At 67.7% G+C, this 56,402-nt stretch carries 52 protein-coding genes (1 of these 52 running past the window's edge); 29 read left to right on the plus strand and 23 right to left on the minus strand.

What is annotated here, in order from left to right:
* Nucleotides 1–75 precede the first annotated feature (75 nt).
* Nucleotides 76–1,008, plus strand: a complete 933-nt coding sequence (locus tag ACFFGN_RS31200; RefSeq protein WP_380055131.1) for a phosphotransferase family protein — start codon at nucleotides 76–78, stop codon at nucleotides 1,006–1,008.
* On the opposite strand, the gene ACFFGN_RS31205 is transcribed toward ACFFGN_RS31200, so the two are convergent.
* Both ACFFGN_RS31205 and ACFFGN_RS31210 read right to left on the minus strand, forming a co-directional pair.
* Nucleotides 1,005–1,451, minus strand: coding sequence for a hypothetical protein (locus ACFFGN_RS31205; RefSeq protein ID WP_380055134.1), 447 nt, complete (start codon nucleotides 1,449–1,451; stop codon nucleotides 1,005–1,007). The genes ACFFGN_RS31200 and ACFFGN_RS31205 overlap by 4 nt on opposite strands.
* 119 nt (nucleotides 1,452–1,570) lie before the next feature.
* Nucleotides 1,571–2,443 (minus strand): 1,4-dihydroxy-2-naphthoate polyprenyltransferase, encoded by an 873-nt coding sequence (locus tag ACFFGN_RS31210; protein ID WP_380055136.1) that lies wholly within the window; start codon nucleotides 2,441–2,443, stop codon nucleotides 1,571–1,573.
* Nucleotides 2,444–2,476: 33 nt separating this feature from the next.
* On the opposite strand from ACFFGN_RS31210, the gene menE reads away from it, so the two are divergent.
* Genes menE through menD form a run of 3 tightly spaced genes read left to right on the plus strand, consistent with a single transcriptional unit; the run spans nucleotide 2,477 to nucleotide 6,131 of the window.
* Nucleotides 2,477–3,571, plus strand: coding sequence for an o-succinylbenzoate--CoA ligase (menE, locus tag ACFFGN_RS31215; RefSeq protein WP_380055139.1), 1,095 nt, complete (start codon nucleotides 2,477–2,479; stop codon nucleotides 3,569–3,571).
* Nucleotides 3,568–4,497: an o-succinylbenzoate synthase gene (locus ACFFGN_RS31220; RefSeq protein ID WP_380055142.1), complete on the plus strand. Its 930-nt coding sequence runs from the start codon at nucleotides 3,568–3,570 to the stop codon at nucleotides 4,495–4,497. Before menE ends, ACFFGN_RS31220 begins: the two co-directional genes overlap by 4 nt.
* The gene (gene menD, locus ACFFGN_RS31225) at nucleotides 4,494–6,131 is read left to right on the plus strand and encodes a 2-succinyl-5-enolpyruvyl-6-hydroxy-3-cyclohexene-1-carboxylic-acid synthase (protein ID WP_380055145.1); all 1,638 of its coding nucleotides are present in this window, start codon (nucleotides 4,494–4,496) and stop codon (nucleotides 6,129–6,131) included. Before ACFFGN_RS31220 ends, menD begins: the two co-directional genes overlap by 4 nt.
* Here the strand turns inward: menD and mptB are convergent.
* From mptB to ACFFGN_RS31255, 6 genes are all read right to left on the minus strand, one after another.
* Nucleotides 6,128–7,546, minus strand: a complete 1,419-nt coding sequence (gene mptB / locus ACFFGN_RS31230; protein ID WP_380055148.1) for a polyprenol phosphomannose-dependent alpha 1,6 mannosyltransferase MptB — start codon at nucleotides 7,544–7,546, stop codon at nucleotides 6,128–6,130. The two genes, menD and mptB, sit on opposite strands and share 4 nt — an antisense overlap.
* A gap of 162 nt (nucleotides 7,547–7,708) precedes the next feature.
* The gene (locus ACFFGN_RS31235) at nucleotides 7,709–8,473 is read right to left on the minus strand and encodes an ABC transporter permease (RefSeq protein WP_380055150.1); all 765 of its coding nucleotides are present in this window, start codon (nucleotides 8,471–8,473) and stop codon (nucleotides 7,709–7,711) included.
* The gene (locus tag ACFFGN_RS31240; RefSeq protein WP_380055152.1) at nucleotides 8,470–9,489 is read right to left on the minus strand and encodes an ABC transporter ATP-binding protein; all 1,020 of its coding nucleotides are present in this window, start codon (nucleotides 9,487–9,489) and stop codon (nucleotides 8,470–8,472) included. Before ACFFGN_RS31240 ends, ACFFGN_RS31235 begins: the two co-directional genes overlap by 4 nt.
* Nucleotides 9,490–9,532: 43 nt before the next feature.
* Nucleotides 9,533–10,177 (minus strand): PadR family transcriptional regulator, encoded by a 645-nt coding sequence (locus ACFFGN_RS31245; RefSeq protein ID WP_380055154.1) that lies wholly within the window; start codon nucleotides 10,175–10,177, stop codon nucleotides 9,533–9,535.
* A 184-nt stretch (nucleotides 10,178–10,361) separates the two neighbouring features.
* Nucleotides 10,362–11,138 (minus strand): hypothetical protein, encoded by a 777-nt coding sequence (locus ACFFGN_RS31250; protein ID WP_380055156.1) that lies wholly within the window; start codon nucleotides 11,136–11,138, stop codon nucleotides 10,362–10,364.
* Nucleotides 11,135–11,653 carry a SigE family RNA polymerase sigma factor gene (locus tag ACFFGN_RS31255; RefSeq protein WP_380055158.1) on the minus strand — a complete coding sequence of 173 codons (519 nt, stop codon included), beginning with the start codon at nucleotides 11,651–11,653 and terminating at the stop codon, nucleotides 11,135–11,137. Before ACFFGN_RS31255 ends, ACFFGN_RS31250 begins: the two co-directional genes overlap by 4 nt.
* Nucleotides 11,654–11,772: 119 nt before the next feature.
* On the opposite strand from ACFFGN_RS31255, the gene ACFFGN_RS31260 reads away from it, so the two are divergent.
* Genes ACFFGN_RS31260 through ACFFGN_RS31270 form a run of 3 tightly spaced genes read left to right on the plus strand, consistent with a single transcriptional unit; the run spans nucleotide 11,773 to nucleotide 14,070 of the window.
* On the plus strand, nucleotides 11,773–12,615 hold the full coding sequence (locus tag ACFFGN_RS31260) for a GNAT family N-acetyltransferase (RefSeq protein WP_380055160.1): 843 nt from the start codon (nucleotides 11,773–11,775) through the stop codon (nucleotides 12,613–12,615).
* Nucleotides 12,616–12,667: 52 nt separating this feature from the next.
* Nucleotides 12,668–13,516 carry a GNAT family N-acetyltransferase gene (locus ACFFGN_RS31265; protein WP_380055163.1) on the plus strand — a complete coding sequence of 283 codons (849 nt, stop codon included), beginning with the start codon at nucleotides 12,668–12,670 and terminating at the stop codon, nucleotides 13,514–13,516.
* Between the two features lie 41 nt (nucleotides 13,517–13,557).
* Nucleotides 13,558–14,070: a nucleotidyltransferase domain-containing protein gene (locus tag ACFFGN_RS31270; protein ID WP_380055166.1), complete on the plus strand. Its 513-nt coding sequence runs from the start codon at nucleotides 13,558–13,560 to the stop codon at nucleotides 14,068–14,070.
* Between the two features lie 341 nt (nucleotides 14,071–14,411).
* Here ACFFGN_RS31270 and ACFFGN_RS31275 read toward each other — a convergent pair whose 3' ends face one another.
* A complete protein-coding gene (locus tag ACFFGN_RS31275) occupies nucleotides 14,412–15,032 on the minus strand; it encodes an MBL fold metallo-hydrolase (protein WP_380055169.1) in 621 nt (206 codons plus the stop codon).
* Nucleotides 15,033–15,035: 3 nt separating this feature from the next.
* Nucleotides 15,036–16,304: an isochorismate synthase gene (locus tag ACFFGN_RS31280; protein ID WP_380055173.1), complete on the minus strand. Its 1,269-nt coding sequence runs from the start codon at nucleotides 16,302–16,304 to the stop codon at nucleotides 15,036–15,038.
* A gap of 245 nt (nucleotides 16,305–16,549) precedes the next feature.
* Between ACFFGN_RS31280 and ACFFGN_RS31285 the strand changes: the two genes are divergently transcribed.
* The 17 genes from ACFFGN_RS31285 (at nucleotide 16,550) to ACFFGN_RS31365 (ending at nucleotide 35,582) form a co-directional block, all read left to right on the plus strand.
* On the plus strand, nucleotides 16,550–17,248 hold the full coding sequence (locus tag ACFFGN_RS31285) for a demethylmenaquinone methyltransferase (RefSeq protein ID WP_380055176.1): 699 nt from the start codon (nucleotides 16,550–16,552) through the stop codon (nucleotides 17,246–17,248).
* A gap of 240 nt (nucleotides 17,249–17,488) precedes the next feature.
* Nucleotides 17,489–18,808 (plus strand): geranylgeranyl reductase family protein, encoded by a 1,320-nt coding sequence (locus ACFFGN_RS31290; RefSeq protein ID WP_380055179.1) that lies wholly within the window; start codon nucleotides 17,489–17,491, stop codon nucleotides 18,806–18,808.
* A gap of 136 nt (nucleotides 18,809–18,944) precedes the next feature.
* Nucleotides 18,945–19,304: an NADH-quinone oxidoreductase subunit A gene (locus tag ACFFGN_RS31295; protein WP_380055182.1), complete on the plus strand. Its 360-nt coding sequence runs from the start codon at nucleotides 18,945–18,947 to the stop codon at nucleotides 19,302–19,304.
* A 3-nt stretch (nucleotides 19,305–19,307) separates the two neighbouring features.
* Entirely contained in the window at nucleotides 19,308–19,862 is a 555-nt protein-coding gene (locus tag ACFFGN_RS31300; protein WP_380055184.1) for a NuoB/complex I 20 kDa subunit family protein, read from the plus strand.
* A gap of 76 nt (nucleotides 19,863–19,938) precedes the next feature.
* The gene (locus tag ACFFGN_RS31305; protein WP_380055186.1) at nucleotides 19,939–20,649 is read left to right on the plus strand and encodes an NADH-quinone oxidoreductase subunit C; all 711 of its coding nucleotides are present in this window, start codon (nucleotides 19,939–19,941) and stop codon (nucleotides 20,647–20,649) included.
* Nucleotides 20,649–21,998 (plus strand): NADH-quinone oxidoreductase subunit D, encoded by a 1,350-nt coding sequence (locus ACFFGN_RS31310; RefSeq protein WP_380055189.1) that lies wholly within the window; start codon nucleotides 20,649–20,651, stop codon nucleotides 21,996–21,998. The genes ACFFGN_RS31305 and ACFFGN_RS31310 overlap by 1 nt, the downstream gene beginning before the upstream one ends.
* On the plus strand, nucleotides 21,998–22,798 hold the full coding sequence (gene nuoE, locus ACFFGN_RS31315) for an NADH-quinone oxidoreductase subunit NuoE (RefSeq protein WP_380055191.1): 801 nt from the start codon (nucleotides 21,998–22,000) through the stop codon (nucleotides 22,796–22,798). Before ACFFGN_RS31310 ends, nuoE begins: the two co-directional genes overlap by 1 nt.
* Complete coding sequence (gene nuoF / locus ACFFGN_RS31320) at nucleotides 22,798–24,123, plus strand: NADH-quinone oxidoreductase subunit NuoF (protein WP_380055194.1); 1,326 nt, start codon at nucleotides 22,798–22,800, stop codon at nucleotides 24,121–24,123. The genes nuoE and nuoF overlap by 1 nt, the downstream gene beginning before the upstream one ends.
* The gene (locus ACFFGN_RS31325; RefSeq protein ID WP_380055197.1) at nucleotides 24,120–26,549 is read left to right on the plus strand and encodes an NADH-quinone oxidoreductase subunit G; all 2,430 of its coding nucleotides are present in this window, start codon (nucleotides 24,120–24,122) and stop codon (nucleotides 26,547–26,549) included. The genes nuoF and ACFFGN_RS31325 overlap by 4 nt, the downstream gene beginning before the upstream one ends.
* On the plus strand, nucleotides 26,546–27,874 hold the full coding sequence (nuoH, locus tag ACFFGN_RS31330) for an NADH-quinone oxidoreductase subunit NuoH (protein WP_380055199.1): 1,329 nt from the start codon (nucleotides 26,546–26,548) through the stop codon (nucleotides 27,872–27,874). Before ACFFGN_RS31325 ends, nuoH begins: the two co-directional genes overlap by 4 nt.
* Nucleotides 27,867–28,415 (plus strand): NADH-quinone oxidoreductase subunit NuoI, encoded by a 549-nt coding sequence (nuoI, locus tag ACFFGN_RS31335; protein ID WP_380055201.1) that lies wholly within the window; start codon nucleotides 27,867–27,869, stop codon nucleotides 28,413–28,415. Before nuoH ends, nuoI begins: the two co-directional genes overlap by 8 nt.
* The gene (locus ACFFGN_RS31340) at nucleotides 28,412–29,254 is read left to right on the plus strand and encodes an NADH-quinone oxidoreductase subunit J (protein WP_380055203.1); all 843 of its coding nucleotides are present in this window, start codon (nucleotides 28,412–28,414) and stop codon (nucleotides 29,252–29,254) included. Before nuoI ends, ACFFGN_RS31340 begins: the two co-directional genes overlap by 4 nt.
* Nucleotides 29,251–29,550, plus strand: coding sequence for an NADH-quinone oxidoreductase subunit NuoK (nuoK, locus tag ACFFGN_RS31345; RefSeq protein WP_380055206.1), 300 nt, complete (start codon nucleotides 29,251–29,253; stop codon nucleotides 29,548–29,550). The genes ACFFGN_RS31340 and nuoK overlap by 4 nt, the downstream gene beginning before the upstream one ends.
* Nucleotides 29,551–29,561: 11 nt before the next feature.
* Nucleotides 29,562–31,445: an NADH-quinone oxidoreductase subunit L gene (nuoL, locus tag ACFFGN_RS31350; RefSeq protein ID WP_380055209.1), complete on the plus strand. Its 1,884-nt coding sequence runs from the start codon at nucleotides 29,562–29,564 to the stop codon at nucleotides 31,443–31,445.
* Nucleotides 31,442–32,965, plus strand: coding sequence for an NADH-quinone oxidoreductase subunit M (locus ACFFGN_RS31355; RefSeq protein ID WP_380055212.1), 1,524 nt, complete (start codon nucleotides 31,442–31,444; stop codon nucleotides 32,963–32,965). The genes nuoL and ACFFGN_RS31355 overlap by 4 nt, the downstream gene beginning before the upstream one ends.
* Nucleotides 32,966–32,991: 26 nt before the next feature.
* Complete coding sequence (gene nuoN, locus ACFFGN_RS31360; protein WP_380056115.1) at nucleotides 32,992–34,563, plus strand: NADH-quinone oxidoreductase subunit NuoN; 1,572 nt, start codon at nucleotides 32,992–32,994, stop codon at nucleotides 34,561–34,563.
* Nucleotides 34,560–35,582, plus strand: a complete 1,023-nt coding sequence (locus ACFFGN_RS31365) for a polyprenyl synthetase family protein (RefSeq protein WP_380055215.1) — start codon at nucleotides 34,560–34,562, stop codon at nucleotides 35,580–35,582. Before nuoN ends, ACFFGN_RS31365 begins: the two co-directional genes overlap by 4 nt.
* Before the next feature lie 185 nt (nucleotides 35,583–35,767).
* On the opposite strand, the gene ACFFGN_RS31370 is transcribed toward ACFFGN_RS31365, so the two are convergent.
* From ACFFGN_RS31370 to rarD, 4 genes are all read right to left on the minus strand, one after another.
* Complete coding sequence (locus ACFFGN_RS31370) at nucleotides 35,768–36,241, minus strand: cupin domain-containing protein (protein WP_380055217.1); 474 nt, start codon at nucleotides 36,239–36,241, stop codon at nucleotides 35,768–35,770.
* A gap of 78 nt (nucleotides 36,242–36,319) precedes the next feature.
* On the minus strand, nucleotides 36,320–36,802 hold the full coding sequence (locus ACFFGN_RS31375) for an RrF2 family transcriptional regulator (RefSeq protein ID WP_380055220.1): 483 nt from the start codon (nucleotides 36,800–36,802) through the stop codon (nucleotides 36,320–36,322).
* Nucleotides 36,803–37,115: 313 nt separating this feature from the next.
* Nucleotides 37,116–39,185, minus strand: coding sequence for a PhoX family protein (locus ACFFGN_RS31380; RefSeq protein WP_380055223.1), 2,070 nt, complete (start codon nucleotides 39,183–39,185; stop codon nucleotides 37,116–37,118).
* 149 nt (nucleotides 39,186–39,334) lie between these two features.
* Nucleotides 39,335–40,237 (minus strand): EamA family transporter RarD, encoded by a 903-nt coding sequence (rarD, locus tag ACFFGN_RS31385; protein WP_380055226.1) that lies wholly within the window; start codon nucleotides 40,235–40,237, stop codon nucleotides 39,335–39,337.
* Between the two features lie 115 nt (nucleotides 40,238–40,352).
* Here rarD and ACFFGN_RS31390 point away from each other — a divergent pair, with 115 nt between their 5' ends.
* Both ACFFGN_RS31390 and ACFFGN_RS31395 read left to right on the plus strand, forming a co-directional pair.
* Complete coding sequence (locus ACFFGN_RS31390) at nucleotides 40,353–41,099, plus strand: sugar phosphate isomerase/epimerase family protein (protein WP_380055229.1); 747 nt, start codon at nucleotides 40,353–40,355, stop codon at nucleotides 41,097–41,099.
* A gap of 6 nt (nucleotides 41,100–41,105) precedes the next feature.
* Nucleotides 41,106–41,939 carry a PhzF family protein gene (locus ACFFGN_RS31395; protein ID WP_380055232.1) on the plus strand — a complete coding sequence of 278 codons (834 nt, stop codon included), beginning with the start codon at nucleotides 41,106–41,108 and terminating at the stop codon, nucleotides 41,937–41,939.
* Here ACFFGN_RS31395 and ACFFGN_RS31400 read toward each other — a convergent pair.
* The 4 genes from ACFFGN_RS31400 to ACFFGN_RS31415 all read right to left on the minus strand — a co-directional run bounded on the left by ACFFGN_RS31400 (nucleotide 41,921) and on the right by ACFFGN_RS31415 (nucleotide 45,742).
* A complete protein-coding gene (locus tag ACFFGN_RS31400; RefSeq protein WP_380055235.1) occupies nucleotides 41,921–42,973 on the minus strand; it encodes a hypothetical protein in 1,053 nt (350 codons plus the stop codon). The two genes, ACFFGN_RS31395 and ACFFGN_RS31400, sit on opposite strands and share 19 nt — an antisense overlap.
* Nucleotides 42,970–43,473 (minus strand): SigE family RNA polymerase sigma factor, encoded by a 504-nt coding sequence (locus ACFFGN_RS31405; protein WP_380055239.1) that lies wholly within the window; start codon nucleotides 43,471–43,473, stop codon nucleotides 42,970–42,972. Before ACFFGN_RS31405 ends, ACFFGN_RS31400 begins: the two co-directional genes overlap by 4 nt.
* A 161-nt stretch (nucleotides 43,474–43,634) precedes the next feature.
* A complete protein-coding gene (locus ACFFGN_RS31410; protein WP_380055243.1) occupies nucleotides 43,635–45,110 on the minus strand; it encodes a hypothetical protein in 1,476 nt (491 codons plus the stop codon).
* Nucleotides 45,107–45,742, minus strand: coding sequence for a SigE family RNA polymerase sigma factor (locus ACFFGN_RS31415; protein ID WP_380055247.1), 636 nt, complete (start codon nucleotides 45,740–45,742; stop codon nucleotides 45,107–45,109). Before ACFFGN_RS31415 ends, ACFFGN_RS31410 begins: the two co-directional genes overlap by 4 nt.
* Nucleotides 45,743–45,971: 229 nt before the next feature.
* On the opposite strand from ACFFGN_RS31415, the gene ACFFGN_RS31420 reads away from it, so the two are divergent.
* Nucleotides 45,972–46,721, plus strand: a complete 750-nt coding sequence (locus tag ACFFGN_RS31420; protein WP_380055251.1) for a D-Ala-D-Ala carboxypeptidase family metallohydrolase — start codon at nucleotides 45,972–45,974, stop codon at nucleotides 46,719–46,721.
* A gap of 36 nt (nucleotides 46,722–46,757) precedes the next feature.
* Here ACFFGN_RS31420 and ACFFGN_RS31425 read toward each other — a convergent pair whose 3' ends face one another.
* Nucleotides 46,758–47,411, minus strand: a complete 654-nt coding sequence (locus tag ACFFGN_RS31425) for an HAD family hydrolase (protein WP_380055254.1) — start codon at nucleotides 47,409–47,411, stop codon at nucleotides 46,758–46,760.
* Nucleotides 47,408–48,565, minus strand: a complete 1,158-nt coding sequence (locus ACFFGN_RS31430) for a lactate 2-monooxygenase (RefSeq protein WP_380055257.1) — start codon at nucleotides 48,563–48,565, stop codon at nucleotides 47,408–47,410. The genes ACFFGN_RS31425 and ACFFGN_RS31430 overlap by 4 nt, the downstream gene beginning before the upstream one ends.
* Nucleotides 48,566–48,704: 139 nt before the next feature.
* Here ACFFGN_RS31430 and ACFFGN_RS31435 point away from each other — a divergent pair, with 139 nt between their 5' ends.
* Nucleotides 48,705–49,904, plus strand: a complete 1,200-nt coding sequence (locus ACFFGN_RS31435; RefSeq protein ID WP_380055259.1) for an MFS transporter — start codon at nucleotides 48,705–48,707, stop codon at nucleotides 49,902–49,904.
* A gap of 144 nt (nucleotides 49,905–50,048) precedes the next feature.
* On the opposite strand, the gene ACFFGN_RS31440 is transcribed toward ACFFGN_RS31435, so the two are convergent.
* From ACFFGN_RS31440 to ACFFGN_RS31450, 3 genes are read right to left on the minus strand one after another with little or no spacing between them, the layout of a single operon-like run.
* A complete protein-coding gene (locus ACFFGN_RS31440) occupies nucleotides 50,049–52,880 on the minus strand; it encodes an AfsR/SARP family transcriptional regulator (protein ID WP_380055262.1) in 2,832 nt (943 codons plus the stop codon).
* Between the two features lie 22 nt (nucleotides 52,881–52,902).
* Entirely contained in the window at nucleotides 52,903–53,967 is a 1,065-nt protein-coding gene (locus ACFFGN_RS31445; RefSeq protein WP_380055265.1) for a 2-oxoacid:ferredoxin oxidoreductase subunit beta, read from the minus strand.
* Complete coding sequence (locus tag ACFFGN_RS31450; RefSeq protein ID WP_380055267.1) at nucleotides 53,964–55,910, minus strand: 2-oxoacid:acceptor oxidoreductase subunit alpha; 1,947 nt, start codon at nucleotides 55,908–55,910, stop codon at nucleotides 53,964–53,966. Before ACFFGN_RS31450 ends, ACFFGN_RS31445 begins: the two co-directional genes overlap by 4 nt.
* 262 nt (nucleotides 55,911–56,172) lie before the next feature.
* Between ACFFGN_RS31450 and ACFFGN_RS31455 the strand changes: the two genes are divergently transcribed.
* Nucleotides 56,173–56,402 carry the beginning of a hypothetical protein gene (locus ACFFGN_RS31455; RefSeq protein WP_380055271.1) on the plus strand. It continues 829 nt past the right edge of the window, so 230 of the gene's 1,059 nt are visible here — the first part of the coding sequence; it begins with the start codon at nucleotides 56,173–56,175; its stop codon lies off the right edge, out of view.

Raw genomic sequence — 56,402 nt, forward strand, 5'->3', positions numbered from 1 at the left:
CCCGTCTCGCCGAGGCCGGTTAACACCTAACGAAGCCTCCGGACTCGCCGGGGCGGCTCAATGATGAGGTGGGACGTGGGTAGTCGTGGCGAGGTGGTGGTTCGGCCGTTGACGCTGGCCTGGGTGGCTCGTCAGTTGGAGGTTGGCGAAACGGTTGTGCGGGTTGAGGTGCTGCATGGGGGCATTACGGCTGAGATGCGGCGGTTGACCGTTGGCGCGCGGGGCGAGGGCGTTCGGGAGTTGGTGCTGCGGAGCTTCGTTGACGAGCAGTGCGCCAGTGACTGGTTGGGCAGGGAGGCCGGGGCCCTGACCGAGTTGGCTGAGGCGACCGCGGTGCCGGCTCCGGCTTTGGTCGCGGTTGATCCGACGCCCGAGCATTGTGAGTATCCGTCGTTGCTGATGACCCATCTGCCGGGGCGGCCGATTCTTGGCGATGAAGGGCTGGAGGCGCGCGTGCCTGCGCTGGCTCGTCAGCTCGTGGCGATTCACGCGGTGCGACCCGTTCAGCGGCCTCGGGATTACGTGGCGTTGACGACCGCTGAGACTGTCGTGATTCCAAAGGCCGCCGACTCGGGGGTATGGACTGCCGCCATCGATGTGATCCGCAAGCCTGCGCCTTCCTATGAAGGGCGCTTCCTGCACCGGGACTTCCAGCCCGGCAACGTGTTGTTCGGCGACGTGCAGTCCCGGATCACGGGCGTCGTGGACTGGGCCGCCGCTTCGTGGGGTCCGGCTGACCTCGATGTGGCGCACTGCGCGACCAATCTCGCGTTGTTGCACGGGCCGGCGTGGGGTCTGCGGTTCGCCGAGGCGTACGAGCAGGCCGGCGGGGTCCTGGCGGCGGTCGCGAGTGAGCGGTTGTACTGGCTGGTGCGCGACGCTTTGGCGGCTTCAGAGGAAGTGCAACTGGTCGCGCAGCCGTGGCGGGAGGCAGGCCGGACCGACCTGACCATGCAAGTGGTGGAGAAGCGGTTGAATGCCTATGTCACGGCACTGATGACGGCTTAGCGCTGGTACCAGATTCGCACGGTGTTGCGGCCGTAGGTGAGGTTGCGCAGGCCGTCGGCTACGACGACGGCGTCTACGCCGAGGGCGCGGACCGGGACGGCGATGGTGCCGGCGCCTTGGCCCTTGCAGGGGTTCGCGACCCAGAGGATGTTGTTGTAGCGCCACTCGGCGGTCTGCACGTCCCAGCCGCGGATGCGGATCGCGGCCTGCTGCTGGTCGCAGATCTGGTCGTACCCGGTCAGGCCGATGTAGAGATAGCCCTGCTTCGCGTCGTACCGGCTGGTGGTCTTGAAGTACGAGCCTGGCACGTTGCCCGCGTAGCTGGTGTCGGCGAACGTGTACCCGTTACGGATGTACATGTACGCACCGGCCGGCGCGGCACCGGCGAAGGTCAGCAAGGTGGTGAGCGCGGCCGCGGGCACGGTGGCGATGAGCTTGCGCATTCGAGGTCTCTCCAGGGCAGTGATCCAGGCGAGTCGGGCCGACGGCGCAAGCGCTGAACGGACGCCTGAAGTTCGTGTGTGCCCCGTACCGACCAAAGCAGGTTAGTACATCTCTACCCTCAGTGGCCGATGATCAACCCGGCCGCGAGTCCTGCCGCGTACACAAGCTCGGTCAAGCCGGTGTCCTTCAGAACCGGGATGAGCGCCGGACCGACAGCCTCGCTCAGCACCACCTTCAGCGACCGGTAGGCCAGCGGAGCCGCTACAAGCGCTAGAAGTGCCCAAGGCGTCGCAAGCGCGCACAAGATGGCCAGGATGAACGCCAGCAGAATGAGACCCGCGTAGAGCTGCCGAGAGCGCGGAGCGCCCAGTACGACGGCCAGGGTTCGCTTACCTGTCACGGAATCCGTCGGAATGTCCCGAAGGTTGTTCGCGACAAGCAATGCGCAGGCGATCGCGCCGACTGCGATGGCTCCGGCCACGGCAGTCCAGTGCAAGGTCTCGGCCTGGGCGTACGTCGTACCAAGCACTGCGACCAGTCCGAAGAACAGGAAGACGCTGATCTCGCCGAGAGCCCGGTAGCCGTACGGCTTCTTGCCGCCGGTGTAGAACCAGGCGGCGAGCAAGGAGGCTGCACCGACCACTAGGAGCCACAAGCTGCTGGTGAAGCACAGGATCAGTCCGAGGATCGCACCGATGCCCAAGGCCACAAACGCGGCCGTCTTGACCTGCCGAGGGGTTGCCACCTTGGAGCCGACCAAGCGCAGCGGGCCGACCCGTACCTCGTCGGTACCGCGGATGCCGTCCGAGTAGTCGTTGGCGTAGTTCACGCCGATCTGCAGGGTCAGCGCGACCCCGAGTGCCAGCAACGCCTTCCACCAGACAAACGCGTCCAGGTACGCCGCGGCGCCCGTTCCGACGAGCACGGGGGCGACGGCGGCGGGCAGCGTCCGCGGCCGGGCGCCTTCGATCCACTGGGCAGGGGTGGCCATGGCCGAATTCTGTCAGTCGTACGCTCTTGAGCGATGACCACCCTTCGGTTGATCCCCGGCTCACCGCCCGCCGTGCTGTCCGCGCTGCGCGGCGTGCTCGACGGTTCCGGCGAGCCCTTCGCCCCGCTGCCGGCCGATCCGGCCCTGGCCGAGCGGGTACGACGCGTGGCCCGGGCCGACGTGCCGCTGGAGTCCGGCGCGGTGATGCTGCCGACCTCGGGCTCGTCCGGTGAGCCGAAGGGCGTGCTGTTGTCCCGCGAGGCCTTGATCGCCTCCGCGACGGCGACCCACGCGCGGCTGGGGGGTCCCGGCCAATGGCTGCTGATGATGCCGGCGTACTTCGTGGGTGGTCTGCAGGTGCTGACCCGCTCGTTGCTGGCAGGCGTCGATCCGGTGATTGCCGACGGCGCCGACTTCGCGGAGCAGGCCGGGGCGATGACCGGCGAGCAGCGGTACACCTCGATGGTGCCGACGCAGCTGGCCCGCCTGCTGGAGACCGACGTTCCGGCGCTGAGGTCGTTCGACGCGATCCTGATCGGCGCGGCCGCCACCTCGAACGAACTGCGGGCCAAGGCCGAGGCGGCCGGGGTCAAGGTCGTCACCACCTACGGCATGACCGAGACCGGCGGCGGTTGCGTGTACGACGGCCGGCCGCTCGACGGCGTGACCGTTGACCTCGACAACGATCGGGTGGTGCTCGGCGGGCCGACCTTGTTCGACGGGTACCGCCTCGAACCAGGGCTGACCGCACAAGCTCTGGACGGTAAGAAGTTCCGTACCCAGGATCGAGGCCGCTGCACCGAAGACGGCCGCTTGGAGATCCTCGGCCGGATCGACGACGTGGTGATCTCCGGTGGCGTGAACGTGGTGCTGCCCTCGGTGCAACAACGCCTGCTGACGCATGCCGGTATCACCGACGCGGTGGTGCTCGGTGTACCGGACGAGGAATGGGGGAGCCGGGTGGTCGCTTTCGTGATCGGCACGGCCGGTCTGGACGAACTGCGGGACCACGTCGCGGCGCAGCTACCTCGCACCTGGGCGCCGCGCGAGCTGATCCGGCTGGAGGAACTGCCAATGCTTGCCTCGGGCAAGGTCGACCGGCAACGCCTGCTGGAGTTGGCGCAATGATCTATTCGATTGCCCTGCGCAATAAATTCCGCGGTATCACCGCACGCGAGGGAATGTTGTTCGAAGGGCCTGCGGGCTGGGCCGAGTGGAGCCCCTTCCTCGACTACGACGACGCCACCTGCGTGGCCTGGTTGCGCGCCGCGCGCGAGGCGGCGTACGACGGATGGCCCGCGCCGGTGCGGGACGCCGTACCGGTGAACTGCACGGTGCCTGCCATCGGACCCGAGAAGGCCGCCGCGATCGTCCGGGCTTCGGGCTGCGCGACCGCCAAGGTCAAGGTGGCCGAACTCGGGCAGACGCTGGCGGACGACCTCGCCCGGGTCGAGGCCGTACGGGACGCGATCGGCACCGGGCGGGTCCGGATCGACGCCAACGGCGCCTGGTCGGTGGACGAGGCCGTTCGCGCGCTGAAGGAGCTCGGCCGGTTCGAGCTGGAGTACGTCGAACAGCCCTGCGCCTCGGTTGAGGACCTGGCCCTGGTCCGGCGTCGCACGAACGTGCTCGTGGCTGCCGACGAGTCGATCCGGCGGGCCGAGGACCCCTTGCGGGTAAGGGATTTGGAGGCGGCCGACATCGCCGTACTCAAGGTCCAGCCGATCGGCGGCGTGCGGGCCTGCCTCGACATCGCAGAGCAGATCGGCCTGCCGGTGGTGGTCTCGTCCGCGCTGGAGACCTCCATCGGTATCGCGGCCGGGGTAGCCCTCGCGGCGGCCCTGCCGGAATTGCCGTACGCCTGCGGGCTGGCGACCGTCTCGATGTTCACCGCCGAGGTGGTGGCCGAACCGCTGCTGCCGGTCGATGGCATGCTGCCGGTGGTCCGTCCGGTGCCGCGAGATGATCCGGAAGTGCAGGCGGACCAGGCGACCACCGAGCGATGGCAACAGCGGTATGACCGGGTCGAGGCCCTACTGAGGAGTGACCGATGAATCCGTCGACGGCGTTCGCGACCGTGATGGTGGACGAGCTGATCCGCAATGGCGTCCGGGAGGTCGTGCTGGCGCCGGGTTCGCGCAGTGCGCCGCTGGCGTTAGCGCTCGCTCAGGCCGATCGCGCCGGGCTGATCCGGTTGCACGTGCGGATCGACGAACGCACGGCCGGCTTCCTGGCGATCGGCCTGATGCGTGGTTCGGGTCTGCCGGTGCCGGTGGTGACCACCTCGGGTACCGCCGTCGCGAACCTCCACCCCGCCGTACTGGAGGCCTCCCACAGCGGACTGCCCCTGCTGGTGCTGAGCGCGGACCGGCCGCCGGAACTGCGGGGGAGCGGCGCCAACCAGACGACGGACCAGCTCAAGATCTTCGGTGACGCGGTTCGCCTGTTCCACGAGATCGGTACGCCGTCCAAGCAGCCCGGGCAGGTCGCGTACTGGCGTTCGGTGATCTCCCGCGCGGTGTCCATCGCGGTCGGCGCGCGGACCGCCGATCCGGGCCCGGTCCAGCTGAACTGCGCCTTCGCCGAACCGCTGGTGCCGGATCACCTGGCTGACTGGCCCGAACCCCTCGACGGTCGTACGGCGGCCTGGACAACGGTTCATCCGGGCGCGGTGTCGCCTTCGGCCGTATCGCCCGGGCCGAAGACCGTGGTGGTTGCCGGGGATGGCGCGTCCCAGTCGGCCCGGCTGGTCGCCGAAGCCGGAGGCTGGCCGTTGTTCGCCGAGCCGTCGAGCCGGTCCCGGATCGGCCCGTCGGTAATCTCGACGTACCGCCTGCTGCTCGCGGCCTCTGGATTGGCGGCCGAGATCGAGCGGGTGCTCGTGTTCGGGCACCCGACCCTGTCCCGCCCGGTATCGCAGCTGCTCGCGAATCCCGCCGTCGAGGTGATCGTGGTCGCCCCGACCGGACGCTGGCCCGACGCGGCCCGGCGTGCCACGCTCGTCGCGCCCGCGCTCGAGGTGACCGGCCCGGACGACCCGGCCTGGCTCGAACGCTGGCAGGCGGCCGACGCACTGGCCCGGCCGGTACTCGGCAAGCTGGACGGCCTCAGCGGACCGGTGGTCGCGGCGACGATGGGCGAGGCGATCGGCGCCGACGGCATGCTCGTGGCCGGTTCCTCCAACGCCATCCGCGACCTCGATCTGGCCCCGGTCGTACCGATCCGCACGGTCGCCAACCGCGGCCTGGCCGGGATCGACGGCACGCTGTCCACGGCCGTCGGCGCGGCCCTCGCGAACGCGGGTCCCACCTACGCCCTGCTCGGCGATCTGGCCTTCCTGCACGACGCGAACGGCCTCGTCATCGGCCCGGACGAGCCCCGCCCCGATCTGCGCATCGTCGTACTGAACGACAATGGCGGCGGCATCTTCTCCACCCTGGAACAAGGCGCGGGCGAATACGCCGAACACTTCGAGCGCGTCTTCGGCACCCCGCACGCGGTCGATCTCCAGGCCCTCTGCGCGGCCACCCGGACGCCGTACCAGCTGGTCTCGACCCGCGACGACCTCCGCGCCGCCGTCGAACGAACCGTAGCGGGGATCGACGTGATCGAGGTCCGCTTCGATCGCTCCACCCTGCGCGCGCAGAACGCCGCCATCACCGCGGCCGTGCGCGAGGCCCTGGGCTAGCCCGCCGTCCGGGCGGTCGTCACCAGGGTCGGAACGTGCAGAGTGCGGATGCGGCCGGCGAGGGCGCCGAGCACGAGCAGGACAAGCGAGGTGGTGACGATGATCGGCACCACCGCGCCTCGCAACGACGAGTTGAGCGGTGCCGCCACGGTCAGGATCACGCTCGCGCCGACGAGGGCCGTCGTCATCCGGCGGCCCGGCCGGGCGACGGCCAGGAACGGCAGGCACCAAAGGAAGTACCAGTCGTGTGCGGTCGGCCCGAGCAGTACGACGGCCAGCAGCGCGAAGCCGATCGCCCGGGCCGCCTGGTGGATCGTCGAGCGTAGCCCGAGTACGGCGATCAGGCCGAGCGCGCCGAGAATGCCGAGCACGCGAGCGAGATCGAGCGCCTGTTGCGCGGCGGTTTTCGCGCCGAACCAGTCGAGTACGCCGGAGGTGCCGAGGCCGATCAGGTTCGCGATCGACAGCGGCGATTTCACCAGCCCGGGTACGTCGAGGGCGCCGAGCCAACCGGAACCGACCCGGGTCAGTTCGCCGATCGTGACCAGGGTGAGGACCGAGACGGCCCCGGCGATCGCGAGACTCGCGAGCCGGGTCCGGATCCGCCTGGGCAGCGGGCTCATCACCGCGGCGATACCGATCACCACCAGCCCGCCCGGGAGTTTGACCGCCGCGGCGGCTCCCGCCAGCACCGCCGCCGTACCCCACTTGCCGTCCAGCGCCACGGTCAGCGCGTAACACCCGAGGCCGAGCATCAGTACGTCGTTGTGCGCGGCGCCGATTCCGTGCGTGATCAGCATCGGATTCGCCACCACGAGCCAGGTCGCGAAGACCGGGTCCACCCGGCAGGCCCGGGCCAGCCGTGGCACGGAGTACGCGATCAGGAAGGACCCGAGCACGGCCAGCGCCCGGTGCGCCAGCATCAGTAGGTACGGGTTCATCGTGATGTCGGCCGCGATTCCCCCGAAGGCCAACGGCACCGGCCCGTACGGCGCGGGGGTCCACCACCACATCGGGTCCACCGCTTCGACGATCGGGCCCGTCATCACGCCCGGGCCGACCTGATACGGATCGTGGCCCCGCGCCACGAGCGCGCCCTGGGCGGCGTACGACCAGGCATCCCGGCTGAACAGCGGCGGGATCAGGAGCAGTGGTACGAACCAGGTGACCGCGTACCGGCGCAGGTCGTCGCGCCATCGGGAGGCGAGCACCTCGCGCCCGATCGTCAGCCAAGCCCACACCATCAGGCCAAGGCCCGCCACCACGATCGCCAGCCCGGTCATCCGGCCGCCAAGGCTGTCCCGGAAGGGGAATTCGGCCAGTCTCGAGGATGCCGGTACCACCGAGGTGATCAGCCCGCCGACCGCCACCAGGCACGACCCGGCGAACCCCCGCAGCAACGGCGACACCTTCACGCCCGGACGCTAACCCGCCCCGGCAACCCCCGAATGAACACACCGCCAACTCCGTTCATCGGACCCTCGTGACCCGGCGTGTCGCCGTTCATCGGACCCTTGTGACCGAAGCGGCCCCACCGAATGGAGCTTCGGTGGGGCCGCTTCGGGCACGGGCTCAGGTCAGGCGGATTCCTTGCGGAAGGTGCGGGCGCCGACGGCGAGGCCGATGGCGGTCAGCAGGACCACCCAGAACAGGCCCCAGAGCGAAGCCGAACTGCTGATTTCGCCGCGGAACAGCGCGCGGACACCGCTGACGACGTGCTTGAGCGGGCTGATGTCGGACAGCCGCTGTAGCCAGGTCGGGCCGATGCTCATCGGCAGCAGGATGCCGGACAGCAGCAGCAACGGCATCGCGATGCCGTTCAGCAGCGGTGCCAGCGCGTCCTCGCTCTTGGTGATCAGCGCGACCGAGTACGACAGCGAGGCGAAGGTCGCGCCCAGCAGGGCCACGATCACCAGCGACAGCAGCACACCACCGATCGGGGCGCGCAGGCCCATCGGGAGGGCGACCAGCAACAGCAGGATCGACTGGACCACGAGTACGACGACGTCGCGCAGCACCCTGCCGGCCATCAGCGCGATCCGGGAGGCGGGCGTGACCCGGTCGGCCTCGATCACGCCGGCCCGGTACTCCGCGATCAGGCCGAAGCCGACGAACATCGCGCCGAACATGCCGAGCTGCACGATCAGGCCCGGAATGAACACCTGGTAGGCGTTCGTGGTGGCGCCCTCGCTGATCTGCGCGGTGATCGGCTCCAGCAGCGGGCCGAACAGGAACAGGTACAGCAACGGCTGGCTCAGCATCAGGATCGACCACATCGGGTTGCGCAGCGACAGCCGCATGGCCCGGTTGAAGACGATCCAGGTCTCGGTGAGAACGGTCATGCGACGGCCTCCTTCTCGGTCTTGTCGCTGCTACCCGAGTCGGTGCCGCCCGAGTCGCTGCTGCCCGAGTCGTCGCGCAGCGAGCGGCCGGTCATGGTCAGGAACACGTCGTCCAGGGTCGGGCGGTGCACCTCGACGCCGTCCAGTTCGATGCCCTGGGCATCGATCGAGCGGAGCAGGCCGGGCAGTACCGCACCGCCCTTGGGGATCCGGAAGCTGACCACGTTCTGCTCGGTCTCGAAGGACGTCGAGCCCTCCAGCAGCTCGACGATCTTCGTCACCGCGGGCGCCTGGCCGGCATCCGCGAGATTGAGCCGGACCGCGTCACCGGAAACCCGCTGCTTGAGCTCCTCCGGCGTGCCGGAGGCAACGATCTTGCCGTGATCGATGACCAGGATCCGGTCGCACAACGCGTCGGCCTCGTCCAGGTAGTGGGTGGTGATGAAGATCGTCGCTCCCCGCTGCCGGAGCTGGCGGATGTGCTCCCACAGGTTGGCCCGGGCCTGCGGATCCAGGCCGGTGGTGGGCTCGTCGAGAAAGATCAGCTTGGGCTCGTGCACCAGGCCCATCACGATGTCGAGACGGCGCCGCTGGCCACCGGACAGGGTCTTGCACTGGCGTTTCCACAGGCCGCCGAGATCGAGCTCGTCGAACAGTTTCTGCCCGGCCGCGATCGCGGACTTCTTGTCCACGCCGTAGAGCCGGGCGTGGTCGACGACCTCGTCGCCGGCGATCGCCTCAGGCAGCGTGGAGCCGCTCTGGGGCACGTAGCCGATCCGGCGGCGAACGCCGACCGGGTCCTTCGCGAGGTCACAGCCCGCGACGGTGGCGGTTCCGCTGGTCGGCGTGATCAGGGTCGCCAGCATGCGCATGGTGGTGGTCTTACCGGCGCCGTTCGGGCCGAGGAAACCGACGATTTCGCCGTCGGCCACATCAAGGTCTACCCCCTGCACGGCCTGGACCGGGCCGCGCTTGGTCTTGAAGGTGCGGACGAGTCCGCGAGCTTCGATCATCATGCCGGCCAGTCTGAACTAGTCAACATTGAATAGTCAAAGTTGATTAGTTGTCCGGTTGCCACTCCGGCGGCACCTGGTCGGACCCCCAATGGGTCACTAGGTCAGCAGGAGGCTGCCACTTCCGCGGCTCCCCGGCGAACGAATATTCGCCGTCCCGCACCCGCTGCAGGAACTCCCGTGTCCACTGCAACTCCCCGAGGTCGCGAGCCGAGGAGATTCGCAGCATCTCAACCACGTGGTCCGGTATCGCCGCATCCTCCAGCACGCCCCGCTCGGCGAACCGCTGCTGCTTGTCCAACTGCTCCAGCTGCATCGTTCGCGACTCCAGGCCCGCGATCACCTCGTCCCGCTTCAGCGACCACAGAAAGCTCAGCGCCGCCTGCATCCGGTCCGGCCGGAACGGCGCGACGTTCCAGAGCGCCTCGCGCAGCAAGATGAAGTACTCGCTTTCGCCTTCGGCGGTCAGCTTGTACGACGTACGCCCCGGTCGATCGTCGCTCTCGGTGGTCTGGATCTCGGCGAGGTATCCGTGCTTGGCGAGCGTGCGCAGGCCGGAGTAGATCGAGCCGGGATTGATGTTCGCCCAGACCTGGACGTTCCACGTGAGCAGCTCGCGGCGTAACTGGTAGCCATACGCCGGCTGGAAGATCCGAACGACGCCGAGCAGCAACAACCGGGTAGTGGACATATCCCCAGCTTAGGACGCCGGCTCGCGCCTTCCCCGGCGTTCGATCGCCGGAATCCGCCCGCTCCGGCAGCCGTCCAGGGCGCTGAGCACGGGCGGATCCAGCCCGGTCACAAGCGTCCGATGAACGGCGACACGCCGCGTCAGAAGGGTCCGATGACACGCCGGGGAGGTGGATGGGCGCGCGTTAGGGCTCGGTCGAGATTCCGCGCGCGATTTGCAGTAGGCGGTGCTCTGACAGCAGTGCCGTGGGTACCTTTCGGACCGGGTGGAACAGCTCCACACTCACGAGGATCTGGATTCCGTCCGGGCGGGCCAGCCGGAGAGAGTGTGTCTCGTTGTGACCGTCGTTCTGGGTCTGGAAGAACGCCAGGGACTGATCGGGCAGGCGCCGGATCGCGTCACATCTGCGATGCGGGCCGTCGGGCGGGCCATCAGCCGATTCGCAGATTCGCGGCACTGTGGCGCCCGCCTTGCGGTCACCGATCTCAACGGTGATGGCAAGCGGAACGCGGTCGGGCTCCTCGTACAAGGCGTGCGCGGACAGGTGTGGCGTGAGCTTCTTGCCGTCGCTCCATCCGCCGCTGGAGTGTTTCAGTTCAGGATGTTGCCTGAGCTCGGGAATCAGGCGCTCGAAGTCCTTCAGCAGCAGCCGGGATTTGGCTGTTGCCTTGGTGGGCAGATCGCCGACCGTCGGCACCTTGTCCCACGGCGTCGTCGGCGTGCCGGTCACCGGCTCACCGGGCAGCCCGTTCGCGGCCACGGGCGGCTCGGCCGGCCGGACGGCGTACGTCACGCCAACCGCCATGGCTGGAAAGGCCAGTACGGCGACGCAGGCCAGCGCGGTACGGCGGTGGGCCTGGCGGCGGCCCTTGGCGATGTGCGCGTCCATATCCAGGGTGCTGGGCGGTTCGTGCTCGACCAGTTCGGCGAGCAGCGTTTGAACCTGGTCGTTGTCGGTCATAGCGCCTCCTCGTAGTCAGTGCGAGTGACGACACCGGCGGGAAGCAGGCGTCGGATCGAGTCGAGGGCACGGGAAGTCAGCGTTTTCACGGCGCCTTCGGAGCATTCCAGCACCGCCGCGGCCTGCTGGACGGAGAGATCGTCGTAGAACCTGAGCACCAGCACGGCCCGTTGCCGTCGGGGCATCTGATCCAGCAGCCTGTGCAGATCCGCCCGATGGACCGGAGTGTCATCCGCCGGGCCGGGAAGCTCCGGTAGCACCTCGGTGGGATGTTCCCGGCGCCACGGGCGACGCTTCTCGTCCAGAAAGACCCGGACCAGGATCTTGCGCACGTACGCGTCGGTGTTGCTGGCGTCGCGAGCCGACCGCCACGCGCCGTACAGCTTGATCACCGTGGCGGACACCAGGTCATCGGCCCGGTGCCAGTCGCCTGACAGCAGGTACGCCGTGCGCCGAAGACCGGCCTGCCGGGCGATCACGTACTCCCTGAACTCGGCCTGATCTCGGGCCTTCATCCGGTTCCGCCTTTCGTTGTGCCTCTGGCGGATAGACGTAACGGGTGCGCCGGGAGGTTACGGCGCGGCCCGGAGATTTCTGGCGACACGTGGCGGGCGCGATCACTACCGTGGCGGATATGAGCGTACGAGTGTCGCGGGTCCCGGCGGAGTTCGAGAAGATCGTCTTCGGGTTCCTGCAGCAGGACCCGGTGCTCAACACGGTGCTGCTCGGCAACGTGCACGAGCGGGCCAGCCGGCCGGTTCCGGGCGAGGACGAACCGCCCATGCTGGTCTCGGTGCACGACCCGGCCGGACAGGTGATCGGGGCCGCCATGCGAACCGCCGGGCGGGGCGTCCACCTGGGCGGACTGCGGGCTGACCTCGCTCCCGAGGTGGCCGCGACGTACGCCTCGCTGTGCCCGGAGGCCCCCCATGTCAGCGGTACGGCGGACGCGGCGCGGGCCTTCGCCGACACCTGGTCCACGCTGACCGGCCGGGGCTTTACCGAAGGCCGGGGAACTCGCCTGCACCGGCTCGACGTACTCGTGGAGCCGACCGTGAGTGGTGCCGCCCGACGGGCCGCGGCGGCCGATGCGGAGTTGTGCGCGCACTGGGGTGGCGCGTTCGAGGACGAGGTTGCGCTCTCGGGAGGGACCAAGGAGATGCAGCTGGCCTGGGCGCGGAGCCAGATCGAGCGAGGCACGCTCTGGCTGTGGGAGGACCAGGGTGAAGTCGTCAGCCTCGCGTCGTTCCGCCCATCGATCTTCGGTGTCTCGCGGATCGGTCCGGTTTACACGCCGGCGGAGCGGCGTGGGCGGGGTTACGCGAGCGCGGTGACGGCGGCAGTCTCCCGCCAGATCGTCGCGGCTGGTTCGCTGGCGTGCCTCTACACGGACCTGGCGAACCCGACCTCGAACAAGATCTACGCGGCGCTCGGATACCGGCCAGTAGCCGACTTTGTGGACTACGTCTTCACCTGATCGTGCGGCGGTGGTCATGGCTTCGGGGTGGTTACGGAGTTAGCGTGCCGGTATGACGGTGCGAGTGACGCGGGACGCCGAAGAGTTCAAGACCACCGTATTCGCCTTCCTGCAAAGGGATCCACTGCTGCATTCGGTGCTGCTGGCAACAGTGCAGGACCTGCTGAACGTTGCCCATGGCGCCGAACCCGATCCGTACTTCTTCTCGTTGCACGGAGCAAACGACGACGTGGTCGGCGCCTGCCTGTGGACCGAGCGCAAGGGCATCTTCCTGGGCGGGCTGACCGCCGACCTGGCCGTCGAGGCCGCCGACGCGATCGCGGAGGTGCACCCCGAGTCGATCTTGCTGGAGGGGCTGCCGGATACCGCGCAGGTCTTCGTCAAACGCTGGTCCGAGCTGCGCGGGGTGAATCCGCGCGAACTGGACGGGATCTGTCTGTACCGGTTGAACGAGTTGGTACCGCATACCGCCGCAGGTGAAGCCCGGTTGGCCGAGGAAGACGACGCAGGACTGTGCGCCAAGTGGGTGGACGCTTTTCGCCGCGAGGCCGAACCAGCTCCGGGCACTACCGCGTCGGGCCATGACCTCGAGGGGTGGGCGTTGGGCCGGATCGCGGCGCGGCAGCTGTGGCTCTGGCAGAACCACGGCGAGCCGGTCAGCATGCTCGGCCACCAGATCCCGGTATTCGGTGCAACCCGGGTCGGACCGGTCTACACGCCGCCGGAGCACCGAAACCACGGCTACGCGAGTGCGTTGACCTCCCACGTCTCGGCCCTGCTCCGCGAAGAACGCCTAGAGGTCTGCCTCCGAACCGACCTCTCCAACCCCACCTCCAACAAGATCTACCAAGCCATCGGCTACACCCCCGTAACCACCTTCACCCGCTACACCCTCACCTAACTAACCGCGTTCACGCCGTCCGGCTGTCACGTCGTACGGGCGTGGCCGAGGTGAACGCGGCGGGGTGTCACGGCGTTGCGTCGATTCGGCTGTATTCGCTCGCCCTGGCCGCGGTGGGTCGTTTGGTCGCCGGCGTGGCGGGCGAGTTCGGACGAATCGTCGCCGACTCCGCCACGCGGAAGGTTCTGCGGCGGCTGTCCACCACCGGGCTCGTGAACCCCATCACCGTAGGCGCGAGCGTGCAATACGTGCTGAACAGAGAGCACCTGGCGGCAGAACCAGTCATCGAACTGCTGAAGCTCCGGGCAAAGCTGATCGACCGGATGCGGGAGGCGATCGATTTGCAGTGGACGGAGAAGCCGCTGACCGCGAGCTTGTTTGGCTCCGCAGCACGAGGCGACGGTGGCGTAGCCGGCGATATCGACCTTCTCGTCGTACGCCCCGCCGACGAGATTCACCCGGAGTGGGAGAACCAGATCAGTTCGCTGGCGAACTGGGTTCACCGGTGGACCGGCAATCAAAGACGCTGGCGCGGCTTCAGGTCGACTGCTTGACGTCAAGGATGGCGCTCATTACGGCATGATCTTCGTCAGCGCCGCCCAGGCGAAGGCTGCATTCCGGAACGCGGCCACGTTGATCGATGGAGCAGCAAAGCCAGTGACCTGGTCTCGGACGACGGACTTCACGGCGTACGAAACCTCGGCCGGGCGTGAGCTGGCGGGGACCGGGCCGGGGGATCGGTGACGATTCGCCCGGATTTGACCGCATGACCGTTGCTTTCGATAGCGGCCCGCCGCGCAGGCGGGTCAAATCCAGGCGAATCGACGCAGTGCCAAAGGCCTACGGATTTCGGCCGGGTGGTTCCGGTGTTGGGGTGGAAGCCAGCACGCGCCGCTTACGGGATGTCCGTGGAGGTGCCTGGGGTCAGGGGGTTGTACGGGGCCGGGGTTTGGTTGGTTAGCCAGGTTTGGGTCAGGGCTTGGCCGCGGTCGGAGAGGAGGGCGTCGTGGATGCCGATGGCTTGTTCGGCTTTCACCTCGCGGCCGAAGGTGATCGCGTCGGCAAGGGTGTGCCAGGGGGCGGACAGGGGGATGAGGTTGGTGTGCACGGCCCGGCCGGGGAGGGTCCAGGAATCACCCGGGTGGTACACCGCGTCTTCGATGAGAAAGGCAACGTTCTGGCATGGAACACCCAGCTCCGGCAGGATGATCGCGTGATCGTTGCCAAAGGCATCGACCGAGAACCCTGCCGCGTTGAACGACTCGCCACCCGATACCACGCTCACTCGATCCGCCACCTCGGAGAGCTTCGACGCCACCGAGGCGTTCGTCCAGATCGGCACGTCGAGCGGTAGCAACCGGTCGACGTCCAAGTGGTCGGAATGCTCGTGGGTGATGAGGATGCCGTCGACACCTTCGAAGGCCTCAGCCTCGGTCCAGACACCCGGATCGACGAGCAGGACCTTGCCGTCCTTCTCAAGCCGGATGCAGGCGTGGGTGAACTTGGTGAGCTGCATCGATCAGTCTCCCAGCGCGTCTCGCATCGGCACCAGCTTCGCGTTCGACTCGGCCAGTTCGGCGGCCGGATCGCTGCCCGCGACGATGCCGCAACCGGCGAACAGACGCATCCGCCGGGGATCTTGCGGATCGGCCTGACCGCAGCGCAGCGCGATACCCCACTCGCCGTCGCCGCTCGCGTCCATCCAGCCGACGGGACCGGCGTACCGGCCGCGGCCCATGCCCTCGATATCGCTGATCAGGTCGCGGGCCACGTCGGTCGGCGTACCGCAGACGGCGGCGGACGGGTGCAGCGCGGCGGCGAGACCGAGCGCGGAGGCACCGTTCGCCGCGACACCGGCCACGTCGGAGGCGAGATGCATCACGTTCGGCAGGTGCAGCACGAACGGCGTCTCGGGCACGTTCATCGACTGGCAGTGCGGTTCGAGCGCGTCGGCCACCGAGCGAACGGCGAACTCGTGCTCCTCCAGGTCCTTGCTCGACCGGGCCAGCGAGGCCGCGAGCGCGAGATCGTGCGCGTCGTCACCGGTACGGCGAATCGTGCCGGCCAGTACGCGTGAGGTGATCAGGCCCTTCTCGCGGCGGACCAGCAGTTCGGGCGTCGCGCCGATCAGGCCGTCGACGGCGAACGTCCAGCAGTTCGGGTACGCCGCGGCGAGGCGGCGCAACGGCCGGCGCAGATCGATCGGCTGGTCGGCGATCGCGATCAGGTCCCGGGCGAGCACCACCTTGTCGACGTCCCCGTCGGTGATCCGGCCGACCGCGTCGGCGACGATCGCGGACCAGGCGGTACCGGACCGCGCGCCGTCGGCGAAGGCGATCGGCCCGACCGGGTCGGGTTCGTACCGGCCGAGCGTCGGGGGAGCGGTCAGCGAACTGGCCGGTGAGATCGTCGTCACCCAGGTGGTACCGCCGCGGCGGCCGACGATCACCTCCGGTACGACGAGCTCGCTCGGGTCCTCGTCGGTGAAACCGAACGAACCGAAGCAGACCAGGCCGGAACCGGGCACGGCCAGGTCGTCGCGCACCACCGCGGCCGAGGTGAGCCGTTTCCACCAGGCCTGCGCCTCGGCGAACCGGTTGCTACCGGCAACGTCCAGCCGGGCGGCGGCGCCCCAGCCGACGATGCCGTCTCCGCGCCGTACCCAGGCGAGCGCGCCGCTGGTGGGCAGGTGATCCATCAAGGTCGGCGAGACATCCGTCACAACGTGGCTGCGAACCACCAGATGTGGCGCCGGAGCCCCGGCCGGATAGGTGTCCGGCAGGCTCACGAGTCGGTCCGATCGCAGCCTGGCGACGCTTGCCGCGCTCCCCGCAGACGTCCGCTCACGAATTCTCCTCGTCGACCACGGAACAGAAGCCTCACGGCAAGCAAGCGTAGGCCTAGTTCTGGAACGCATCATGCCGAGTGCCCGATTCGGCCCTCACCAGCCAGCCGAGCCGCGCACCAGCCGCACCTCGCCCACCGCACCACCGGTGGGCATAACGCGCCTTGACCGGATGCGAGACTGGCCCGGTGAGCCGAGCCGATCTGAGCAAGCAGCCCGAGGCCGTTGCGGCCATGTTCGACGACCTCGCCGAGGGGTACGACCGCACCAACGCCGTCGCCACCCTCGGCCTGGAGAAGTTCCACTGGCGGCCGCAGACCCTGGCCGCGATCGACCCGCGCAAGGGCGATCGCATTCTCGACCTGGCCGCCGGTACCGGCACGTCCAGCGTGAAGTTGCGCGAAGCCGGTGCCGAGGTGGTGTCGTGCGACTTCTCCATCGGCATGCTGCGGGTCGGCCGGCGGATGTTCCCGGAGCTGGACTTCGTCGCGGGTGACGCGCTGCACCTGCCGTTCGCGGACGCGTCGTTCGATTGCGTGACGATCTCGTGGGCGCTGCGCAACGTGAACGACGTCAAGGTCGCGCTGACCGAGATGCTGCGGGTGACCAAGCCCGGCGGCCGGCTCGTCGTACTGGAGAACTCGCACCCGACCTGGAAGCCGTTCCGGGTGGGCTACCTCGAGTACATGATGCGCGCGGTGCCGACGCTGGCGAAGGCCGTTGCCACGAACCCCGAGGCCTACATCTACCTGGCCGAGTCCGTGCGCGCCTGGCCGGATCAGGCCACGCTGGCCCGCACGATCGAGGGCACCGGCTGGGGCGACGTGCAGTGGCGCAACCTCACCGGCGGCGTGGTCGCCATCCACCGCGCCCGCAAACCAGCCTGACGCCGTATGAACGCAAAGAAAAAGCAGACCACTGGGGGCAGTGGTGGGAAAGCGATTTACGCACCCTGGATCTTGCGTAAATCGGCTGCTGGTAAAGGGATCCGGGCCGGTTTCTCAGAGTCGTTGACGCGTCCTAGACTGTCCCGTGTCCTGGGTTCGTGAATCAGTTCACGAGGAGTTCCGCACTCCAGTCCGGGGCACTGTCAGAGATCGAACCTCTACCAGCCAGGCCGGGATGAGATGAGCCAGATCGCGTCGACCACGGGTCGGCAGCAGGCCGAGACCGCAGATGTGATCGTTGTCGGCGCCGGGCCCGCGGGCTCCTCCGCGGCGTACCACCTGGCGAACGCCGGTCTCGACGTACTGCTGCTGGAGAAGACGGCATTTCCGCGCGAGAAGGTGTGTGGCGACGGCCTCACCCCGCGCGGTACCAAGCAGCTGATCAACATGGGCATCGACATCTCGCCCGAGGCCGGCTGGATCCAGAACTACGGTCTGCGCATCCAGGGCGCCGGGCATGTCCTGCAGCTGGACTGGCCCGAGCTGTCCAGCCACCCGAACTACGGGCTGACCCGGAACCGGATGGACTTCGACGACCTGCTCGCCCGCCAGGCCGTGAAGGCCGGCGCGAACCTGCGCGAGCGGACCAACGTCACCGGCCCGATCCTGGACGACAAGGGTCACATCGTCGGCGTGGTCGCGAAGCCGGTCGACGACAACGGCCGCCGCGCGGGTGCGGACATCGAGTTCCGCGCGCCGCTGGTGATGGCTGCCGACGGCAACTCCTCGCGGCTCAGCATCGGCATGGGCATTCACAAGCGCGACGACCGCCCGATGGGTGTTGCCGTGCGCACCTACTTCACCAGCCCGCGGCACGACGACGACTATCTCGAGTCCTGGCTGGAACTGTGGACCGACGACCCGAACAAGCCGGGCGGCCGCAACCTGCTGCCGGGCTACGGCTGGATCTTCGGCATGGGCGACGGCACGGTGAACGTCGGCCTCGGCATCCTGAACACCTCCGACGCCTTCGGCAAGGTGGACTACAGCGACCTGCTCAAGCAGTGGCTGAAGAACACCCCGGAGGAATGGCAGTTCCGCGACGAGTTCCAGACCATTCCGATTCGCGGCGCGGCCCTGCCGATGGGCTTCAACCGGCAGCCGCACTACACCCGCGGCCTGATGCTGCTCGGTGACGCCGGTGGCATGGTGAACCCGTTCAACGGCGAGGGCATTCCGTATGCGATGGAGTCCGGCGCGTTCGCGGCCGAGGTCGCCGCACAGGCGCTGCGTCGCCAGCCGGGTCAGCGTGAGCGCGCCCTCTCGGCGTACCCGAAGGCGCTCAAGCAGGAGTACGGCGGCTACTACACGCTCGGCCGCGTCTTCGTGAAGCTGATCGGAAATCCGGAGGTGATGCGGCTGTGCACCAAGTACGGTCTGCCGCGCACCACCTTGATGAAGTTCACCCTCAAACTCCTCGCGAACCTCACGGATCCTCGTGACGGTGACGTGATGGACAAGATCATCAACGGCCTGACGAAGGTGGCTCCGGCCGCCTGAGATGACGTCACCCGGTCGCGTAATCGGCGGGGCGGGTGAGCAAGACCACAGCGGGACTGGTAACAACTTGTCCCGTCGGCAGTAGACAAGGCACCGATCCGGCAGTACGGACGCAGAAGGAGGGAGCACGGACACGATGCACCCTTACGTACCGATTCTCATCCTCGGGATTCTGGCCACGATCTTCGTGGCCGGCACCTTGGTGACGAGCGCAGTTGTCGGCCCGAAGCGCTACAACCGGGCCAAGCTCGACTCCTATGAGTGCGGCATCGAGCCGACCCCGCAGCCCGTCGGCGGTGGCCGCTTCCCGGTGAAGTACTACATCACCGCGATGCTGTTCATCGTCTTCGACATCGAGATCATCTTCCTGTACCCGTGGGCCGTCGCGTTCGACTCGATGGCACTGTTCGGTCTGATCGAGATGGTGCTCTTCATCGCAACCGTGTTCGTCGCGTACGCCTATGTCTGGCGTCGCGGTGGACTGGAATGGGACTGAGTCATGGGTGTTGAAGAACAGCTTCCCGCCGGCGTCCTGCTGAGCACGGTCGAGGGCCTGGCGGGTTACATGCGCAAGGCCTCGTTGTGGCCGGCCACCTTCGGGCTGGCCTGCTGCGCGATCGAGATGATGACCACCGGAGCGCCGCGGTACGACGCCGCGCGGTTCGGTATGGAGGTCTTCCGGGCCTCGCCGCGCCAGGCCGATCTGATGATCGTGGCCGGCCGGGTCAGCCAGAAGATGGCCCCCGTGCTGCGCCAGATCTACGACCAGATGCCGAACCCGAAGTGGGTGCTGGCGATGGGTGTCTGCGCGTCGTCCGGCGGCATGTTCAACAACTACGCGATCGTGCAGGGCGTCGACCACGTCGTGCCCGTCGACATGTACCTGCCCGGCTGCCCGCCGCGGCCGGAGATGCTGCTCGATGCGTTCCTCAAGCTGCACGAGGACATCCAGCAGATGAAGCTCGGTGCCAACGCCAAGGCGCTCGACGCCGAGAACGAGAAGGTCGCGCTGACCGCGGCCCCGACGCTCGAGATGAAGGGTCTGCTCCGGTGAGCGAGCTGCGCGAGCGAACAATCAAGTACAGCGCGACTTGTGCCTCGTCGGCGCCCGCAGCGAAGCGAGGACGTCGATGAGTACTACCCAACCCGAGAACCTGCCGGCGACTTCCGCCGCCAGTGACGCGCAGACCCCGGGCGCGCCGGAGGTCATCGACCAGCGCCAGGGCATGTTCGGCGCCCGCGGCACCGGTGACACCTCCGGTTTCGGTGGCCTGCGCCGCCAGGTCGCGCTGCCCGGCGGATCGGCCAAGCCGTACGGCGGCTGGTTCGACGAGGTGGCCGAGCGGCTGGAGAACCTGGTCGGCGACGACGCGATCGAGAAGGTCGTGGTGGATCGCGGCGAGCTGACCGTGCACGTGCGGCGTGAGCGCCTGGTGGAGGTCGCGCAGCACATCCGGGACGACGCCGGCCTGCGGTTCGAGTTCTGCTCGGGCGTCAGCGGCGTGCACTACCCGAACGAGACCGGTCGCGAGCTGCACGCCGTCTATCACCTGCTCTCCATCACGCACAACCGGCGGATCCGGCTGGAGGTGTCCTGCCCGGACGCCGACCCGCACATTCCGTCCGTGGTGAGTGTCTACCCCGCCAACGACTGGCACGAACGTGAGACGTTCGACTTCTTCGGCATCATTTTCGACGGTCACCCCGCGCTGACCCGGATCCAGATGCCGGACGACTGGCCGGGTCACCCGCAGCGCAAGGACTACCCGCTCGGCGGCATCAACGTCGAGTACAAGGGCGCCGTCATCCCGCCGCCCGACACGCGGAGGTCGTACAACTGATGACTGCTACACAGGACCCCTACGCGGCGCCGTCGACCGCCCGGAACACCACCGAGGGCAAGGTCTTCACCGTCACCGGTCAGGACTGGGACTCGGTCGTCGCGGGTATCGGCGACGAGACCGAAGAGCGCATCGTCGTCAACATGGGCCCGCAGCACCCGTCCACGCACGGCGTACTGCGGCTCATTCTCGAGATCGAGGGTGAAACGGTCACCGAGGCCCGCTGCGGCATCGGCTACCTGCACACCGGTATCGAGAAGAACATGGAGTACCGCTCCTGGGTGCAGGGCGTCACCTTCTGCACCCGGATGGACTACCTGTCGCCGTTCTACAACGAGGCGACCTACAGCCTGGGCGTCGAGCGGCTGCTCGGTATCGAGGACCAGATCCCGGAGAAGGCCAGCGTGATGCGGGTCCTCCTGATGGAGCTGAACCGGATCTCCAGCCACCTGGTCTGTATCGCCACCGGCGGTATGGAGATCGGCGCGCTGACCGTGATGACGATCGGCTTCCGCGAGCGCGAGATGACGCTCGACCTGTTCGAGCTGATCACCGGCCTGCGGATGAACCACGCGTTCATCCGGCCCGGCGGCGTGGCCCAGGACCTGCCCCCGGGCGCCCTGGACAAGATCCGCGACTACATCAAGTGGATGCGCAAGCACCTGCCCGAGTACGCCGAGCTGTGCAACGCGAACCCGATCTTCAAGGCCCGGATGGAGGGCGTCGGCCACCTCGACCTGACCGGGTGCATGGCGCTCGGTATCTCCGGTCCGGTGCTGCGCTCCACCGGTTACGGCTACGACCTGCGCAAGGCCCAGCCGTACTGCGGTTACGAGACGTACGACTTCGACGTACCGACCTGGGACACCGCCGACGCGTACGGCCGGTTCCGGATCCGCCTGGCGGAGATGGACGAGAGCCTGAAGATCGTCGAGCAGTGCGCCGATCGGCTGGCCAAGCTGGACGGCGAGCCGGTGATGGTGGCCGACAAGAAGATCGGCTGGCCGAGTCAGCTGGCCGTCGGCAACGACGGCATGGGTAACTCGCTCGACCACATCAAGCACATCATGGGCGAGTCGATGGAAGCGCTGATCCATCACTTCAAGCTGGTCACCGAGGGCTTCCGGGTCCCGGCCGGTCAGGCCTACGTGCCGGTCGAGTCCCCGCGCGGTGAGCTCGGCGCGCACGTGGTGTCCGACGGTGGCACCAAGCCGTACCGGGCGCATTTCCGCGACCCGTCCTTCTGCAACCTGCAGGCGATGCCGATCATGTGCGAGGGCGCACAGGTCGCCGACGTGATCGTCGCCGTCGCCAGCCTTGACCCGGTGATGGGTGGAGTGGACCGCTGATGGCTGAGAGCACATCGACCAACAAGACCGTGCCGTACAGCACCGGTGACTCGAAGATCGGTGAGTCCACGATCGCCGAGATGCGCGAGCTGGCGGCGCGTTACCCGGTCGGCCGGTCCGCCCTGCTGCCGATGCTGCACCTGGTGCAGTCGGTCGAGGGCCGGGTCACGCCCGAGGGCATCGAGGCCTGCGCCGAGGTGCTCGGTCTGACCGGCGCCGAGGTGTCGGCGGTGGCGACCTTCTACACCATGTACAAGCGCCGTCCGGTGGGCGACTACCACGTCGGCGTCTGCACCAACACGCTGTGCGCGATCATGGGCGGCGACCTGATCTTCGAGCGCCTGACCCAGCATCTGATGGTCGGCAACGACGAGACCACCGAGGACGGCAAGATCACCCTCGAGCATCTCGAGTGCAACGCCGCGTGCGACTACGCGCCGGTGATGATGGTGAACTGGGAGTTCTTCGACGACATGACGCCGGAGTCGGCCACTCAGCTGGTGGACGACCTGCGCGCCGGTACCGAGGTGAAGTCGCCGCGCGGTGCCACCATCTGCACCTGGAAGGAAGCCGAGCGCGTGCTGGCCGGTTTCCCCGACGGCCGGGCCGACGAGGGCCCGACCGGTGGCAAGGCGACGCTGGCCGGTCTGCGGCTGGCCCGCGAGCGCAACTGGACCGCCCCGAGCGGCCAGGCCAGCGGTACGGCGCCGGTGCAGTCCGCGCCCGGCCCGCGCCCGGAGGACCAGCCCGGCCGTGAATCGCAGGCCGTGCACTCCGACGACACGCGGAAGGAGGACTGATGTCCTACGTGGCTCCCCTCACCCCGGTGCTGTCGAACAACTGGGACCAGGTTCGCGCCTGGCAGATCGGTTCGTACGAGCGCTCCGGTGGTTACACCGCGCTGAAGCGGGCCCTGTCGATGCAGCCGGCCGACGTGGTCACTGCGGTCAAGGACTCGGGTCTGCGCGGCCGTGGCGGCGCGGGCTTCCCGACCGGGATGAAGTGGTCTTTCATTCCGGCTAAAGACGCAGCCAACCCGAAACCGCACTATCTCGTGGTCAACGCGGACGAGTCCGAGCCGGGTACCTGCAAGGACATCCCGCTGATGCTGGCCTCGCCGCACACGCTGGTCGAGGGCGTCATCATCTCGTCCTACGCGATCCGCGCGAGCGTGGCCTTCATCTACGTCCGCGGTGAGGTCCTGCACGTCGTACGGCGCTTGCAGCAGGCCGTCGAAGAGGCCAAGGCCGCCGGTTACATCGGTACCAACATCCAGGGCAGCGGTTACGACCTCGACGTGGTGGTGCACGCCGGTGCGGGTGCCTACATCTGCGGCGAGGAGACGGCGCTGCTCGACTCGCTCGAAGGCCGTCGCGGTCAACCGCGGCTGCGCCCGCCGTTCCCCGCGGTCGCCGGTCTGTACGGCTGCCCGACGGTGATCAACAACGTCGAGTCGATCGCGTCGGTGCCGGCCATCATCGCCAACGGCCCGGACTGGTTCGCCTCGATGGGCACCGAGAAGTCCAAGGGCATGACGCTGTATTCGCTGTCCGGGCACGTCACTCGCCCGGGCCAGTACGAGGCTCCGCTCGGCATCACGCTGCGGGAGCTGCTCGACCTGGCCGGCGGTGTCCGTAACGGGCACGAGCTGAAGTTCTGGACGCCGGGTGGTTCGTCCACGCCGATCCTCACCGCCGAGCACCTCGACGTGCCGCTGGACTACGAGGGTGTCGGCGCGGCCGGATCGATGCTGGGAACGAAGGCGCTGCAGATCTTCGACCAGACCACCTGTGTGGTTCGCGCCGTACTGCGCTGGACCGAGTTCTACAAGCACGAGTCCTGCGGTAAGTGCACGCCCTGCCGCGAGGGCACCTGGTGGCTCGTTCAGATCCTGGAGCGGATGGAGGCCGGCAAGGGCACCGAGGAAGACCTCGCGACCCTGCTCGACCTCTGCGAGAACATCCTGGGCCGTTCGTTCTGCGCCCTCGGTGACGGTGCGACCAGCCCGATCTCCAGCTCGATCCAGTACTTCAAGGACGAGTACCTCGCCCACTTCACGCACGGTGGCTGCCCGTTCGACCCGATGGCCTCCACCTTGTTCGCTACTGCTGGAGCGACCGCATGACCATCCAAGCCAACCCGCCGGCCGGCGGCGCCGTCGAGCGCACCGATCTGGTGACGGTGACCATCGACGACGTCGAGGTCAAGGTCCCGAAGAACACCCTGGCGATCCGGGCCGCGGAGCAGATCGGGATCCAGATCCCGCGGTTCTGCGACCACCCGCTGCTGGACCCTGTCGGCGCCTGCCGTCAGTGCCTCATCGAGGTCGTTGACGCGGGCAACGGTCGCGGCATGCCGAAGCCGCAGGCCTCCTGCACGCTGACCGTTGCCGACGGCATGGTCATCCGGACCCAGGTGTCCTCGCCGGTGGCCGACAAGGCTCAGCACGGGAACATGGAGTTCCTGCTGATCAACCACCCGCTGGACTGCCCGGTCTGCGACAAGGGTGGCGAGTGCCCGCTGCAGAACCAGGCGATGACGAACGGCTACGGCGAGAGCCGGTTCACCGAGGTCAAGCGGACCTTCCCGAAGCCGATCAACATCTCGGCCGAGGTGCTGCTGGACCGCGAGCGCTGCGTGCTGTGTGCGCGCTGCACCCGGTTCTCCGAGCAGATCGCCGGTGACCCGTTCATCGCGCTGATCGAGCGGGGCGCGCTGCAGCAGGTCGGCATCTACGAGAAGGAGCCCTTCGAGAGCTACTTCTCCGGCAACACGATCCAGATCTGCCCGGTCGGCGCGCTCACCAGCGCCGCCTACCGGTTCCGCGCCCGGCCGTTCGACCTGGTGTCGGTGCCGAGCGTGGCCGAGCACGACTCCGGTGGCGCCGCGATCCGCGTCGACCACCGCCGGGGCAAGGTCATGCGCCGCCTCGCCGGTGACGACCCGGAGGTGAACGAGGAGTGGATCTCCGACCGGGACCGGTTCGCGTTCAACTACGCGAACACCGGCGACCGGCTGACCCACCCGCTGGTCCGGGACAACGGCGAGCTGCGGCCCGCGTCCTGGCCCGAGGCGCTCACCATCGCCGCGACCGGCCTGAAGGCCGCCAACGGCAACGCCGCGGTGCTGACCGGTGGCCGGCTCACCCTCGAGGACGCCTACGCGTACTCGAAGTTCGCCCGGGTCGCGCTCGGTTCGAACGACATCGACTTCCGGGCCCGCCCGCACTCCACGGAGGAGGCCGAGTTCCTGGCCGCCGTCGTGGCCGGAACCGGCCTCGGTACGACGTACGCCGATCTGGAGCGGGCCCCCAGCGTGCTGCTGGCCGGGTTCGAGCCCGAGGAGGAAGCGCCGTCGGTCTTCCTGCGCTTGCGCAAGGGCGTTCGCAGCAACAACACGTTGGTCTTCACGGTCGCGGCCTTCGGATCGCGTGGTGTCGAGAAGCTGAACGGCCAGGTGGTTCAGACCGCGCCGGGCAGCGAGGCCGCCGTACTGAGTGACCTGAACGCGGCCGGCCCGGTCGGCGCGGAGGCCCGTGCGGCTCTTGGCGCCGGTTCGGTGATCATCGTCGGTGAACGGCTCGCGACCGTGCCGGGCGCACTGTCAGCGGCCCTGCGGCTCGCGCTCGACACCGGTGCCGAACTCGCCTGGATCCCGCGTCGTGCCGGCGATCGGGGCGCGGTCGAGGCCGGCTGTCTGCCGAACCTGCTGCCCGGTGGGCGCCAGGTGACCGACGCTGCCGCCCGGGTGGACCTGCAGGCCGCGTGGGGTGTGGACGGTCTGCCGTCCGCCGCCGGGCGCGACCTCAACGCCATCCTGGAATCGGCCGGTTCGCTCGGCGCGCTGGTCGTCGCGGGTGTCGAGGTCGACGACCTGCCGAACCCCGAGGCCGCGCTGACCGCGTTGCAGGCCGCGCCGTTCGTGGTCAGCTTCGAGGTTCGCGCCTCGCAGGTGACCGAGCACGCCGACGTGGTCTTCCCGGTCGTACCGCCGGCGGAGAAGTCGGGCACGTTCGTGAACTGGGAGGGTCGCGAGCGGCCGTTCCCGGTGGTTCTCGACGTACCGACCGCGATGCCGGATGTCCGCGCGCTGGCCGCCCTGGCCAACGAGCTGGACACGCCGCTCGGCTTCAGCACGCCGGCCGGGGCCAAGCGCGAGCTCGACGAGCTCGGCCGCTGGGACGGCGCCCGCGCCGCCGAGCCGACGTACCACGCGGCGCCGGGGCAGGGTGCGTTCGACTCCACCCGCCTGGCCAGCTGGCGAATGCTGATCGACGACAGCCGCGGTAACGACGGCGAGCCCTACCTGGTCGCCACCGCGCGCAAGCCGGTCGCCCGGATCTCGCTGACGACGGCCCACCGCGTCGGCGTGGCCGACGGCGACGAGCTGGTGGTCAGCACCGCGGCCGGTTCGATCCGGCTACCGGTGGTCATCACCGCGATGGCCGACAACGTCGTCTGGTTGCCGGCGAACTCGGCCGGTTCACACGTACGGCGCGCCCTGCACGCCGACCACGGCTCGATCGTCACCATCGCCGGAGGGAACGCATGAGTCTGATCCCGCTCGCCGACACCCCGCAGGTGGGGTTCGGTTCGGACCCGTGGTGGGTCATCGGGCTGAAGGTGCTGCTGGTCTTCATCTTCCTGGTCGTCTTCACGCTGTTCAACATCTGGTTCGAGCGTCGCGTGGTGGCCCGCATGCAGCACCGCGTCGGCCCGAACGTGCACGGGCCGTTCGGTCTGCTGCAGTCGCTTGCCGACGGTATGAAGCTGATGTTCAAGGAGGACCTGACGCCGAAGGGTGTGGACAAGTTCGTCTACATCGCGGCGCCGGTGATCGTCTCGATCCCCGCCTTCATGACGTTCGCGGTGATTCCGTTCGGCCCGACCGTGCGGATCCCGTTCACCGACACCTACACCCGGCTGCAGATCACCGATCTGCCCGTCTCGGTGCTGTACGTGATGGCGATCGCCTCGATCGGTATCTACGGCATCGTGCTCGCGGGCTGGTCGTCGAACTCGACCTACTCGCTGCTCGGTGGTCTGCGCTCCAGCGCCCAGATGATCTCGTACGAGGTCGCGATGGGCCTCGCGCTGGTGGCGGTGTTCCTGTTCGCCGGGTCGCTGTCCACCTCGGAGATCGTCGACGCGCAGGCCTCCAGCCAGACGATCAACCTGCTCGGCGCGGAGATTCCGATTCCCGGCTGGTACGCCGTACTGCTGTTCCCGTCGTTTGTCATCTACGTCATCTCCATGGTCGGTGAGACCAACCGGGCGCCGTTCGACCTGCCCGAGGCCGAGGGTGAGCTGGTGGCCGGCTACCTGACCGAGTACTCCTCGATGAAGTACGCGATGTTCTTCCTCGCCGAGTACATCAACATGGCGACGGTGTCGGCACTCGCGACCACGCTGTTCCTGGGCGGCTGGCGAGCCCCTTGGCCGATCTCGATCTGGGACGGCGCCAACGAGGGCTACTGGCCGGTGCTGTGGTTCTTCGGCAAGCTGCTCGCCTTCGTGTTCTTCTTCGTCTGGTTGCGCGGAACGCTGCCGCGACTGCGCTACGACCAGTTCATGAAGCTGGGCTGGAAGGTCCTGATCCCGATCTCGCTGGGCTGGATCGTTCTGGTCGCCACCGTGCGTGCGGTCGGTCGCGAGGTCGAGTTCAACCGGACCTACCTGCTGGTCGCCGCCGGCATCATCGCGGGCTTCGCGATCATCACGATGTTCCTGCCGCAGAAGCAGGAGCCGGAGCCGACCACCGCGGCCGCGGACGAGGAGTTCGACGCGTTCGCCGGCGGTTACCCGGTACCACCACCACTCATTCCTGACACTGCGACTGCTGGTGCCGAGACTGCGAAGGAAGGCAACCGTGGCTAGCGTGAAGGAGTCCCTCTGGGACCCCATAGCCGGATTCGGGGTCACCTTCCGGACGATGTTCCGGGGTGTGTTCACCGAGGAGTACCCGTTCGAGAAGAAGCCGACCGCGCCGCGGTTCCACGGCCGGCACCAGCTGAACCGCTGGCCGGACGGCCTGGAGAAGTGCATCGGCTGTGAGCTGTGCGCGTGGGCCTGCCCCGCGGACGCGATCTATGTCGAGGGCGCGAACAACGGCGAGGGCGAGCAGTTCTCGCCCGGCGAGCGGTACGGCCGGGTGTACCAGATCAACTACCTGCGCTGCATTCTGTGCGGGTTGTGCATCGAGGCCTGCCCGACGCGCGCGCTGACGATGACCAACGAGTACGAGTTGGCCGATCGCAGCCGTGAGTCCCTCATCTACGAGAAGAAGGACCTGCTCGCGCCGCTGCTGCCCGGTATGGAGGAGCCGCCGCACGCGATGCAGCCCGGCACCACCGACAAGGACTACTACCGCGGCAACATCATTCCGCTGACCGCGGTCGACGGGGGTGGCGACAAGTGATCGGCCTGGTCACCGGCGCCGATGTCGCCTTCTGGATGCTCGCGCCGATCATGGTGCTCGCCGCCATCGGCATGATCCTGGTCCGCAAGGCGGTGCACTCCGCGATCTTGCTGGCCACGGTGATGATCTGCCTGGCCGTGCAGTACGCGGCCCTCGACGCGCCGTTCCTGTTCGCGGTGCAGATCATCGTGTACACCGGCGCGATCATGATGCTGTTCCTGTTCGTACTGATGCTGGTCGGTGTCGACGCCGCGGACTCCCTGGTGGAGACCATCCGCGGACAGCGCCTGCTGGCCGGACTGGCCTTCCTCGGCTTCGGCGTACTGCTGGTCTTCGCCACCGGCAGCGCGGTGTACGGCGACCCGATCGGCCTTGAGGCGGCCCAGCCGAACGGCAACGTGAGCGGGCTGGCCCAGCTGCTGTTCGGTAAGTACGTCTTCATCTTCGAGGCCACCTCGGCGCTGCTGATCACCGCCGCGCTCGGTGCGATGATGCTCGCGCACCGGGAACGCCTCAGCCAGCGGAAGACCCAGCGCGAGCTGGCCGCCGACCGGATCCGCAAGTACGCCGAAGAGGGTGTGCACCCGGGTCCGCTGCCGACGCCCGGTGTACTGGCCCGGCACAACGCGGTCGACACCCCGGCGCTGCTGCCGGACGGCTCGATCGCGCCGACCTCGGTTTCGCGGGTGCTGCAGTCGCGTGGCACGGTGTTGCCCGAAAGCGAGGAGCGCGCGGACATCGAGGCCGTGCGCGAGATCGCCGGTGATCCAGGTGACTCGGTCTCGCCCGATCTGACCGGGACCGACCAGACCGGCTTCATCGAAGGGGACAAGCAGTGAGCGCCGAGCCGTACATCATTCTGAGCGCGCTGCTGTTCAGCATCGGCGCCCTCGGCGTGCTGATCCGCCGGAACGCGATCGTGGTCTTCATGTGCGTCGAGCTGATGCTGAACGCGACGAACCTGGCCTTCGTCAGCTTCGCCCGCCAGCACGGCAACCTCGACGGCCAGATCGCCGCCTTCTTCGTGATGGTGGTGGCCGCCGCCGAGGTCGTGATCGGGCTGGCCATCATCATGGCCATCTTCCGCACCCGTCGTTCGGCTTCGGTCGACGACGCCAACCTGCTGAAGTACTGAGGTACTAACCGATGAGTCATGAGCTGACCGTGACACTGGCACCGCTGCTGATAGCGATCCCGTTGGTGTCCGCGGGCGTATTGCTGCTCGGTGGTAAGGCCACCGACAAGTGGGGTCACCTGCTGGGTACGGCGGCCTCGCTGGCCTCCTTCGTCTGTGGTGTCCTGCTGTTCTTCCAGATGCAGGGCCTGCACGCCGAGGAGCGGCACGAGACGGTCAAGCTGTTCGAGTGGTTCTCGGTCGGCAGCATCCACGTGGACGTGTCGCTGCTGGTGGACCAGCTGTCGATTCTCTTCGTGCTGCTGATCACCGGTGTGGGCAGCCTGATCCACATCTACTCGATCGGCTACATGGCGCACGACCCGCGCCGCCGCCGGTTCTTCGGCTACCTGAACCTGTTCGTGGCGTCGATGCTGCTGCTGGTCCTGGCCGCCGACTACCTGCTGGTCTTTGTCGGCTGGGAAGGCGTGGGTCTCGCGTCGTACCTGCTGATCGGGTTCTGGCAGCACAAGCATTCGGCCGCCACCGCCGCGAAGAAGGCGTTCGTGGTGAACCGGGTCGGTGACATCGGCCTGTCCCTCGCGGTGATGAGCATGTGGGCGCTGTTCGGGTCCTCGGCCTTCGCCACCGTGAACGAGGGCGCCGAGGGGCTGTCGGACAAGTGGGCCACGCTGGTCGGCCTGATGCTGCTGCTGGCGGCCTGCGGTAAGTCCGCGCAGGTGCCGCTGCAGTCCTGGCTGCTGGACGCGATGGAGGGCCCGACCCCGGTCTCGGCCCTGATCCACGCGGCGACGATGGTCACCGCGGGCGTCTACCTGGTGACCCGCTCGCACGCGATCTTCGAGCAGACCGAGGCGGCCTCCACCGCCGTCGTCATCGTCGGTGCGGTCACGGCGCTGGCCGGTGCGATCATCGGTTGCGCCAAGGACGACATCAAGAAGGCCCTGGCCGGTTCGACGATGAGCCAGATCGGCTACATGATGCTCGCGGCGGGCCTCGGCCCGGCGGGTTACGCCTTCGCGATCTTCCACCTGATCACGCACGGCTTCTTCAAGGCCAACATGTTCCTCGGCGCCGGTTCCGTCATGCACGGCATGAACGACGACGTGAACATGCGGCACTACGGCGGCCTGGCGAAGTACATGAAGGTCACCTTCGTGACGTTCTCCTTCGGCTACCTGGCCATCCTCGGCATTCCGCCGTTCTCCGGCTTCTTCAGCAAGGACAAGATCATCGAGGCCGCGTTCGCGGACAACTTCGTGGTCGGTCTGGCCGCCCTGCTGGGCGCGGGTATCACCGCGTTCTACATGACCCGGCTGATGCTGATGACGTTCTTCGGTGAGAAGCGCTGGGCCAAGGACGTGCACCCGCACGAGTCGCCCGCGGTGATGACGGGCCCGCTCGTCGTACTCGCGGCGCTCTCGCTCGGTGGTGGCGCGCTCTACTTCGCCGGTCACTGGATCGTCGAGTGGCTCGAGCCGGTGGTCGGGCACGAGGAGCACCACCCGCCGGTGAGCGCGCTGGTGATGACCGTGATCACCCTGTCGGTGGTTGCCGTCGGCATCGCCATCGCCGTGGTCCGGTACCGCCGCGAAATTCCGCGCGAGGCGCCGGTCAAGGTCTCGCCACTGACGACATTTGCGCGCCGTGACCTCTACGGTGACGCCCTGAACGAAACGGTTCTGATGCGCCCGGGCCAGTATCTGACCCGGACCCTGGTCTGGTTCGACAACCGTGGGGTGGACGGCTCCGTTAACGGTGTCGCCGCGCTCTTCGGTGGCTTGTCCGGCCGGCTGCGCCGGTTCCAGACCGGCTTCGTCCGTTCGTACGCACTCAGCATGGTCTTCGGCGCCGCATTCGTGGTCGTCGCCCTCCTCGCGGTGAGGTTGTCGTGAAAATCGGTTGGCTGACCCTGACACTGCTCCTGCCACTGGTCGGAGCCGTCGCCACAGCACTGGTGCCGAAAGCGAAGGCCACGTTGGCCAAGCAGCTGGCGCTCGCGTTCTCCGTGGTGACGCTGGTCCTGACGGCGATCATCGTCGTCGGCTACCAGTCCGACGGCGGCGCGCGGTACGTCGAGGACCACACCTGGATCGAGGCCTTCGGCGCGCACTACGCGCTCGGCCTGGACGGTATCGGCGTGGTGCTGATCGCGCTCACCGCGCTGCTCACCCCGATCGTGCTGATCGCCTCCTGGAACGACGCGAAGGGCGGGCGCTGGAGCGAGAAGTCGTTCTTCGCCTGGGTGCTCGCGCTCGAGGCACTGTCGATCGGCGTGTTCGCCGCCACCGACGTGTTCCTCTTCTATGTGCTGTTCGAGGCCACGCTGATCCCGATGTACTTCCTGATCGGTGGCTTCGGCGGTGCGCAGCGTTCGTACGCCGCGGTGAAGTTCCTGCTCTACTCGCTGCTCGGCGGTCTGCTGATGCTGGCGTCGGTGATCGGCCTGTACGTCGTGTCCGCCCGCGCGGGCGAGCCGTCGTACCTGCTCAGTGACCTGTCCCAGCTGGACCTGAGCACGAACACCGAGCGCTGGCTGTTCCTCGGCTTCTTCTTCGCCTTCGCGGTGAAAGCGCCGATGGTGCCGTTCCACACCTGGCTGCCGGACGCCGCCGCCGAGGCGACGCCGGGTACGTCGGTACTGCTGGTCGGCATCCTGGACAAGATCGGCACCTTCGGCATGCTGCGGTTCTGCCTCGGCCTGTTCCCGAACGCGTCCGAGTGGGCCACCCCGGTGGTGCTGGTACTCGCGCTGATCTCGGTGCTGTACGGCGCGCTGCTGGCGATCGGCCAGACCGACATCAAGCGCCTGATCGCGTACACCTCGATCTCGCACTTCGGCTTCATCGTGATGGGCATCTTCGCGCTCACCTCGCAGGGCCTGGTCGGCTCGACGCTGTACATGTTCAACCATGGTCTTTCCACCGCCGCGCTGTTCCTGGTCGCGGGCTACCTGATCTCGCGGCGTGGTTCGGCCCGGATCGCCGACTACGGCGGGGTGGAGAAGGTTGCGCCGGTGCTGGCCGGAACGTTCCTGTTCGCGGGTCTGTCCAGCCTCGCGCTGCCCGGCCTGTCGCCGTTCATCTCCGAGTTCATGGTGCTGGCCGGCGTGTTCAGCAACCACAAGGTGATCGCGGTGATCGCGGTGTTCGGCATCGTGCTGGCCGCGCTCTACATCCTGATCATGTACCAACGCCTGATGACCGGACCGGTCCGTGACGGCATCGAGAAGCTCAAGGATCTGAACGCCCGTGAGGTGTTCGCGATCGCACCGCTGGCGCTGCTGATCGTCGGCTTCGGCTTCTACCCGAAGCCGGTCGTCGACATCATCGAGCCGGCCGTGAAGGCGACCATGGAGCACGTCGGCGTGTCCGACAAGGCCCCTGAGATCCCCGTGACGGAGGGACAGAAGTGAGCGCAGTGCTGACCTCGCTGGCGCCGATGGCGGATGGCTTCACCGCGCCGAAGATCGAGTACGGCGAGCTCGCGCCGCTGCTGGTCGTCTTCGGCGTGGCAGTTGCCGGCGTACTGGTCGAGGCCTTCGTGCCGCGGGCGCTGCGGCACCTGGTCCAGCTGGTGCTGAGCATCGCGGGCATCCTCGCCGCGGTGATCTACACGGTCATCCTGATCAGCGACGAGACGAAGCTGCTCGGCGCGATGGGCGCCATCGCGGTCGACGGCCCGGCCGTGTTCACCTGGCTGATCCTGCTGGTGCTGACGCTGATCAGCCTGCTGCTGTTCGCCGAGCGCTCGATCGACGGCGGCCTGTCCGCCTTCGCGAGCCAGGCGGCCGCCGTACCGGGCTCCGAGGCCGAGCGGGAGGGCACCGCGGCGAAGGTCGAGCACACCGAGATCTTCCCGCTGACGCTGTTCGCGGTCGGCGGCATGATGCTGTTCGCCGCCTCGAACGACCTGCTGGTGCTGTTCGTCGCGCTCGAGGTCTTCTCGCTGCCGCTGTACCTGCTGTGTGGGCTGGCGCGTCGTCGCCGGCTCATCTCGCAGGAAGCCGCGATGAAGTACTTCCTGCTCGGCGCCTTCGCCTCCGCGTTCCTGCTGTACGGCATCGCGCTGCTCTACGGTTACGCCGGCACGATGTCGCTGGGTGGTATCGCCGACGCGCTGGCGACGAAGACCGGTGGCGACGCGATCCTGCTCGCCGGTACCGGCCTGATCGCGGTCGGCCTGCTGTTCAAGGTCGGCGCCGTGCCGTTCCACTCGTGGACGCCGGACGTGTACCAGGGCGCCCCGACGCCGGTCACCGGTTTCATGGCCGCCTGTACGAAGATCGCCGCGATCATCGGTCTGATGCGGGTCTTCTACGTCGCCCTCGGTGGTACCCGCTGGGACTGGGCGCCGATGTTCTGGGTGGTCGCGATCCTGACCATGGTGGTCGGCTCGATCGTCGCCATCACCCAGACCGACGTGAAGCGCATGCTGGCCTATTCCTCGATCGCGCACGCGGGCTTCCTGCTGACCGCGTTCGTCGGGCTGGCGCAGGCCGGTTCGGGTGTCACCCGCGGTATCACCTCGACCCAGGCGGTGCTGTTCTATCTGGTGTCCTACGGTTTCGCCACGATCGGCGCCTTCGCCGTCGTCACGCTGGTCCGCGACGCGGGTGGCGAGGCGACGCACCTGTCGCGCTGGGCCGGTCTGGGCAAGAAGTCGCCGCTGCTGGCGGGTACCTTCGCCTTCTTCCTGCTGGCCTTCGCGGGTATTCCGCTGACGTCCGGCTTCACCGGTAAGTGGGCCGTGTTCACCGCCGCGTGGACGGGTGGTGCCTGGCCGCTGGTGGTGATCGCGGTACTCTGCAGCCTCATTGCCGCGTTCTTCTACATCCGGGTGATCGTGCTGATGTTCTTCTCCGACCTGCCGGCCGACGCGCCGGATGTCGCCGTGCCCGGTTGGCAGACCGGTCTCGCCGTCGGCCTCGGCCTGGTGGCGACCGTACTGCTCGGTCTGGTTCCGGGGCCGGTGCTCGACCTGGCCGCCCGGGCCGGTGAGTTCATCCGGTGACCAGTACGCCGTTGCCGGCTCCGGGCCTGGGCTTCGCGGTCGCCGATGAGGCGCTCGAGGCCCGGGTCCGTGCCGGGTTGGAGACCGTCGAACAGGCGCTGCGCGACGCGGCCCGGTCCGAGGCTCCGTTCGTCACCGAGGCCGCCCAGCACGTGATGGTTGCCGGCGGCAAGCGATTCCGCCCGCTGCTGGTCCTGCTCGCGGCCGAGTTCGGCCCGAACCCGGTCGCGCCCGAGGTGGTCGAGTCGGCCGTGGTGGTCGAGCTGACCCACCTCGCGACGCTGTACCACGACGACGTGATGGACGAGGCCGCCCTGCGCCGCGGCGCCTCCTCGGCGAACGCCCGCTGGGACAACTCGGTCGCCATCCTGACCGGTGACTGGTTGTTCGCCCGCGCCTCCGACCTGGTCTCGGAGCTCGGTCCCGAGGCCGTCCGGATCCAGGCCCGCACCTTCGGCCGCCTGGTCGAAGGCCAGATCCGGGAAACCCTCGGCGTCCGCGAAGGCGATGACCCGCTCGCGCACTACCTGTCGGTCGTGGCCGACAAGACCGGTTCGCTGATCGCCACCTCGGCCCTGTTCGGCGCCCGCTTCGCCGGCGCCTCCGAAGAGATCCAGGAAACCCTGCGGGCGTTCGGCGAGGAGATCGGCCAGGCCTTCCAGTTGGCCGACGACATCCTCGACGTGATGTCCGACTCGGTCGAATCCGGCAAGACGCCGGGTACCGATCTCCGCGAAGGCGTTCCGACCCTGCCGGTGCTGATCTTCCGAGCCTCGGCGGACCCCTCGGTGGCCACGGACGCGCGCCTGCTCGAACTGCTCGACTCCGACCTCAACGACGACACCCGGCTGGCCGAGACCCTCGCCCTGCTCCGGGCCCACCCGTCGCTGGAACAGGCCGAGAACGACGTCCGCCGCCGCGCCGACGACGCCCGCAAACTCCTGGCCAACCTGCCCGAATCCCCAGGTAGAACCGCCCTGGAATCCCTCTGCGACCTAGTAGTAACCCGCTCGGTCTAACCCGCCCCGCCCACGCCGTACGACCGCCCCCAGCCGCCGTACGGCGTGTCTGCATCCCGTTCATCGGACGCTTGTTACGCGGCGTGTCGGGGTTCATCGGACCCTTGTGACGAAGGTGCGGCGTGTCATCGGACGCTTGTTACGCGGCGTGTCGGGGTTCACCGGACCCTTGTGACGAAGGTGAATCAGGCGGAGGTGCGGGCCGCCCAGGCCGGACTTTCGGCGTAGCGGTTGTCGTACAGGTCCTGGGTTTTGCCGAGCTCCGCCGGATCGGTCTCGCCGCGGTAGACGCCTTCGAGCAGGCGGTAGTACCCGAAGCGGGGCTTGGCCTGAGTCAGGACGAAGAGGACCTCGGTGTCGGTTTCGCCGGCGGCTTCGAAGGCGTGGGTCACGTTCGGCGGCACGAGCAGGAAGTCGCCCGCTTCCAGGATGGTGATCTCGTCGCCGATCAACACGCGCAACGCGCCACTCAGTACGTAGAACGACTCGGATGCCTCGCTGTGCGTGTGCGGGGGAGCGCCTTCCTTGCCGGCGCGGAAGATCGAGCGGTGCGTGGTGACGGCGCCACCCGTCGCGGTGGTGTCGGCCAGCAGCGATACGCCGCTCGCGGGCAGGACCTCGGCGTCGGTGTAACGGACGAGTACGGGCTTGGTGCTCATGGTGGTTCTCCTCTGTTCTTCTGGATATTGAATGTCCAGGATTTGGGTGTACGCAATGCCGGGGCGTGGCGGGTTTGGTCAGGTGCGTAGGCCCTCGAACCACCGGCGGGTGTTCTCCGGGGTGGCGGGGAAGGTTCGTTCGACCTTGGCGACGATGTCCGCGATGGTCGCCGCGGCCAGTTCACGCCGCCAGTTGAGTTCGGCGGTGCGCATGGTTTGGGAGATCAGGCAGGTCTTGCGGTAGTCGGTCGTGGCGTTGCCGCCGGGGCCGTCGCGCAGGATTTCGCTGCAGCGGAAGGCCTCGTCGGGTCCGTCGATCGCGACCACGATGTCCAGCACGGAGATCTGCTCGGGGAATCGCGCCAGCTGGAACCCGCCCTTGGGTCCAGGGGTCGACGAGAGGATCCCGGCTCGGGTCAGCGCCTGGAGTTGCTTGTTGAGGTACGCCGCGGGCAGGTTGTAGAACGCCGCCAGCTTGGCCGCCGGCACCGCCTGCTCGGGGAGCCAGCAGAGGTTCACGCAACTATGCAGTGCCCACTCGACCCCCTCGTTCATCTTCATAACCTGGACACTACACGTCCAGGATTTTGGTGCGCAAGTCCAATCCCTTCTTTCTTGCGTTCATCAGGCTGCGGCGTACGCCGTGAACGCGAGCGGTCACCGGGGTCGGCGTACGCCGTGAACGCGAGCGGTCACCGGGCGCGACGTACGTCAAGGCGACGGGATGGTCACAAGGGTCCGATGAAGGGCGACACGCCGGGTCACAAGGGTCCGATGAAGGGGGACACGCCGGGTCACAAGGGTCCGATGAACGGTATGCAAGAGCGGCGGGGACCCCGGGGGGTCTGGGGTGCCCGCCGCTGAAGCGGGAGGGCTAGCTGCCTACGCGGGCGTTGTCGCGGCGCCAGACGCAGGAGATGGCGGGGCGGGGGAACGGGTGCGTGTGCGGCCAGGTCGAGGTCGGACGCTCGAAGGTGGCGTCGTCGGTCTCGCCCGGGTGCTGTACGGCGACGAAGACGGTCTTGTCGTCGTCGCTGATCAGCGGTCCGCAGGCCTCGGCGCCGAACGGCACGGAGAGGAACTGCTTGACGTGGCCACGCTCGGGCCCGGCGACCGGCACGGTGAAGATGCCGTCGTTCGAACCGAGCACGTTGCCGTCGGTCGAGATCCACAGGTTGCCGTGGCCGTCGAACGCGACGTTGTCCGGGCAGGAGATCGGGCTGACCTTCGACTTGTCGTAGCCGCCGAAGTAGGTCTCCTGGGCCGACGGGTCGCCGCAGACCAGGAACAGCGTCCAGAAGAAGCCGGTCTTGGCCGCGTCGTCGCCTTCCTCGGTCAGCTCGAGCACGTACCCGTTGCGGTTACCGGACTTCTCCACCAGTGGCCCGTTGAGGCTCTCGCGGACGTGGGACTTCGCGATCGGGTTCGCCTCGTCCACGGCGAACTTGTTGCCGCGGTCGGAGTTGTTCGTCAGCGCGACGTACACGCGGCCGTTGACCGGGTTGCGCTCGATGTCCTCGGGACGGTCCATCCGGGTCGGCTTGACCGAGTCCGCAGCCAGCCGGGTGTTGATCAGCACGTCCGCCACGCTCATGCCGGGTACGAACGACTCCTTGTCGCTGGTCAGCGGGATCCACTCGCCGGTGCCGTCGTACAGACCGTCGCTCGCGCCGTCGCCGGTGAACTTCGCGACGTACAGCGTGCCGTGGTCGAGCAGGCCGAAGTTCTTCTTCCGGTCCTTCGGATCGTACTTGCCGGTCGAGACGAACTTGTAGACGTACTCGCCGCGCTCGTCGTCGCCGGTGTACGCCGCGATCCGGCCGTCAGCGGTGATCGTGATGGTCGCGCCCTCGTGCTTGAGGCGGCCCAGCATCGAGCGCTTCTTCGGCTTGGAGTGCGGGTCGTACGGGTCGACCTCGACGATCCAGCCGTGCCGGTAGGCCTCGTTCGGGGTCTTGGTCAGGTCGAACCGGGCGTCGACGATGCTCCACTCGCGGGCCGACTTGGTCTTGGTGGTCGGTACGCCGTACCGCTTGAAGGAGGCGTGGTGCTCGGGCGCCACCGTGTCGGAGACGTCGAAGTAGCCCTGGAAGTTCTCCTCGCCGGACAGCACGGTGCCCCACGGGGTGACACCACCCGCGCAGTTGCCGAAGGTGCCGAGGGCAACCTTTCCGACGCGGGGGTCGGCGGCGACCGGACCGGTCACCTCGAACGGGGTCGACGCGGTGATCCGCCGGTTGTAGCGGAAGCTCCACTTGTCCTGGCGCCAGCGGCCGCTGCGGCCGACGCGCTCGAGGCCGACGACGGACATGCCGTGCGCGGCCATACCGATCTTGGCCCGCGTCTTGGCATCGTACTTGCCGGTCGGGAACATCAGAACTTCGTCGGTGTACTCGTGGTTGCAGACCAGCAAGGCCTTCCGCTCATCCCGCAGCGGCAGCACCATCGTGTAGTCGTTGTTGTAGCCGAACTGCTTGGCCTGGGCCTCCGGCGTCTGCTTGTTCACGTCGAAGCGCGGCGCGCCGGGCAGGATCGGATCGCCCCACGCGGCCACCACGGCCTGCTCGTAGCCGCGGGGGATGACGATGTCGTCACGCCGGTTCGGCGGTACGACGCTGTGGGTCAGCGCCCCGCGCTCGGGACGGCCGGGCCAACCGCCGGCGCCGCCGGTGGTTGGGGCCGTGGCCGGCAGGGTCGCGGCGGCCGGCGTACCGGACACCAGGCCGGCGACGCCGGCGGCGGCAAGACCCGCGGCACCGGCCTTGAGAACGCCGCGGCGCGACATCGCGTTGCGCAGCACGGCCTGGATGTGCTCGTTACCAGTGGTGTTCGGCTCAGGGTGATCGCACTGGTTCGCGCACTTCAGCTCGCAGGTGCGGAAGGCACGGGATCCGTGACGGGTGCCGATCTGGCTGATCAGCGGCAACAGTTTGCGTGTACTCACGACGAATTCGCTCCGGCTCGGCTCGTAGGGCGGCCGCTATTGGAAGGGCGGTCGTCGCGACGCTAAGCAGTGCAACCGAAGGGCGGGTGAAGCCAAGATGAACCCCGCAAGGCTTAGGTAACCCTCAGTTACCAAAAGCGGTCGTTCGGCTACACAGTGGTAGCAAGAACGGGCACTCGCCGCCGCTGCTGGGACAATCCGTCGACGGTCAGAATGACCAGTGCCACCCACACCAGGGCGAATCCGGCCCAGCGCAGGCTGCTCATCGGCTCCCGGAACACCAGTACGCCGATCGCCAGCTGCATGATCGGTGCGACGTAGTTCAGCAGGCCCAGGGCCGTCATCGAGATCCGGGTGGCGGCCGCGCCGAACAGTAGCAGTGGAATGGCCGTCACAGGCCCCGCCAGTACCGCCAGCAGGAAGTAACCGCCGCCGTTCGAGGTCACGGTCGACTGGCCTTGGATGCCCAGGGCAACGATCACCGCGAGCGCCAGCGGAGCCACCGCCGCGGACTCGATCGCCATACCCTCGACCGCGCCGGCGTTCGCCTTCTTCTTGGTGTACCCGTAGAAGCCGAACGAGAAGGCCAGCACCAACGCGACGTACGGCGGTCTGCCGTTTTCGACGGTGAGTACGACGACCGCGGCGAAGGCGATGCCGATCGCGATCCACTGGGTGGTGCGCAGTCGCTCCTTCAGCAGCAGGACGCCGAGCAGAACCGCGAACAGCGGGGTGATGAAGTAGCCGAGCGACATCTCGACGACGTAGCCGTTGTTGACGCCCCAGATGTACGTGCCCCAGTTGACCGAGATCAGCGCGGAGGCGATCACCAGCGGCCACATGCGGCGGCGGTCGCTCAGAATGGCCCGCAGTTGCGCGGTCCGGCGTAGCGCGAACAGCAGGGCCAGGATCGTGAGCAGTGACCAGACGATCCGGTGGGCCAGCATCTCGACCGCGCTGCTGTGATCGAGCAGTCGCCAGTACAGCGGGAAGACGCCCCAGAGCAAGTACGCGCCGAAGCCGTAGAGGAACCCGCTGCGTTGATCTGGCACGCCCGCAGTCTAGTTCTTCCGTCATGGGCGTCGAGCTAATTAGCTCATGACGTGAGATGGCCGAAACCGGTATGCGCTTGGATGGAGTCTCCCGACGGAGGAGGCACGTGTGGGCGTGAGGACCGGATTGGTCTCGGTGACGTTTCGGCAGTTGTCGGTCGAGGAGGTCGTTCAGGCGGCCGCCGACGCCGAGCTTGCGGCGATCGAGTGGGGTGGTGACATCCACGTACCGCTCGGTGATCTCGCCGCGGCGACCCGCGCGCGCGAGCTGTGCGCCGAGCAGGAGATCGCCGTCGCGGCGTACGGCTCGTACCTGCGCGCGGGTCAGTGCGACCGCGAGGAGATCGCCACGGCGGTCCAGACCGCCGTCACGCTCGGTGCGCCGATGATCCGCGTCTGGGCGGGCTCGACCGGTACGGCGACCGCCTCGGTGGACGACCGGATCGAGGTGACTCGGGGCCTGAGCGAAATGGCCGAGGTGGCACGCGACTCGGGCGTGGACATCGCGATGGAGTTCCACCGGAAGACGCTGACCGATGACGTCGACTCGACCATCACGTTGTTGCTGGACGTTGACGCGCCGAACCTGCGGAGCTACTGGCAGCCGCCGGTCGACGTCGATGACGAGGAGTGCCTGCGCCAGCTCGAGCAGCTCATGCCGTGGCTGGCCTCTGTGCACGTGTTCTCCTGGTGGCCGGCCGACACTCGTCTGCCGTTGGCGGCCCGCGAGTCGTTGTGGCGGCCAGTGCTCGACCGGTTGGCGTCCGAGTCCAAGGAGATCAACGCGCTCCTGGAGTTCGTTGCGGACGATTCGGTCGATCAGTTCCGCACGGACGCCGAAGACCTGCACAACTGGCTCTGACGCCTCATGTCCGTTCAGCACACCGTGGTGTTCGCCGATGGTCCTGGCGGTGGTAATCCCTGTCCGGTGGTGTTCGGCGCCGAGGACTGGCCCGAAGAGCGCATGCAAGCCCTGGCGGCGACGTACGGGCAGGAGACGGGTTTCGTACTGCCTCCAGCGGCTGGAGGCGCTCTACGGCTTCGGTACTTCGTCCCGCGGCACGAGATGGAGATGTGCGTCCACGCGACTGTTGCCTCGGTAGTAGTCGCGGGACGCCGCAACGGGTGGCCGGCAGGCCCAGTGAACGTCGAGACGCCGCTGGGGCCGCTGGAGGTTCAGTGGGACGGCGTAGACCACGTCATGGTCCAGCAGTTCCCTCCTGTGTTCGGGGAAGCCGTCGAGGACCTTGAGCCGGTTCTAGCGGCTCTAGGTGCTGGGGACAACGACCTGGACCTGGAGGTCGGGCCAGTCGTCTCGGTGTCTACTGCCCGGCCCAAGTTGTTCGTGCCGCTCCGGAGCGAGGAAGCGCTCGACCGGCTTCAACCAGACTCGGCGGCGGTGGACGCGCTGTCGGAAGGCTTAGCGGTCACAGGCGTCTATGCCTTCACTGTGCGGGCCAAGGGCGCTGACGCGGCTGCACGCCAGTTCCCCCGAGGTGCGGGCTATCCCGAAGACCCAGCCACAGGAGTCGCCGCCTGCGCCCTAGGCGCCTACCTGGCCCACTACCGAGGAACCGCCGGCACCCTCACCATCGCCCAAGGCCGGGCGATGGGCCGGCCGTCCCTCATCAAGGTCCAAGCCCAGGCGAACCCGAGTGCCCGACCGCAAGTAGGCGGCCACGCCTACCTCACCGGCGTATAGAAGCCGAGGATCAGCTTCCCAGTGGGCTGAATTCCCCGCTTGGCGGGCTGGAAGACCCAGACCGTGCCGTCTGGTCTGGCGGGAATCGGACGGTAGCTGATGCCAGGACCCTCAACCTCGGTCGAATCGGGTGGGCCGCTGAGCCCGCCGTCCGGATCGAACTGCGCGCTGGCATTGCCAGTAGCGCCGTAAAGGGCGATGAACGGGGTGTTCAGCGGGCCGGTTCGTTCGGAGAAGGCGCCGTCGCCGCTGTCGTCCAGGCTGACAATCTGATCGAGGCGGTACTTGGCGCCTTGATGCTCGATGATCTCAGGCGCCGAGACGTCGGTTGAGATGTCCCGATACTTGCCCGAGTCGTAGACGCCCAGCCCAACTCGCATGTCGGGTACCAGAATCGGCTGGTTCGCGCTGTCGGCGATGAGCAATCGGACTCTCAGGTCTTTGCCCACCCACTTCTCCTCGGGAAGCGGTTGGAGGTTGTAGCTGAATCCGTCGAGAGCCGGATCTGATCCCTTCGGCGGGCAGCGGTCCTCCGTCAGCCGGAACTGGCCGTTGACGACAATGCTGATGCGCCAGCCGCCCGGTCGCTCCTCGGACGTATTGCAGAAGAAGCGGATGGTCAGCCGATTGGACTTCGGCTTGACCGTCAGCTTCAGGTCCGACTTGCCGGGGTCACCGATCTCGCCGGCCAAGAGGGTCTCGCCGCCTGGCTGGTAGCGGAAGCGGTAGCCGTCCTTCGCGATGTCCCGCGAGTCGGGCGGTGGCACGCGCACAGGGAGGCCATCCGGCCCGACGGACGGCTGGACCGTGCTCGGCCGCTCGATCGGGTCGGGTGTCGAGTTGTCCGGCAGTACCGAGGCGGCGATCGAGATCACGGCGGCGACGGCGGCAGCGGCGGTCAGCCCAGCTGCGACCCGGCGCCGGCGACGGAGCTTAGTAGCGCGAGCCTTGAGAGCGGGCACCGGACTGTCTGTTGAGGTGTCGAGGTCGTCGGCTTGAGAGTTGAGGTGGGTGCGGAGGTCGTTGAGGTTCATGCGGGCCGCCCTTCGGTGCCGAGGGTGTCTTGCTCGGCGAGCAGGCTGGGATCGATGCGGAGTTTGGCGAGGGCTCGGCTGGTTTGGCTCTTGACCGTGCCGAGCGAGCAGTTGAGGATGCGGGCGGTTTCGGCCTCGGACAGGTCCTCGTAGAACCGCAGTACGACGACCGCGCGCATCTTCCGCGGCAGCCGCCGGAGCGCGTAACTAAGGTCTGTACGGTCGTCCAGCGTCTCGGCGCCACCGTGGGCCGATTCGGGCAGTTCCTCGGTCGGATGCTCGTTGTTCCAGCGGCGACGCCACCAGGCGATGTAGGTGTTCACCAGCGTGCGGTGGACGTACGCGCCTGGATCCTTGATCCGGCTCCAGGAGAGCCAGCACTTGGCCAGTACGGTCTGGACCAGGTCTTCGGCGAGGGCCGCGTCCTGGGTCAGCAGGTACGCGGTGCGCCGCAGGCTCTCGTACCTGGCGGCAACGAAGTCCTCGAACTCCACAGCCACGGCTGCCCCCGATCTAGTCGTTCCCACTACCTGGGCCCGCATTTCTACGCTCACATCGAACACGAGCGCCTGGCCCATCCCGAAGGTTGCATCGCCGTACAACGCAACCGCCGTCCAACCGAAACGGCTGGGCGGCGGTTGCTGTCGACGGTCGAACGGACTCAGGGCACTGGCAGGTAGATGGCCATGAAGAGGTAGCCATCCTTGTTGGTGGGACCGCTCAAGGTCGCCGCCAAGGTCCGGGCTCGCTGGCTTGGCACGGGGATGGTGGAAATGCCCGGCATTCCTGGTCCCGAGTGGGTCGCCTGCAGCTCGTCCGGCAGGCCTGTGATGGTCATCTTTCGGGTCTGGTCATCGGGAGTGTTCGTCGGCTCCGCATAGCCGCCCGCGACCAGCAGGAACGGCTTGTCAGCAGGGCCATCCATCCGGACCCGCGCGTTGGATTCCGCCGGCGCGGTCTTGAAGCCCTGCAACTTGTAGGTGAACCCGTTGTGGTGAATCCTCTCGGCCAGCCGCAGGCTTGAGCCGGCAACGACCTGGTGCGAGGGCCCGTGCTGGTAGATGGCAAAGCCGAGGCGGCCGTTCTTGTCGGTCAGGCGGCGTTCGGGAGGTGTGCTCGAGGTGAGTTGCAGCGTGATCACGTTCTCCTCGCCGAGCTTCAGCAAACCGCGAAGGGGCATCAGCTCGTCGTAGTAGACCGACGAGCTCGAGCTGCGCCCTTGCTGGGCGGACTCGTCGCAGCTGAAACCCATCCAACGGCGGCCGTTGACGGTGAACCTCGCCATCGGCTGATCGGGCGAACCGGCCGCGACGCAGAGCTTGGCGAAAGTGACGTCGTAGCTGGTCGGAGTCCAGCGCAGCGAAACCGAGTTCTCGCCTTGAGCTCCGATGACTGCGGCGGCCAGGGTCTCGTCGCCGAGCTTGCCGGGATATCTGATCCCATCTCGCACGACGTCTTTGGGGCCCGCCTCAATCGGCCGGGAGGGGAACGAGTCTGCGGGTGGCTTGCTGCCCTGTCCGGTCCGGTAGATGCCGAGGCCGACCTGGACCTCAGGTCCGGTGACGGGCGTACCGCCGGGCGTCAGGATCTCGACCTTGATCCGGATGGGTTGCATGCCGTGGCCCACGCTGGTCCAGATCTCGTCCCAGGCACCCAAGGTGAATCGCTGGGTGGCCTCGGGGCCGGCGTCGGCGCAGCTCTGCGGGGGAACGACGCTCAGGCCGTTGAAGCTGACCTTGACCTGGTTGCTGCCGTCGGCCGGGTCGGCGCAGTACGGCGTGAGGGTGAGGTCGGTGGTCGAAGGAGTCCATTGGAACTCGATCGCGTTCTCACCCTTCTTGCCGGCCCAGGCCTTCTCCAGCCGGGAGCCGTTCTCGTTGGCCCCGAAGACCAGGCCGTTGTGCCTGTAATCACTCGGGGTCGGGGTGACAGCCGGGTCGGGATCTTTGGTGGTGGTGAGGGCGTTGGGAACGACGCCGAGGGCCACGGCGGCCACGGCGGCGGTGGCGGTCAGGGCGGTGGCCAGGCGGCGTTGTTTGGTACGGCGGATTCGGTGGTGGACGCCGGCCAGCAGGTCTGGTTGACCGGCTTCGTCAGCGCGGGTGTTGAGCTCCTGGCGGAGGTCGTCGAGATTCATGAGCGGACCCCCTTGGAGTCAGAAGAACCGGAAGAGCCGGAAGAGCCGGAAGAGCCGGTGGAGTCGAGGAGGGCTGGGTCGAGGCGCAGTTTGGCGAAGGCCTTCGCGGTCTGGCTCTTCACCGTCCCGACGGAACAGCCGAGGGTACGGGCGGTTTCGGCCTCAGTGAGGTCCTCGTAGTAGCGGAGCACCACGACCGCGTGCTGGCGGCGGGGCAAGCGCTGCAAGGCCTGCCACAGATCGGTCCGGTCTTCCACGGAGGCGCCGGGTGCGGCGTACTCGGGAAGTTCCTCCGTGGGGTGTTCGCCGTTCCATTTCCGGCGCCACCAGGAGGCGTAGGTATTGACGATGACCTTGCGCACGTACGGCTCGGGATCACCGCCTTCGATCCGGTTCCAGGCGAACCAGGCTTTGGCCAGGGCGGTCTGGACCAGGTCCTCGGCCAGGGCGTGGTCCTGCGTGAGCAGGTACGCGGTGCGGAGCAGCCGTCCGGACCGCGCGATGACGAACGCGTCGAAGCTCTCTGCTGCCGTCACCGGCTTCCCCGTTCCCCCGTCGCCGGTGATCGGCCGGGCGGGCGTGGTGCCGCCCGGCTCGGGGATCAGCGCGAGTCTGCTGTCGTCGTTGGTCACATCTTCCAGGACCAGTCGGACCCAGCAGATGGTTGCCCTTGGTGGTTGGTCATACCCGTGGGAGTAGCTGGGTGCGGCGAATGGTTGTCCACGATGCGAAGTCATTAGTTAACGCAGAAGTTGCTCGTGTGCGGCAAAAAATTACCCGTGAGGTCTGGTCAGAACCGGCGTGCTGGGCCGAAGCTAGGCGGTGACAGCGCGTCCGCCCTCGCGTACTGGAGGTAATCCGATGCCCGAAGCTCTACGTCAGCCCTTGCCAAGGCTGCTGGCCGTCCTTGTCCTGCTCGGCGCCATGCTCGTCACCTCCGTGGTGACGGCCACGGATGCACGGGCCGATGGTTGCTACACCTGGAGCCGCACGCTGAGCGTAGGCGCGTCCGGCGAAGACGTCCGGCAGTTGCAGATCCGCGTGGCCGGATACCCCGGGTACGGCCTCCACCTCGCTACCGACGGCTCGTACGGCGAGAAGACCAGGGACGCGGTCTGGCGCTTCCAAGGCGCCTATGGCCTGGCCCAGGACGGTATCGCGGGACAGGCGACGTTCAACAAGATCTACGAACTGCAGGACGACGACTGCACGCCGATCCACTTCACCTACGCCGAGCTGGATGACGGCTGCGGCGGCAGTGGCTGGGACGGCGGGCCGCTTTCGGCCGCGCAGACCAAGGCGAACGCGCTGCAGACCATGTGGCAGCTCGAGGCGCTGCGGCACGCGCTCGGCGATCGCGCGATCAATGTCAGCAGCGGATTCCGCAGTATTCCCTGCAACAGATCGGTCGGTGGCGCGAGCGACAGCCAGCACCTTTACGGACGTTCGGCAGACCTGGTGGGGTCGCACTCGCTCTGCACGCTCGCCAAGCAGGCTCGGCACCACGGGTTCGGCGGGATCCTCGGCCCGGGCTTCTCCGGCCATAACGATCACACCCACCTCGACATCCGTACGTCGAACTACTGGGCCGCACCGAGCTGCGGGATCTGACCGAAGGCCGTGCGCGGGTGATGCCCGCGCACGGCCTTACCAGCGGACCAGGTCCGTCAGCGTGCCACCGGCCGCCCGGTCAAGATGTACGGCGGACAGGCCCGCCCGGCGTGCGGCGATGACGTCGAGCTCCAGGTTGTCGCCGACCATCATCGTGTCGGCCGGATCCACGCCCAGCGCCGCGCAGGCCGCCCGGTAGGCCTCCGGCGCGGGTTTGCCCGCACCGAGCGACTCCGACGTGCACACCACATCGACACGTCCCGCCAGGCCGATCGCGGCGAGTTTGGCGTTCTGCTGCAAAGTGGCGCCGTTCGTGAGCACGCCGATCCGCAAGCCGTTGCCCCGGGCATACGTCAGGGCCGGTTCCGCGTCGGAGAAGGCCTGCCACTGTTGCTCGTAGCAACGGAGGAATACCTCGTACGCCGAGTCGAGGTCGTCGGGCAGCGGGAGTCCGAGTGCCGGCAGGAAGTCGCGTAGGCGGTTCCGGCGTTGTTCCTGGTGTGAGACCTGACCGGCGAGCCAGGAATCGAAGTGCACCTTCTCGATCTCGAACCACTTGGTGATCAACGCGTCCGTGGTCACGATCTCCAGGGTGGTCAGCCATTGCCGTACCCCGGCGGTCGCCGACGACGTGTGATCGAAGAGGGTGTCGTCGAGATCGAAGATGACGCCTTTCACGGCCTTGCTCATGACTTGGGTGCTGGGACGAGCGAAGTGCGGTTGAGCTCGCGGTGGTTCGAGTAGCCGCAGAGCGCGAGCGTAAGGTCCAGTTCCGCCAGGAAGCAGCGAAGCACGTGCTCGACTCCTGCCTGCCCGGCAAGCGCGAGACCGTAGAGGAACGGCCGTCCAAGCAGTACGGCGCGTGCGCCCAGGGCAAGGGCCTTCGCCGCGTCCGAGCCGGTTCGAACGCCCGAGTCGAACATCACGGTCAGCTGCTCTCCCACGGCGTCGGCGATCCCGGGCAGGGCGTCGAGTGCCGCGACCGCGCCATCCACCTGGCGGCCGCCGTGGTTCGACACGACGAGGCCGTCCATCCCGTGCTCCGCAGCGAGTTTGGCGTCCTCCACCGAGGTGATGCCCTTCAGGACGATCGGGCCGTCCCAGTGCTCCCGCAGGAACGACAGGTCGTCCCAGGTGAGTCCGAGGTTCGAGAACATCTGGGCGAAGTGCATGACCGCCGTCGCGGGTTCTTCGTTGGCTAGCTTCGCCTTGAACGCCGGATCGCTGAAGTAGTTCGCGAGGCCCTCGCCCTTCAGGAACGGCAGGAAGCCGCGATCCAGGTCAGCCGGCCGCCAGCCGAGTGTGCCGGTATCGAGCGTTACAACTAGTACGGAGTACCCGCTGGCCTTGGCGCGTTCGAGGAAGCTCAGGCAGACGTCGCGGTCCGTCGGCCAATACAACTGGTACCAGCGGTCTCCCGCGACCTCGGCGACCTGCTCAAACGAGTGGCTGGCCTGCGTCGAGTGCGTGTAGGTGAGACCTAGAGCGGCTGCAGCGCGCGCAGTGGCCAGCTCGCCGTCAGGATGCGCAAGCGTCTGCACGCCGACTGGAGCGATCACCAAGGGCGCGGGCATCTTCGTGCCCAGGATGGTGCAGCTGAGGTCTCGCTCCGCACTCCCGCGCAGCATCCGCGGGGACAACCGCCAGCGCTCGAAGGCGGCCGAGTTGGCGCGGGCGGTCGAACCGCTCCCGGCGCTGGGAACGATGTACCCCATGGCCTCGGCGGACAGGCTGCCGGCGGCCTGTGACTCCAGCCGGGACAGATCCGTGGTGATCTCGGGCCGGGTGTGCGCGAACATGCCCTGTGCGTAGATTCCGAGCTGGTGGTCACCAAAATTCGCCATTCCCGGATGCTGCCACATTCTCTTCTCTTGCGTTCACTCGTCGAATCCGCCCTCATCGGCGCCGTACCGACGCACCCCGGGCCGTGTGGAGGGCGGATTCCGACGAATGAACGCAAGAGAAGGGATGAGACAATCAGGGGTGACAACTTCTTTGACTCCTGACAAGCGGACCGGGTTCGCGCCGCATGTCGGGCTGGCGTTGCTGGCGCTGGCGACCGGGGGATTCGCCATCGGCACCACCGAGTTCGTCACGATGGGCCTGTTGCCGCAGATCGCGGCCGGCGTCGAGATCAGCATTCCCACCGCCGGCCACATCGTGTCGGCGTACGCGATCGGGGTTGTTGTGGGCGCGCCGCTGATCGCCGCGCTCGGCGCCCGAACCGGCCGCAAGCGGTTGTTGCTCGGCCTGATGGCGGTCTTCGTTGTCGGCAACATCGCCTCGGCTCTCGCGAACAGCTACGAGCTGCTGATGGCCGCGCGTTTCCTCTCCGGCCTGCCGCACGGCGCGTTCTTCGGCATCGGGATAGTCGTCGGCGCCTCGATGGTCCCAGTCAACCGGCGGGCCTGGTCGGTCTCGATGATCATGGTCGGCCTGCCTGTGGCGAATATCGTCGGAGTTCCTCTGACCACGCTTTTAGGTCAGCGGGTGGGCTGGCAGGTGCCGTTCCTGGCGGTGGGCGTGCTCGGCCTGCTGACCTTGGTGGCGGTCTGGTTCTGGATTCCGCCGCAGCCCGTCGGCAGCGAGGTGAACGTTCGGAGTGAGCTGAGCGCGTTGGCTCGGCCGCAGGTCTGGATGGCGCTACTGGTCGGCACGGTCGGTTTCGGCGGCATGTTCGCGACGTACTCCTATATCGCGCCGACGATGACCGAACTGGCCGGGTTCAGTACGACCGGGGTCACGATCGTGCTGGCTGTCTACGGCGTCGGAATGACCGGAGGCACTCTGGTCGGTGGACGGCTTGCCGACCGCGCGCTGATGCCCAGCATGTACGGCGGCCTGATCGCGGTGACGGTGGTTCTCGGCACCTTCGGCTGGCTCGCGCACAGCAAGCCCGGCGCTCTGTTCGGGGTGTTCGCGATGGGCTTCAGCGCCAGCATCCTGATCCCGGCGCTGCAGACCCGGCTGATGGATGTGGCCCGCGAGGGGCAATCCCTCGCCGCCTCCCTGAACCACTCCACGCTGAACGTTGCGAACGCCCTCGGCGCCTGGCTCGGCAGCATCGTGCTTGCGGCCGGCTACGGCTACGAATGGCCCAGCCGGGTAGGCGCCGCTCTTGCCGTCGCAGGCCTCGCCCTCGCCGTCACCTCCGGCCTGATGGATCGCCGCACCAAGCTCTAGAGGCCAACGTGGTCACCAGGCCAGGATGATGACGGTGGTGGGGACGTTGTCGTCGCGGTCGAGCAGGCAGACGTTTGTTTCGGGTTCGCGCTCTTGGTCGGATTCCATCGGAAGTGCCCCCTTCGCCCAGGTCTGGACCTGAGGCTAGGAAAGGTGGCTGGATTCCGGCTGGAGCCGGGCTGGAGCGGGCCTCATCGCGGCAAGGCGCTCGCGGAGTTCAGCCGCGGGGAAGGCGCCGAAGCGCTCGTAGATGGCCAAGGCCGCTTGGAGCTGTTCCCGGCCTTGGTCGAGCTCGCCCAGCTCCTCGTACGTCGAACCCAGGCAGCGCAGAGCGTCGGCCTCACCCATCTCATGGCCCAGTTCGCGGCAGATCGCGAGGGCCTCCTGCGCGGGAGCAAGAGCCAGCTCGGCCGTTCCCGCCGCCAGGTAGGCCTCGGAAAGGTTGCCGAGGATCAACCCCTGCAATTGGCGATCGGCCTCCGCGCGGGCGATCTCGAGGCCTTGCTGATGGCAGTCCACGCTGCGCGCGGGATCACCTGCGGCGCGCAGTACGACGCCTAAGTTATCCAGGGAGCGGGCCGCGCTACGAGGGTCATTGCTGCGCCGCCGGACTTCCAGGCTCTCCTCCAGGTAGCGGATCGCCTCGGGCAGATCACCCAGGTGTTTGTGCAGTAGGCCGAGGTTGTTCAACGAGATACCGACGCCCTCGATATCGTCCAGTTCCCGTCGGATCGCCAGGGCGTTCTCCATGTAAGTCTTGGCCTCTTCGTACCGCTGCTGGCGCAAGTACGCGCTGCCGATGGCGTTCACGGCTTGGCCCTCGGCGGTTCGATCGCCACGCAGGGTCGCTCCGGCCAGAGCCGCCCGGCCGATCGCCAGCACCGCATTCCAGTGCCCACGCATGTCCAAGTACCTGAAGAGTGCGACCGCCAGCTGAGTCGGTACGGACGCGTGGCCCACGTCGGCCGCGCATTGGCGCGCGATAGCCGCCAGGTTGGGCAGTTCTGCCTCTAGCCAGTCGGTGGCCTCGTCACGATCCGCCAACGGCAGAGCACCGTCGACCGGCCCGGCAGCCCGTATGTCGGTGGGGGAGATCATCTGGCAGGCGAGCCGGGTAGTGGCGACGAGACATCGCACTGCACGATCAACCGCCGCCAGGCGATCCTGCTCGGGCTCATCCCGTATAGCCAGTTCCCGGGCGAACAACCTCAGTAGGTCGTGCAGCCCGTACCGATCGGCGCCCTTGGCCGCGACCAGTTGAGCGTCCGCCAACCGCTCCAGCGAGCGCTCGGCCTCCGAGGATGGTCTGCCGGCTAAGACTGAGGCGATCGCCGTACTGAGGTCTGGGCCGTCCAGCAGCCCGAGCAGCCGGAACATCCGAGCCGCCGCAAGGTCGTCCGGGTCGCTGCTGTTGGCCAACGTCCAGTAGCTCACCTGGAAGCTCGTCCGCACGGCAAGATCGCCTAGCTGCAGTTCGTCCAACCTGCGCCGCTCATCGGCCAGGCGTTCCACGAGTGCGTTCACTGGCCAGCTAGGTCTCGCGGCCAGCCTCGCCCCGGCAATACGCACAGCTAATGGAAGGAAGTCGCACTGCCGGATCAGGTCTTCCGTAGCCGTCGGCTCGGCCGCAATCCGCTCAACGCCTACGAGCCGCTCGAGCAACTCGACAGCCTGGGAAGGCGGTAGTGCCGGTAGGTGCAGGGTCGAAGCCCCATCGAGCGTTGTCAGCGGCTGACGACTCGTCACGATCACAGCCGAGCCATCGCTCGCTGGAAGAAGTGGGCGAACCTGCACGGCGTCCGCCGCGTTATCGAGCACCTGCAAGGTCCGGCGGTCGGCTAGGAGCGTTCGGAAGAGTGCAGTGGCCTCTTCCATGCTTGCCGGGATCTCCGCGGCTGGGACGCCGAAGGCCCGAAGGAAGCGTGTGAGGACTACCTGCGGATCCAGGGGTTGTAGCCCGGCAGTGGCGCCGCGCAGGTCGACGTACAAGATGCCGTCGGGGAAGCGGTCTGCGAGCCGATGAGCCACGTGAACGGCTAGAGCCGACTTGCCCATGCCACCGGGACCACAGATGGCTGCAGTGGCTGCTGGACCTCCACTACCTGCGGGTTCCAGGAGTTTCTGCACCCAGGCCAGTTCCTCGTCCCGGCCGGAGAAGCTCGCAGTGTCAGGTGGAAGCTGCCACGGCTTGGCCGACGGCCCGGAAGTGCCTTGCAGTACGGGAGCCGCCGAGAGGATCTCCTGCTGGAGCTGCTGCAGGGCGGGCCCGGGCTCGATCCCGAGTTCCTCCACCAGACGACGGCGGAGGTCCTGGAACACGGCAAGCGCGTCAGCCTGTCGGCCCGTCCGGTAGAGCGCAAGCATCAGTTGGCGACGCGGTTCCTCCCGAAGCGGGTGCTCCCGAAGCAGCGCCTCCAACTCCGGTACGACGTCCTCGTGCCGGCCGCACGCCAGCTCAGCCTCGATCCGGCCTTCGACTACGGCCAGGTGGACCGCCTGCAGCCGGGTTCGTTCCGCCTCGACGGAGGGACTCGACGGGACATCCGCGAGAGGCGAACCGCCCCAAAGCTTCAGCGCCGCCGCGAAAGTGCCCGCGGCGGCCTCGAACGCGCTCTCGCGGAGTTGCCGTCGGCCGGTATCGGCCAGATCGAGAAAGGTCCGCGCGTCGAGATCACCGGGCGCGGCGACGAGTTGGTAGCCGCCAGGCCGGGTGACCAGTGTCGCGCCGTCCGGATCCGCCAGCATCCGGCGCAGCGCGGCGGCGTACCCGTGCAGAAGCTGGCGGGCGGTCGCGGGTGCTTCGGCACCCCACAGCTCGTCGACCAGGCGATCCGGCGGCACCACGGTGTTGGCGTGGCACAGCAAGACGGCCAGCAGGAGCCGCGGCTTGGCCGCGGAGATGACCTGCCGACCGTCGTCGCCGCACAGTTCGAGCGGCCCGAGCACGTGGAATCTGATCTGCCACCTCCGAGCCACAGTGTCCAGGCCGCTTGTGCCGCTAGTCGATAGTCCAGGTGTCCGAGCCATTGATGAGCGACTGCAGGTCGGCGCTGCCGTGCCCACGGGCCGTTTCGATCTGCTCGCGCACGAGGTCGTCGTACGCCGGCTTGTCGACCGAACGGAAGACGCCGATCGGGGCCTGGTGCAGCACGCCACCGTCGGTGAGCCGGGACAGCGCGAACGCGTAGGCCGGGTCCTCGGTGTGCGCGTCGTGCACGACCAGGTCGGCCTCACCGTTCGGCAGCGAGGCGATCTCCTTGACCGCCAGCGAGGCGAAGCCCTCCCGGACCACGCCCAGGCGCTTGTCGGTACCGAACCGGATCGGCTCACCGTGCACCAGCGGGATGATCGCGTCCTCGCGGGTTTCCGGGTCCTTGATCGCGTCGAAGGCGTTGTCGTTGAAGATCGGGCAGTTCTGGTAGATCTCCACGAACGCCGTACCCCGGTGGGCGGCGGCCTGGCGCAGCACCTCGGTCAGGTGCTTGCGATCGGAGTCGACGGTCCGGGCGACGAAGGTGGCCTCCGCGCCCAGAGCCAGCGAGACCGGGTTGAACGGCGTGTCCACCGAGCCCATCGGCGTCGACTTGGTCACCTTGCCCGGCTCCGAGGTGGGGGAGTACTGGCCCTTGGTCAGGCCGTAGATCCGGTTGTTGAACAGCAGGATCTTCAGGTTCACGTTGCGGCGCAGAGTGTGGATCAGGTGGTTGCCGCCGATCGACAACGCGTCGCCGTCACCGGTCACCACCCAGACGCTGAGATCCGGCCGGGCCACCGCCAGACCGGTCGCGATCGCCGGCGCGCGGCCGTGGATCGAGTGCATGCCATACGTCGACAGGTAGTAGGGGAACCGGGAGGAGCAACCGATACCCGACACCATCGCGACGTTCTCGCGCTTGATGCCGAGCTCGGGCAGGAACCCCTGGAACGCCGCGAGCACGGCGTAGTCGCCACAGCCCGGGCACCAGCGGACCTCCTGGTCCGACACGTATTCCTTGCGGTTCTGCGGCACGTCCGTCGTCGGTACGCCGCGCAGGCCGGGCAGGCCCAGATCGACCGAGGTCATCGTGCCCCCTCCTTGTCACCGTGAGTCAGGTTGGCCGCCGCGGTACCGAGGTGACGGGCGTCGTCGTCGATGCCGTCCGCCTCCTCCACCAGGTTGCCGATCACCTCGGCCAGTTCGGCGGCGCCGAGCGGCAGCCCCCGGACCTGGGCGTAGGAGACGACGTCCACCAGGTATTTGCCGCGCAGCAGCAGGGCCAGCTGACCGAGGTTCATCTCGGGCACCAAGACCTTGTCGTAGCTCTTCAGCACCTCGCCGAGGTTGGCCGGGAACGGGTTCAGGTGACGCAGATGGGCCTGCGCGACCTTGCCGCCGACCTTGCGCACCCGGCGCACACCCGCGCCGATCGGCCCGTACGTCGAGCCCCAGCCGAGCACCAGCACCTTCGCCGAACCGTCCGGGTCGTCGACCGTCAGCGGCGGCACGGCCACGCCGTCCACCTTGGCCTGGCGGGTCCGGACCATCAGGTCGTGATTGGCCGGGTCGTACGAGATGTTGCCGGTCTTGTCCTCCTTCTCGACACCACCGATGCGGTGATCGAGCCCCGGCGTACCCGGAATGGCCCAGGCTCGGGCCAGCGTCTCGGGATCACGCAGGTACGGCAGGAAGACGGGCTTGCCCTCGGCGTTCGTACCGTTCATCTCGGTGGCGAAGTTCGGCTCGATCGCGGGAATGTCCGCGACGGCGGGCACCTGCCACGGCTCGGAGCCGTTCGCCAGGTAGCCGTCGGTCAGCACCATCACCGGGGTGCGGTAGGTGACCGCGATCCGGGTCGCCTCGACCGCGACGTCGAAACAGTCCGCGGGCGACTGCGCCGCGAGCACCGGCAGCGGCGATTCACCGTTGCGCCCGAACATCACCGTGAGCAGATCGGCCTGCTCGGTTTTGGTCGGCATACCCGTGCTGGGCCCGGCGCGCTGGATGTTGCAGACGACCAGCGGCAGTTCGAGCATGATGCCGAGGCCGATCGTCTCCGACTTCAGGCTGATGCCCGGGCCGGACGACGTGGTCACGCCGAGCGCGCCACCGAACGACGCGCCGAGCGCGGCACCGACGGCTGCGATCTCGTCCTCGGACTGAATGGTGGTCACGTTGAACCGCTTGAGCTTGCTCAGCTCGTGCAGTACGTCGGAGGCGGGCGTGATCGGGTAGGCCCCGAGCACGAGCGGCAGGCCGGCCCGGTCCGCCCCGGCGGCGAGCCCGTACGCCAGCGCGAGGTTGCCGGAGATGTTGCGGTAGGTGCCGGGCGCCATCTTGGCCGGCTTCACCTCATACCGGACGGAGAACTCCTCGGCGGTCTCGCCGTAGTTGAACCCCGCGCGGAAGGCGGCGATGTTCGCGTCGCGGATATCGGGCTTGTTCGCGAACTTCGTACTGAGGAACTGGATGGTGGATTCGGTCGGCCGCTGGAACAGCCAGGAGACCAGACCCAGCGCGTACATGTTCTTCGCGCGGGAGGCATCCTTGCGGCTGAGGCCGAACTCCTTCACCGACTCGACCGTCATACCGGTCAGGTTCAGCGGGACCACGTGATACGCCTCGAGCTCGCCCGTTTCGAGCGGGTTCGCGTCGTACCCGATCCGCTTCAGGTTGCGGGCGGTGAAATCGGCGGTGTCGACGATCAGCGTGGCGCCGCGGGGGACGTCGCGCAGGTTCGCCTTGAGTGCGGCGGGGTTCATCGCGATCAGCACGTCCGGCGCGTCACCGGGCGTGAGGATGTCGTGATCCGCGAAATGCAGCTGGAAGGAGGAAACCCCCGGCAGGGTTCCGGCTGGTGCCCGGATCTCCGCAGGGAAGTTCGGCAGCGTCGACAGGTCATTGCCGAACGATGCCGTCTCCGCCGTGAAGCGGTCCCCCGTGAGCTGCATGCCATCACCGGAGTCACCGGCGAAGCGAATCACCACGCGGTCTAGCTGCTTGACCTCGATGGTCACTTTTCTGTTCATCTCCCAGTCACGCCTGCGGAATCAGTACGCCTTTTTCGGGTGGTGGCGTACCGCTGCCTCCCCGATACCTTCATGTTAGTTCGGCCTAAGTAATGCAGGGTCCCCGTCCACAGCTCGGGATGTGCCGAATCCGGTTGACAGCATGGACCGTGACTACTCACGGCAGCCGACCGCTTGCCAAACGGAACCACACACGGGAGGCTGGCCCGATCCATCTGTGTCACGGCCGGGTTGTGCCACCGGTTCTCGAGGGAGTTTCACCATGGGCCAGCGCCCCTTCGCGGCCGTTCGCGCCGCCGCTGTCTTGCTTTGCGCCGTACTGGCCCTGCCTGGTTCTGCCTCGGCTTCAGTCACCGCACCCGTCTCCACCGTGGTGGGCCTTTCCGGCCCGACCGCCGCGTCGTACGGCGCCACGGTCCGCGTGACGGGTTACCTGCGGACGTCGCCGGGTGGGACGGCTATCGCCGGGCAGAAGGTTGTGGTCCAGCGCAG

Source organism: Kribbella deserti (assembly GCF_042434725.1).
GTDB lineage: Bacteria > Actinomycetota > Actinomycetes > Propionibacteriales > Kribbellaceae > Kribbella > Kribbella deserti.

Excerpts from the sequence above, each read along its gene's own strand:
- ACFFGN_RS31205 (WP_380055134.1), bottom strand. The coding sequence starts at position 1,451 with ATGCGCAAGCTCATCGCCACCGTGCCCGCGGCCGCGCTCACCACCTTG.
- ACFFGN_RS31210 (WP_380055136.1), bottom strand. The coding sequence starts at position 2,443 with ATGGCCACCCCTGCCCAGTGGATCGAAGGCGCCCGGCCGCGGACGCTG.
- menE (WP_380055139.1), top strand. The coding sequence starts at position 2,477 with ATGACCACCCTTCGGTTGATCCCCGGCTCACCGCCCGCCGTGCTGTCC.
- ACFFGN_RS31220 (WP_380055142.1), top strand. The coding sequence starts at position 3,568 with ATGATCTATTCGATTGCCCTGCGCAATAAATTCCGCGGTATCACCGCA.
- menD (WP_380055145.1), top strand. The coding sequence starts at position 4,494 with ATGAATCCGTCGACGGCGTTCGCGACCGTGATGGTGGACGAGCTGATC.
- ACFFGN_RS31235 (WP_380055150.1), bottom strand. The coding sequence starts at position 8,473 with ATGACCGTTCTCACCGAGACCTGGATCGTCTTCAACCGGGCCATGCGG.
- ACFFGN_RS31240 (WP_380055152.1), bottom strand. The coding sequence starts at position 9,489 with ATGATGATCGAAGCTCGCGGACTCGTCCGCACCTTCAAGACCAAGCGC.
- ACFFGN_RS31245 (WP_380055154.1), bottom strand. The coding sequence starts at position 10,177 with ATGTCCACTACCCGGTTGTTGCTGCTCGGCGTCGTTCGGATCTTCCAG.
- ACFFGN_RS31250 (WP_380055156.1), bottom strand. The coding sequence starts at position 11,138 with ATGACCGACAACGACCAGGTTCAAACGCTGCTCGCCGAACTGGTCGAG.
- ACFFGN_RS31255 (WP_380055158.1), bottom strand. The coding sequence starts at position 11,653 with ATGAAGGCCCGAGATCAGGCCGAGTTCAGGGAGTACGTGATCGCCCGG.
- ACFFGN_RS31260 (WP_380055160.1), top strand. The coding sequence starts at position 11,773 with ATGAGCGTACGAGTGTCGCGGGTCCCGGCGGAGTTCGAGAAGATCGTC.
- ACFFGN_RS31265 (WP_380055163.1), top strand. The coding sequence starts at position 12,668 with ATGACGGTGCGAGTGACGCGGGACGCCGAAGAGTTCAAGACCACCGTA.
- ACFFGN_RS31275 (WP_380055169.1), bottom strand. The coding sequence starts at position 15,032 with ATGCAGCTCACCAAGTTCACCCACGCCTGCATCCGGCTTGAGAAGGAC.
- ACFFGN_RS31290 (WP_380055179.1), top strand. The coding sequence starts at position 17,489 with ATGAGCCAGATCGCGTCGACCACGGGTCGGCAGCAGGCCGAGACCGCA.
- ACFFGN_RS31295 (WP_380055182.1), top strand. The coding sequence starts at position 18,945 with ATGCACCCTTACGTACCGATTCTCATCCTCGGGATTCTGGCCACGATC.
- ACFFGN_RS31300 (WP_380055184.1), top strand. The coding sequence starts at position 19,308 with ATGGGTGTTGAAGAACAGCTTCCCGCCGGCGTCCTGCTGAGCACGGTC.
- ACFFGN_RS31305 (WP_380055186.1), top strand. The coding sequence starts at position 19,939 with ATGAGTACTACCCAACCCGAGAACCTGCCGGCGACTTCCGCCGCCAGT.
- ACFFGN_RS31310 (WP_380055189.1), top strand. The coding sequence starts at position 20,649 with ATGACTGCTACACAGGACCCCTACGCGGCGCCGTCGACCGCCCGGAAC.
- nuoE (WP_380055191.1), top strand. The coding sequence starts at position 21,998 with ATGGCTGAGAGCACATCGACCAACAAGACCGTGCCGTACAGCACCGGT.
- nuoF (WP_380055194.1), top strand. The coding sequence starts at position 22,798 with ATGTCCTACGTGGCTCCCCTCACCCCGGTGCTGTCGAACAACTGGGAC.
- ACFFGN_RS31325 (WP_380055197.1), top strand. The coding sequence starts at position 24,120 with ATGACCATCCAAGCCAACCCGCCGGCCGGCGGCGCCGTCGAGCGCACC.
- nuoH (WP_380055199.1), top strand. The coding sequence starts at position 26,546 with ATGAGTCTGATCCCGCTCGCCGACACCCCGCAGGTGGGGTTCGGTTCG.
- nuoL (WP_380055209.1), top strand. The coding sequence starts at position 29,562 with ATGAGTCATGAGCTGACCGTGACACTGGCACCGCTGCTGATAGCGATC.
- nuoN (WP_380056115.1), top strand. The coding sequence starts at position 32,992 with ATGGCGGATGGCTTCACCGCGCCGAAGATCGAGTACGGCGAGCTCGCG.
- ACFFGN_RS31370 (WP_380055217.1), bottom strand. The coding sequence starts at position 36,241 with ATGAGCACCAAGCCCGTACTCGTCCGTTACACCGACGCCGAGGTCCTG.
- ACFFGN_RS31375 (WP_380055220.1), bottom strand. The coding sequence starts at position 36,802 with ATGAAGATGAACGAGGGGGTCGAGTGGGCACTGCATAGTTGCGTGAAC.
- ACFFGN_RS31395 (WP_380055232.1), top strand. The coding sequence starts at position 41,106 with ATGTCCGTTCAGCACACCGTGGTGTTCGCCGATGGTCCTGGCGGTGGT.
- ACFFGN_RS31400 (WP_380055235.1), bottom strand. The coding sequence starts at position 42,973 with ATGAACCTCAACGACCTCCGCACCCACCTCAACTCTCAAGCCGACGAC.
- ACFFGN_RS31410 (WP_380055243.1), bottom strand. The coding sequence starts at position 45,110 with ATGAATCTCGACGACCTCCGCCAGGAGCTCAACACCCGCGCTGACGAA.
- ACFFGN_RS31420 (WP_380055251.1), top strand. The coding sequence starts at position 45,972 with ATGCCCGAAGCTCTACGTCAGCCCTTGCCAAGGCTGCTGGCCGTCCTT.
- ACFFGN_RS31425 (WP_380055254.1), bottom strand. The coding sequence starts at position 47,411 with ATGAGCAAGGCCGTGAAAGGCGTCATCTTCGATCTCGACGACACCCTC.
- ACFFGN_RS31430 (WP_380055257.1), bottom strand. The coding sequence starts at position 48,565 with ATGGCGAATTTTGGTGACCACCAGCTCGGAATCTACGCACAGGGCATG.
- ACFFGN_RS31445 (WP_380055265.1), bottom strand. The coding sequence starts at position 53,967 with ATGACCTCGGTCGATCTGGGCCTGCCCGGCCTGCGCGGCGTACCGACG.
- ACFFGN_RS31450 (WP_380055267.1), bottom strand. The coding sequence starts at position 55,910 with ATGAACAGAAAAGTGACCATCGAGGTCAAGCAGCTAGACCGCGTGGTG.